The sequence below is a fragment of the Streptomyces sp. NPDC007971 genome, assembly GCF_042958635.1.
Lineage (GTDB): Bacteria > Actinomycetota > Actinomycetes > Streptomycetales > Streptomycetaceae > Streptomyces.
Window position 1 is genome coordinate 18,377 of sequence record NZ_JBIBJK010000025.1, and the last position, 55,118, is coordinate 73,494.

Genomic DNA, 55,118 nt, shown 5'->3' on the forward strand with positions numbered 1-55,118 from the left:
TTGACTGTCTGCTGGTGCTGGTCGGAGGTCAGATTGTGGCGAGCCTCCACCGCTGGTCCGTCTTGTTGCACCCAGATGGAGGCGAAGCGGGGGTCGTTGCCGTAGCCGCTGACGCAGATGGGTCGGAATCCTCTGCCGAACAGGTCGTTGACTGTCTGCTGGTGCTGGTCGGAGGTCAGATTGTGGCGAGCCTCCACCGCTGGTCCGTCTTGTTGCACCCAGATGGAGGCGAAGCGGGGGTCATTGCCGTAGCCGCTGACCCAGATGGGCCGGAATCCCCTGCCGAACAGATCGTTGACTGTCTGCTGATGCTGATCAGAGGTCAGATTGTGCCGAGCCTCCACCGCCGGCCCGCCTTGTTGAAGCCAAACCGAGGCAAACCTAGCAGCACCTGCCTGCGCCATCTTGGAAACTCCTCCCGCAACCAGCCATTTTGGATACTTCCTGGACTTTGGATAAGTAACTGTCGGTGTTCGCTCGGCCCTGACTCGGCGTTTTCGGTGAAGTCATTCACAGAGCGTCTGCCGGCCTAGAGCTCCGTGAACACGATGTTAGTTACAGAAGCTCTCGAATTCTTGCAGCATGTCGTTGAATACCTCGGTGTCGTCGATGACCATTCCTTCGAACAGGCTGTAGGACCCCTCGGCGTCGATGCGGTGCAAGCGCTCCACCTGACCATTGAGCCCGGGCGTGCGGGGCATGATGTGGACGTGGTTGATGCTCGTGTCCAGCGCATGCCATCGAGGTGTCCTCCGAATGCGCCCACCAGCCTGCCGCCGGAGTTTGAACAGGGGGATCCGCAGCCCGGGCATCGGACGTTCCCGTGGCGGCCTGACCAGCAAAATCCACCTCGCCTGTGACGGCGTCGGCCGCCCGCTCGCCTTCACCCTCACGGGCGGGAACACCAACGACTGCACCCAGTTCACCGCGGTGATGGAGGCGATCCGGGTGCCCCGCGTCGGCCCGGGACGACCCCGCGTGCGGCCCGCCCATGTCCTGGGCGACAAGGGTTACAGCTCCCGGGCCATCCGCAGCTGACTCAGGCGGCGCGGCATCGCCCACACGATCCCCGAGCGGGCCGATGAGGTCCGCAACAGGCTGAAGCGCGGCAGTCGAAGGCGGGCGTCCGCCGGCCTTCGACAAGCAGCTCTACAAGCGACGCAATGTCGTGGAACGCTGCTTCAACCGCCTGAAGCAGTGGCGCGGCATCGCAACCCGGTACGACAAGACCGCCGAGTGCTACCCAGCAGCTGTCGCCCTGTCATGGCTCCTGATGTGGGCGTGACATTTGACGACAACTCCTACAGTAGTGGCGGCCGCACCCGGGAAGCATCAGGCCGCGAGATCCGCGGGCAGAGCGGCCTGCACGGTGCCCGATTCGATACAGGCGGTCTCACCTATGGCGAGTGCCTCCAGGCCGACCAGGATGCGTGTCCGGATGGTCGGCCATACCTGGTCGAGGAACTGGAGCGTGGGCAGTACGCGGACCGTGGCACGCGGGTCGCGGTACACCAGTTCCTCCACTGCGGCGGCCGTGGTGGGCGCGGCCGCCAGGACGTGGGTGATGACCTTGCGACGGCGCTTCTGTACCCAGTCGACGGCGACGCGGCGGAGAAGCTGCAGGCCGTTGGCTGGGCCGGACAGGACCCGGTGAGCGGCTTCTTCGAGGGTCTGCCCGTCATGCACGCCGCCGACGGGCAGCATCAGGGTCCCCTGCAGGTCGGCGACAGCGGGGCAGTCCGGTCCGACCGGGACCAGGAGCGCGACGCCGACCACCGGCGGCCGCCAGTTCTCGAAGGCGGCGCGGCGCCGAACGTGCCCAGCATCTTCAGGAGTTCGCGGCGTAAGTCACTCGGCAGACTGCGGCGAGGTCTCTTCGACCACCCACTTCAGGTAGGCCTCGGATCCGCCGGTCACCGGGAGGGTGATCCATTCCGGGACCTCGTAGCTGTGCTGCTCTGCGACCCAGGCCTCCAGCTCTGGAAGCGCTCTGTGGTCGTCCTGTACGAGATCCGCCACTCCTGGGCTGTCTCGATGGCACCCTTCCACCAGTACGTCGCCGCAAACGGCTGATCAACGTGGGCGCAGGCAGCCAACCGGCTCTCGCCCGCTCCTGGTCGTTGATGGTCGTCTGCGCAATCACGATGTCGCTGGCCATGCAACTGCCCTTCCAGGTCGGTGAATCTCGACACTACCCAGCGGCCGTCGCGTTCTCGAAACGGGTGGTGGGCTGGAGACTTGCGGTGTCAGAGGAGCCGCAGGGAGCGGAGCCGGTCGGCGATGCCGTAGGAGCCGAGTTCCAGGGCGCTGATGTTGCCGATCCGCTCCCGCCAGACCACGAACTTCGTTTTGATCTGCTCTCGGTGTATCCGCAGGTACGCTACGGCAGGCCGTAGCCGTACAGCTCGTTCCTGGTCGGGAGCGGGCGCCCCGCTCGGCCGCCGCCTCGCCTGGTGCCCCGCCCGCGAGCGCCGCGATGGTGGCGAGGAGACCTGCATCCGTGCTCTCCTCTCAACAGCCGCCACCGAGCAGGGCGTTCAGCATCGGAGCATCGCGCCTGGCGGTGCGGGCTCGGTAGTCGGCGTCAGCGCGGTCATGGCCGGTCCCGGGCGCCGCACGGTTGGCTGAGGCCTGTGTGGTCGGGGGCAATGCCGGGCGCGCGCCTTCCGAGGCGCGGCCTCCCCGGGCGATGCGACTCCTGGGTCGCGCCGCCGGGCTTTTTGGTTGCGCCGTCGCGAGGTGAGGAGGTCCTGGGCGGCGGTCACGAGGGGGGCGCCGTGGACGCGCAGACCGGTCGCGGCCACACAACCCTGGGCGTCGCTGCCGGTGGCGACCGCGCAAACGCCGCAGGACCGGTCCCGCAAGGGGGAGGCTACTGGGCTCAGGCGTCGGCGGTCAGCGGGGCGGTGGCTTCCCAGACGAATCCGTCCGGGTCGATGAACGAGCCTGCGTCGCCGGAGAGCACGAGCCGGTGCGATCCGGTGCCGTCGGCGGAGACACCAGCGTCCTTGGCGAGAGCACGCCGCTTGTACAGGGCCAGCTTGACGAGCCCCGCCCCGGCGGCGAACTCCACGTACTTGCCGCCGAAGCTCTTGCCCACGGCGAGGCCCTGCTCGACGTAGAACTGCTTGCTGGCCTTCACATCCTCGACGCCGATCAGGAGCACGAGTTCGTCGAAGTCCCGGGTGACCGGGCCGGTGTGCTTCTTCGCCGACGTCGCGATCTTCCAGATCGTGCCGTCCGGGGCCTGGACGACACCGCCGTAGCCCCACAACGACTTCGAGGCGGGCTTGAGGGCGACGGCTCCGGCGTCGAGGGCGGCGCCGATGAGGGCGTCGACGTTGCCCGGCTGGGGCACGACCAGCGACAGCGTGAAGCCGCGGAAGCCGCTGGTCGGGGTCGCGCAGGCGCGCAGGCGCAGTCGGGACGAGTCCAGCCCGAAGGCGGTGGAGTAGAAGAGGGCGGCGGCCGTGGTGTCGGCCACTTCGAGGGTGATGGATGCGATCGAGGTCATGTCGTCGACGGTAGGTGAAGCCGGGTCACCCTAGCTTCTCGAAAACTGACCGCTTCGGAGGCAGGTCCGGGAGCAGCCCGGAAGCAGCCCGGAAGCAGCCCGGAGGCAGCCCCATGGGAGGCCCCCGACGCGATCGTCTTCTGCCCGCCACCCCGCCACCCTGCTGCGCCGCGTCCGCACCACCCCACCACCACACATCCGCAGCACCCCACCACCCCACCACCCCACCACCCCATCACCCAAGCACCCCTCCGCGCCGCCGACTCCGAGGCACGGTCGGCGTCGCGCAGGCGGGCCGCTGTCCGGCGTACCGGCCGCGAGTGGGCTCTGCGCCGCCCGCCGGGATCCACCTGCGAAGGCGGCCGACCGGGCTTCGCGGTGGGGCATGGGATCGGGTGGTCATGCCCGCCGGGCAGGGCCGGCGGGAAAAGCCGTAAGGCCTGCGAGCTGCGCTGTGTTACGGTCCCGATGCCGGCCGCGGGACTTTGGTGCGACTTCCGGAACCTGCCTGTAAAGCAATGATTCGCAGCTCGTGCTTCCACTCCCCGGCCGGCCTCAGGGGGATACATGAGTGAGCGGGTTGGGGCATGGAGTCGTTCGGGGATCTGATAGCGGCTGACGATGTGCTGCTCTTCATCAATGCTGCGATCACTTCGACGGGCCAGCGTGAGTTCCATTCCGACGAAGGGGTCCAGCGGCTCTCCCTCGACTTCCTGCACGCCTACATGCTGGGCAACTACCGCGACCTGTACGCGGGTGCGCTCGCCCTCGACATCAACGACCACAACGCCGTACTGATCATCCGGCGGCTGCTGGAGACCGCCGCCGAGGCCACCGCGGACCAGCGTCGCAGCGAAGGCCGTCTGATCGCCGGCCGGCTGGCCCTGCTGCCGCCGCAGCGCGTCTACGGGCTTTTCCGGTACCTTCGCCGCGCGGGGGTCAACAACCGCCGCACCCGCGCCCTGCTGCGGGACTGGCTGGCAGCCCGGCCCGACCTCGCCTTCGACGCCGTCAAGTACCGCAACGGCCTCAAGCAGGCACTGCGGCACGCACATCTGGCACCCGGCGGTGCGGAACTCGGCGCCTTCCTGTTCGCGCCGCAGAGCCGTACCCACTACGACACGCCGATCCTCGAGGCCTGGCGCCGTGCCCATTTCGAGCAGGCCGCCGTTTACGAGCTGCCTTACACCGTTGCCGAGGGCTTTGCGGCCAAGCACGGCATCCCACGCGGCGTCTTCCTGGAACGCATCGCTCCGCGGCTGTCCCGTCTGGAGAGGCTGCGGCTCCAGCGGGCTGCGCACCAGCAGGGTGCCGCGGCCGCGGAAGCCGTCGGGACGGACCTGTCCCGCATGCCGCTCACCCGGCTGGCCGGCTATGTGCTCTCCCTTCCGGCCGCGGAGCGGGTATCCCGCCGTGAGGAGCTGACCGGCGCGCTGCGGACGGCGGCCGTGCGGGTTGCGGGCGAACACCGGGGGAGCTGGGGCCGGGTGACTGCCGTCCTGGACGACAGCTTCTCCTCCTACGGCTCGGGGGTGAAGCAGCAGCGCCCGCTAGTCGTAGCCCTCGCCTGCCACTATCTCCTCGAAGCGCTCGCCGTCCGCTACACGGGCCTGTGGACGTCCGGTCGCGGCGACGCGCTGCTGGCGCACCCCGTCGGACCCACCCCGCTGGGCGAGCGGATCCTTGATGCGCTGGGCACTTCCCCGCAACGCCTGGTGATCATCTCCGACGGCTGGGACAACGCCCCTCCGGGTCTGGCGGGCGAGGTGCTCCGGGTCTGGCGGACCCGACTCGATACGGACCGCCGCACCAGCGTGGTGCACCTCAACCCGGTGTACGACGCGGCGGGCTTCGACGTCCGCCGGCTGTCGTCGAGTGTGCCGACCGCGGGCATCCGCGACGCGGAGGACTTGCCCGCGCTCGTTGAGATCGCGCAGTTCGCCGAGGGCCGCACCGGGCTGGCCGAACTGAGAACCTACCTCGACGCCCGGGCGGACCGGCTTCCCTCGGTCCCGCGGCAGCGAGCGGAAGGGAGCCCGCGATGACACCACACGGACAGGGCGCCGTTGCGCCGGTGACGCGTTCCGCTCCGGATGCCGGACCGCCGCTGACGGGTGCCCTCCGGGATGCTGCAACGCCGGTGCCGCGTGCCGGCCTGCTCGACGGGCTCTCCGTACGCCCTTCCCAGGTCTGGGGCGCGGTGCGGCTGGTGCCGCTGGTGCGGGCCGAGCCCGTTCAGGACCTGCGTCTGCATCCGCGGATCTACGGCGGGCCGGGCGTGGTGGACCTGACCGGGGGGCGGCATTACCTCTCCTACATCCCGCACGGATTCGTCGCGGAGTGGACGACGGACGGCTCACCGGCTGCCGCCTACGGCACGCAGCTCACCGGCGGACAGCAGGGCCGGCCGGTCGAAACGCTGCGGCTGCACTTCCACCGCAGGACGGCGCGCCGGGAAGCCAGGAACCGGCTGCGTTTCCTGCCGCTCCACCTCGCGCTGGAGGGCTATCTCGCGCTGCACTTCGGCGGGCCCGCCATCGCGTGGGAGGAGTGGTCGCGACAGGCCCTGAGCCAGGGACTGTCCCCGCGTGTGGAGGCGGCCTACCTGGGCGCGGACGTGCCGGGGCTGGCCGACGCGCTGCGCGTCTTCGAGATCCATCCGGGACAGTGCGGCGTTCTGGTCTATGTCGCCGACGCGCTGGCCGCGGCCTTTGTCGTGCCGCACCCGGAGGACTACCGCACCCTGCACCCGTCCTTGGTGCAGGACCTCTACGGCGACCTCGTCCACCACTACGCGACCCTGATGCCGCCGGTGCCGGACTTCCGCGCCGACATCACCGGCCACGGGATCCGGTCCCTGGGCGAGCTGAGGGCCGCCGCAAGGCAGCAGACCGCACAGTGGGCGGACTTCCACGACACGACCATGGCCGCCGGACTGCTGGGGCAGGACAGCACCTGGGAGCAGGTCTACCGGATGAACCGCTTCACACTCTCCCGCTTCCTGCCCCCGTTCCGCCCCAAGCACGACAACCACATCGGCGAGGCGATCACCGACGAACTCGGCCGCACCGTCTACCTCAAGACCTTCCGGCTCTCGGAGAACCAGGTGCGCCGCGGCCACCTGCTCAACCGCCTCGCCGCACACGACTGGCGTCTGACCGACACGGCCGCCGAACTCGGCCTGGACGAGGCCCAGCTCGGCCACCGGCTGCAGTCGGCCGGCTTCGGCCACCTGCTACGGCAGGACATCCTCGACCGCTACCGCTACCGCTACCGCTACCGCAGCCGGAGACGGACCGACAGCAGGTGACCTGACCACCAGGTGGTTCAGGGTACGACGGTGGTGAGGTGCGACGGCCCCCTCCGGGGCTCGGCCGGAGGGTGAGGCAGCCGCGCGGAGTCCGATGATCCGCTTGGCCGGACAGCCGGACAGCCGGACAGCCGGACAGCCGGACAGCCGGACAGCCGGGCAATCAGGCAATTGGGCAAGCGGGCTATCAGGCACAAGCCGCCGGACAACGGCCGGACAAAGCCGGGGAACGGCAGGGCGTGCGCAGGTGCGTGGCCGGGATCCGGGCTGGATTCGTCGTCCGTACCAGCGGGTGAGGTTCCCGGACGGGACAGACACGCTGGCCGATTGTTGCTCAAAGTAACGGCGTGGTGTCGTGTTGGCTGACATCATCGGCTCTACTCGCGGCAGTTCCCGACGACAGGTGCGCGGCGAGAGGGCTGGGCGCTGGTGTGACTTGCCGAGAAGGAGGCCTGCTGGGCTTGCGCGCGCTGACGACGGCCCGGTCTGTCCGTGGAATGTCTTGGGGGCGCCGTCGATGAGTTGGTCTCACCCCGCCTGGCTGGCTGATTACGTGTTACCGGCAGCTGTGAGCGCGGTCATCGCGTGGGTCGGGCTGGCGCGTGAGTTCGCCGGCAAGGGGCGGCTGCTGGGCAGCTGGGCGTCGGCTGCTCTGATGCTGCTCGTGCTGGCGCTGATGGGTGCGGTGGCGGCCGGGGCGGTGCTGCTACTGCCGCACGCGGCGTCGATTCCTCCGGTGGTTGCGGGCGCCGCGACGGGTGCCACCGCGCTGCCCCGGCGGAAGCAGGACGAGACGGCGCAGCCGTACGTGAAGTTCATGACCCTGGGTATCGCTCTGGCCCGGGAGCGGCTGGTGCAGCGTGTGCACCTCGACGCCTGCACCTGGTCGGACGGCTTCCTGCGGGGCATCGAAACCTCTGCCCAGCTCAGGGTGTTCGTCCACGACCTCAGGCTGTACCTGCTGGAGCGGCATCCGCTGACCGCCCAGACCAAGACGATCAACGCCGTCTACGCGGATGTGGAGAAGGCGGTCGACGCGGCGCTGGACGTGCAGACCGGTATCGACGAGGCGTGCCGTCAGGCTCAGCGTGAGCCGAACGGTGATGAACTCATCGCCCGGCGGCAGGCGTTCGGCACCGCCCTTGCGCAGTGCGGACACCTGCTGCGCTTTGCGTACGACCACGGCCGCCGGAGCGAGAACGAAGAGCTCCGGACCCTGCGTGCGAAGGCGATGTCGAACGACGCGTTCCACAGTCCGGCGCTGCCACCGCAGCGCCGCTGGTTCGACCGCTGGCTGACCCGCTGACACAAGGCCCGGAACGTGATCCGGAGCGGTCGGGGCGCGAGGGGGAGGCGGAAGTGCTCGGCCCCGACGGTCACTGTCTGGCGGGGACCCCACTGCTCCTGACGGATGACGCGTCCGTACTGCTGCAGGCTTTGGGGTCCGCCGGCTGCGGTCGGGGACGGAAGGTGATCTGGACGTCGGCGTCCAGCGCCTCCGCTACTGCGGCGAGCGTCCGGACCGTCAGATTCGCATCGTCCGACATGATCTGACTGACGCGGCCTGGGCTCACGCCCATCGCCGCGGCCAGATCGGAGCGGTTCTTGCCCAGTCCTGCCAGCAGGCCGGCCAATGAGGCCGTGGCCTGCCTCCCTATCCGGGACGCCGCTAAGTTCGTCCGGCTCTCGTCACGAGCGAAAATGCCCATGACTCACCCCCCAACTCATCGAGAGACAACGCTTGTTGCCACTCCATCAGGATGCCACCTTTAGCTATGACTAAAAACTGGGTCGGTGGAAATTCTCTGCCACGGTCCCCCCGTTCAAGACGCTGACCTGCAGCGATATACGTCATGAAGCGGACACGAAGTCACCCTGACGGGTCAGTCCGCCGCGTGGCCTGTTCCGGTCCGGCTTCGGTGTCCGGACGGACGTCCTGCGCGGCCGGTCCGGCCGGAGTCCGTGTCCCGGTCGTCGCGGGCGCAGGCCGCCCGCCGTGAGCGTGCTGATCGGGCGCCGGCCGCTGTCGGGCGCCCTCACCAGGCTGGATCATGGGTGATCGGGTTGACGATGCGGCCCCCGTCGGACGCTTCCGTCGGCGGGGCATGGGTGCTGGTCCTCTTGATGTGCTCGATCGCTCGTCCGAGCCGCGCCGCCTGCGGATCGTCGCTGTGCACCAGGCGGGTGACCAGCTCTGAGGGCGCATTGCGTGCGGAGGACATCAGTTCTTCGAATGCGGGATCGGCTTCATGCATGGTGCCTCCGGGGCTTTTGGGCTGGACGGGGCCCGGCCCGTCGAGGTGCCGGAGACGCAGACCTCATCCGGGCGTCGGCGGTGCGTTGTCGACGGGCGGTACCCTGTCCGACGATAGCACTATGTGTCGTTGATTCGCTACTGTGTGTCACGATCCAGGAGGAGAGATGGGCACCGCCCCGTACGTCACACATCGCCGCGCCGAGCGCCCTGCCGCACCTCACCCGCCCCCCAGTCCCGTCCGCGTACTGGTCACCGATCTCGACGGCACCCTCCTGGGGGGCGATGACCGCGCACGCCGAAGGCTGCGCCACCTCCTGGACCTGCACCCGTGCATCACCGTGGTCTTCGCCACCGGCCGTTCACTGCACTCGGTGCGCTCGATACTGCAGAGCGATCCGCTCGTGCCGGCACCGCGATGGATCGTCGCCGATGTCGGGGCCAGCGTGATCGACGCTGCCGACCTGGGCCATGTCTACGCCCTGGAGGCCCGGTTGCGTGCCGGCTGGCCCGGCACGGACCGGGTACGGTCTGCCTTGGAGGGCTTTGCCGGGCTGGTCCACCAGGACGGAGTCGTTCAGGAGGGGCGGTGCTCCTATTACCTGGCCCCTGAGCGCCTTACCCCGGCGCTCAAGGCGGCTGTGGCCGGGCTGGGCTGCTCATGGACGTACTCCGCAGACCGCTACTTCGATGTCCTTCCCCTGAACGCGGGCAAAGGAGCAGCCGTGCGGGAACTCGCCCGCACGCTCGACTGGCCCCTCTCCGCCCTGCTCGTAGCAGGCGATTCGCTGAACGACCTCTCGCTGTTCGACCTGGGTGCCCATGGCGTGATCATGGGGAACGCCGAACCTTCCCTGGCCACGCGCGTACCTGTCGGCAACCGCGTGCATCGCCCGGCACTCGACGGCGCGGCGGCGATCCTGTCGGCCATGGAACACCTCGGCTGGATCAGCCGGCCCTCACGGGTGGTGGTCGGCTACCACCGCCCGCCCTTGCAGTGGTCCGACGGCAGATGGCGGACCCCGGCCAGCCCCAACGGCATCCTGCCCACGCTCACCTCCGCCCTGGACCCGCGCTCCTGCGGTCAGGACGCCGTGTGGGCGGCCGCCCTCGTCACCGACCAGGACACCACCCCACCGCCCAGCCCGAACGCGCCTCGCGCACGATGCATCTGTCCGGCACCGCCCACCGCGCTGTCACTTGCTCTGCTGCCCGTGAAATCCGACATCTGGGCGAGCTACTTCCACGGCGCGTGCAAGGAGACGCTGTGGCCGGCGATGGTGTCCAAACCGCAGCTGATCCGCCACGATGCCCGTCACTGGGCCGACTTCGAGAAGGTCAACGCAGCCTTCGCCGACCACATCGACGCCCACGCCGCCCACGGGGCGACCGTCTGGCTGCACGACTACAACCTGTGGCTCGTCCCCGGCCTGCTCAAACCGCGCCGCCCCGACGTCAACATCGGAATCTTCCACCACACGCCGTTCCCCACCCCCGACACCTTCCGCCGGCTCCCCGCGGCCGATCAACTGCGCACCTCGCTCGCGCATCTGGACTGGGCCGGCTTCCACACCGCCGCCTACGCCGACAACTTCGAACGGCTGCTGGAGGGCACCCCATGTCCTCCCCGTACAGGGGTGCACCCGCTGGGCATCGACCTCCGGGCGATGGAAGCCCACGCCGGCACACGCTCGGCACGGCGCCGTCGCCGAAACCGCGGGCAACTGGTGCTCTCCGTCGAGCGGCTCGACTACGCGAAGGCACCCGTGCACAAGATCCGCGCTCTGGCGGCCCTCCTCGACCAGGCGCCGGAGTTCCAAGGGCACGTGCGATTCCGGCTGATCTGCCCGCCCCCCGAACCGGGCATCCGTGCCTACGAGACAACCCGCACGGAACTGGAGCGGACGATCAACGACCTCAACTCCCGCTGGAGTAGCCCGGCCTGGCAGCCCGTCGACTACGTACCCCGGTCACTGGCCTTCCCGCACATCGTCGACAACTACCTTGCGGCGGACGTGTTCTGGGTGACGTCCCTGGCCGACGGAATGAACCTCACGGCACAGGAGTACATCGCATGCCTGGCCGCGGCCGGACGCAGCGGCGTTCTCGTGCTGTCCCGACGAGCGGGCGCCGCCGAACACCTGGGCAGGGCTGCACTGCTCACCGACCCGGACAGCCCGCAGAACCTGGTCGACACCCTCCGCCAGGCCCTCACGATGAGCCCCGAGCAGCGCCGCCTCCACATCGCCCGCCTCGCGGCCTGCCTGACCACGCCGACCCCGGCCGACTGGACGCACACCATTTTGAAGGCGATTCCCGGATTCTGAAGGCGATTCCGACGACCGCAAACTTGCCTGGACGTCCCGCCCCGTGACGGCGAGGACGACCAGGACAACCCCGATCACCGCTTGCCCGACTCCGACCATCTCCGACCGCGTCCGGCCCGCCGCCGCCCCATCTCTGGCCCGTAGCACAACTACATGAGAGTTTCGGGCCGTTCGTCAGCGAGGTGACGTGCCGTCGTGAATACTGACGCCCCGATCCGGAATCCAGGGGGGATCCATGGCTAAGAGGCCTGTTCCGAAGCACCTGACGATCACCATCGACTTCGACCTTCAGACCGAAGGGTCGACGGTCCATTACCAGCGCGCCCGCACGGCTTACGGGGCGGCTGTCAAGGCGGCGATCAGTGAAGCGACAAGGGTGCTGCCGTCCAACAGCATCAAGGCGATCACGAGCGAGATCGACTGGTCGTACCGCTGGCAGCGGGAGGGCGATGTCCACTTCACCCGCCCGGATGCCGACGACACCACCCACTCGGATGTCGAAGAGGAGGAGAGGCAGTGGAACGATGACTCCCTCTTCTACGACACCGAGAGCGGCCGTTGGATGAGGACCGTGACAGTTCAGGGCGGCGATGTGGAAATTGTCGAGCTGGACGACTGAGGCAGCACAGCGAAGAGCCCCGACCCGCCCGAAGGAGAGCCGGGGCTCTTCTCGCTTCACGAAGCCGGGGAGCCGTCAGGGCATGACCCCGTGAGGGAGCCTGGGGGTGGGTGCGTGCTGGCCCACGAGAACATCGAGTGCGTGGAGGGAGGCGATCTGTGTCCCGGCGTCGTAGGCCGCCTGGATCACCTCGTCCAGGAACTCGTCTGTGTGCTCGTCGGTCAGCTCGCTGAGGCAGGGGAAGGCGCTGCTGTGTACGGCCGCTCCTCACGGAGCCTTGTTGTACGTCGCCCGGAGCCGACTTGTGGGCGCCATGAGGGAAGCCGGGCTCGGCGAGTAGGTCGTCCCAGTCGGGCAAAGGCGGCGGCCGAGACCGGGGTCCTCCTCGTGCATCCGGAGGCCGTCGTCGCCCGTACGTCGTTGATCATCGGCAAAGGTGGTTCCGCACACGAGCGTGCCGTCCACGAATTCGCCGCAGGCACCCGCGACGGTGTCCTGTTCACCGACGACATCCGCTGCCCGGTGCACGTCGCCGACCTGGCCGCCGCCTTTTTGGAACTGGCGTCGTACGACACGTCCGGCATCCATCACCTCACAGGACCGGCGCTCTGGGCCGTCACGAGCTCGGCATCCTCATCGCCAGACGTGACGCCCTCGACGCCTCCCGGCTGCCCACGGGCCTTCGGGCCGACAGCGCACTTCCGGTGCCCTCGACGTACGCCTCGACATCCGGGCGACCCAGCGGAACCGGCGCACCACGCTGCGCGGTGCCCACCAGTTCTGCCTCGCACCGACGTGACCGTACGGCCCGCCGACCCCCGCGGGGGACAGGGACTGCTCTGTCCGGCTCGGGCCCACCGCCACAGAACGTGCGTCCGAACCGAGCCGTGTTGAAGGGGGAGGCGGTCGGCATCAGGGCCAGGAGTACCGTCGGCAACCCATTTCATCCGCCCTGAGGATCAGCGAGGTCCGGGGGCACCCCACTCGTGGACGTGTGGGCGCCCCGGGCAGCAGCCCGGGGCCCCGTGTCACTGCGGCAGCCGCTTCTCCTATTGCCGCAGCGACGGCCTCCACGGACGCTCTGACGGACCACAGGGCCGCTGACCGTCACGTCACGTCCCCGTCCCCTTGCCGACCGGAGCTTGCAGCGAATAATTCGCGCACAGGACCCGCGAGCGCTGCCTCACCCTGTCAGACGCTTGCAGCGCAGGACCGGCGGATGACCGGGGTGTCAGCAACTCGTAAGGAGCGGCGCTCGGGCAAATCCACGCCGTATCGGTCAGAGCTGACCGGCCGCCGCGGTCGGCCGACGCCATCACGCTCCCCTTGGCGATGACGACGGCGACGGCGAATTCGATGACGACTGCGACTGCGACTGCGATGGCGAAGGTGCCGGAGCAGGGAGGTGCAGCACCGCGACCTGCCGACGGTCACGGGCTCACTGACAGGGGCATGCCCTAGGCTGCCCTGATGAGCGGGATGATCGATTACGGCAGGTTCGGGGAACTCCTCCGGCGCGTGATGCCGCGCTGGGACGACCGTGACCGGATGTCGGAGGACGAGTTCGCCGCCCACCTCGCCGACACAGCCCCGCGGTGGGAACTCCTGCGCCGTTTCCAGGAGGAGTGGGGTTACGAGCTGCCCGAGGACGCCGTTCCGTGGCAACGCTGGTCCGAGAGTGAGCACCGCCACTACCTGCGGCGTCTCAAGGGTGAGCCGGCCGACGAGGCGGGCGAGGACCCGTTCGAGAGCGTGGACCTGAGCCTGCCGGTCCCGGCCGCGCTGGACGAGTGGTGGGAGCTGCCGTTCAACTCCTTCACGCACAGCCCGCGCCTGTACTGGACGAACCCCGAATACCCGCCCACGCTGCGGCCCGACCCGGGCGGGTACGGCGTCGCCGACGGGCTGCCCGACGACACGGCCCTGGTACCCGCCGGGGCCGACCGCCGGGTGTGCGTGTTCAAGGCCGAGTACGAGTACTGCAACGAGTGGGGGTACCCGGCAGCCGAGGCAGGACTGCCCGACCCACGGGTGCTGGTCACCGTCTCCGAAAGGGAGTGGGTGCTCCAGGCCGGCTCCCTCTCGGAGTTCTTCCTGCAACTCGCCGTGCAGCGGCTGCCTGCGCACTACGGCTGGACGGTCCATGGCGACGACGACACCGAACGGATCGTGGCGTGGATCAGGGACGAACTGCCCACACTGGGATTCCAGCCGTGGCGCGAGCTCGGTCAGCACATCACGGTGTACGGCGCTCCCGACGCACTGGTGTTTCACGACACCGGGTACGGTGACGTCGAGCTGACCGTGCACGCGCGCACCGCGGAGGCGCTGGAGACGCTGGGCGCCCGCATGGGCCTCGACTGGTCCGACCGGATCCTGACGCCCACTGCGGTCGAGGAAGCTCCGAAGCCGATCGCGCTGCAACCCGGTGACACGGACGAGTCCGGCCGCTGGACGGTGCTCTCGACCTCCCCGGACCCCATGGGGTCCGGCATCGCGCGGCCCTCGGCCGGTGACGGCGCCGACTCCTGGACCGTGTCCGGAACGCTCGCCGTCACCAGCGACGAGGACGGCACCCTCCGGGCCCGTCGGCTCGACAGCGACGCCGATCCGGTCCTCGTTCACCAGCAGGCTGAACCCGCAACGGCCCTGGCCTGCATCGAACTTCCGGACGAGGGGCCGCTGGTCGCCAGCGGACACCGCGACGGGACGCTCCAGCTGTGGATGCCGGACTCCGGCGACGGTCCGCTTCAGGTGGCACGACAACGCCCGCCGCTCACCGGGCTCGCGCTCACCGCCTCCACCACCGGGACGGTCCTCGCCGCGTGCTGGCGCGACGACGTGGTGGCGCTCTGGGACATTGCGTCCGGCGAACGCGCGGACCTCGACCTCGGCCCCGGAATCACCACCGTGCATCTGGACGCCGACCTGCGTCTGACGGTCGGCGGGCCGAGCGGACGCGCCGTCGTCCGGCTCGACGCAGACGCACTCTGGCCGGCCCGCGAGCTCATGCTGCGGGTGATCTCCTTCGAGAACGCGACCTGTGCGACGGACGGCGACCCGGAAGACGTGCCCCGCCACCTTGCCAGACTGCTGTCGCGGGACACCGACGACGCACGCCGCGCGTTCGCCGAACTGGAGATGCTCCTGAGCCCTGAGCAGGGGCTGTGCTCGGCCGCCGTACTGGCCTTCGTGTATCTGACGCAGATCGGCGCGGCAGTCGGAGTGGGAGCACACCACTGCCACGTCCGGCGCCAGGCCCTCGGCCTGGCACTGCGCACCGTCAGGGCGATGGGCACGATAGGCACGAGGGACACGGCCGAGGAGCACTGGCACACGGTGGCCCGCGACATGCTTGCGGACATCGGGCCCGTACTCGCGGACATGCTCCAGGAGGAGGATCCCGTCACGCGCACGGCGGGCGCGCTGCTCGTCACGGCGCTGCGGCAATCGGACGACAGAGCCGACGGGCTGCTGCGGGTGCTCGCCGCCGGTGACTCCGATCCGGAGGTTGCGGCCGCGGCCGCACTGGCGCTGGGCGATGCCGCTGCTGTGGACGCGCTGGTATCGGTCGGCTGGGAACGGGCAGACGTGGACTCGTTGCTGCCGGGACGCTGACGCAGCCCCCACCTCCCCCTGCTACCAGGCGCCACTCCTTCCGCACGGACACAGCGTCCATGCGGATGCGAGTCGGCTGGGGGAGAGGCCGCGCAGGAGCACGACGGAGGCCATCAGAAATGCCCGGGCCCCACTGTGGTCCGGTGGTCCGGCATGCGCCGGGCCTGCCGCCTCGGGGTGCGGCCGACCCACCCGCTTCGTGAGAGGGGGCGCCATGCCCATCGGCTTGGCCGAGCCTGCGGTCACCGATGCCTGGCACCGGGAACTGGCCGAAGGCGGGGCGCCCGGCCCAGGCCGCTTCGATGTGCCCCAGCGGGCAGCAGAGCCACAGGCCGAGATCGTCGGCCCTCTCTGAAATAAGGATTCTGCTTTGAGCGGCACTGTTGTGTACAGTGGTCCTACCGACGCGGGGTGGAGCAGCTCGGTAGCTCGCTGGGCTCATAACCCAGAGGTCGCAGGTTCAAATCCTGTCCCCGCTACGAAAGCCCGAAGGGCCCGGCATCATCCGCCGGGCCCTTCGGCATATTCGGCCGCATCCTGTGATGCACGTCGGCCGAGAACCCCGCCCGATGTCCGCCCATCTCACCGTCAGCTCTGCAATTCATGCACTGGCTGGATCCGGACTGAACAGACTGGGGCACGTCGGCAACCGGGAACATGGCTGACGTAAATGCGGAGGAAATGCGGTGGCGGCGGGTTGCTCGGAGTGACTGCCCTGGCGCCCGCAGCCGAATTTCCTTCCTCGATTCCCGATGTCGCGCTCGCCGAACGCGGCTGAACAGGTCACCTTGTGATCGACGAGCGGTTCTGCGCCCGGGCGGGACGAGGAGTGCGGCACGTCTGAGCTCGGAGCAGCCCCTTCACCGGACCCTGAACCGACCTACCGTGGTCATCGAATACATCGCCAGGGCATGCGCGACTGATCTCGGACCGCTACTCCCACCGGGGATGTCCTTTCGGCGCCAGGGTGCTGTCCAGGCGGCGCCCCGTCGGACAGGCGCTGGTGGAATTTCTGTCAGCGGGATGCGCGGCTGCTGTGGAGGGCGGTGGTTGCGAGGAATCCTGTTGCGGCGGCAGTAAGGAGGGCACAGAGGGCGAGGAGAAGGGGATTGCGATGCATTGAGCGGCCTTTCTCACCGTGGTGATGGATGCCCTGGACAACAGCGGCGGTTCCGATTTCGGTTCGCGCAGGCCGCAGGTACAACCCGCATGGACGCACCTGCTCGGGGCAGCGGGTGCTGCGAGATGTGCATCGATCGGGTGCCAGGCACTGCTGCCTGCCGGCGGGGGAGAGGGACGATCACGGACGTCGGCCGAGGTCGGCCCTTCAGGTCGGCGACGGCCAGAGCCGCATGCCGTGCGGCTATCGGTTACCTCGATACTGGCTGGACGAGACAGCTCCTAGAGGCCCGCCCTGCCCGCGGATCGGGTCTGGCCCGGAGGCATGCCCAGGGGGCAGAGCGGGTCATGGCATGTTCGCGGTCGAACTCCGCGGGAGGGGGGAGTTGATGCTGGGTCAGGACGATGGCGTGGCAGGTTGACCGACCAGGAGGGACAGAAGCTGCAGCAGATCGTGCGCCGGGGCAGCACCAACTCGGTGCGTTACCGGCGGGCGATGAGGTTGCTGGCCTCGGCCGGCGGGAACCGAGTGCCGGTGATCGCGAAACTGGTCCAGGCCGACGAGGACACGGTCCGGGACGTGATCCACCGGTTCAACGAGATCGGCCTGGCCTGCCTGGACCCTCAGTGGGCGAGAGGCCGTCCCCGCCTGCTCAGCCCTGACGACGAGGACTTCGTCACTCAGACGGCCATCACCCGCCCGACCAAGCTCGGCCAGCCCTTCACCCGCTGGTCGATCCGCAAACTCGCCGCCTACCTGCGCCGCGTGCACGGCCGCGTGATCCGGATCGGCCGCGAGGCGTTACGGTGCCTGCTCGCCCGCTGCGGCGTCACCTTCCAGCGCACCGAGACCTGGAAGGAATCCCCCGACCCCGAGCGCGACGCCAAGCTCGACCGCATCGAGGAGGTGCTGGAGCGATTCCCCGACCGCGCCTTCGCGTTCGACGAGTTCGGCCCGCTCAGCATCCGCCCCACCGCCGGGTCGTGCTGGGGCGAGCAGGGCAGGCCCGAGCGGCACCCCGCGACCTACCACCGCACCCACGGGGTGCGCTACTTCCACGGTTGCTACTCCGTCGGCGACGACCCCCTGTGGGGCGTCAACCGCCGCAAGAAGGGCGCCAGCAACACGCTGGCCGCGCTCCGATCGATCCGCTCGGCCCGCCCGGACGGCGCCCCGATCTACGTGATCCTGGACAACCTGTCGGCCCACAAGAGCGAGCACATCCGGCGCTGGGCGAAGAAGAACCGCGTCGAGCTGTGCTTCACCCCGACCTACGCCTCTTGGGCCAACCCGATCGAGGCCCACTTCGGACCACTGCGGCAGTTCACCATCGCCAACTCCAACCACCCAAACCACACCGCGCAGACCCGGGCGCTGCACGCGTACCTGCGCTGGCGCAACGCCAACGCCCGCCATCCCAACGTGCTGGCCGCTCAGCCGCGCGAGCGCGCACGCTTCCGCAGCGAGAAAGGGCTCCGCTGGGGCGGACGCCCCCTCGACTCGGCGGCCTGATCAATCCAACGCGATGAAGTCGAACCAACATCAGGCCGACAGCAGGGGCGGGACTGGCCTCGTGATCGCGGCAGCCGGCAGCAGAACGTCAGGTTCGGCGCCGGGATCCTCGGAGATGACGAGGCCGGCCGCGTCGATATCGAAGCCGTTCGGCCAGATGGTCAGGTCGCTCGCCAGCGCGCCTTCCAGTCTCGCGTGCCGCAGGTCGGCACCGCCGAGGTCGCAGCCCCGCAGATCAGCCAATCGCAGATCCGCACGGACGAACACCGCCCCATGGGCCCGAGCTTTGCGCAGGTTCGCCTCCCTGAGGTCCGCACCGGAGAAGTCCGCCTCCCGCAGGTCGGCCTTGACCAGGCGTGCGCCGCGCAGATCGGCGTCGAGACAGCGGACCTGGTGAAGAATCGACGTCCCGAGTTCGGCATGCCGCAGATTGGCCTCGATCAGTGACGCCCCGCTCAGATTGACCTGATACACGCTCGCCGCTTCCAGGCACGTTCCGTCGAGGTTGACACCGTTCAGCCACAGCCCGTCGCAATCGGCTCGACGAAGATCGGTGAAGCTGACGTTCAGCCAACCCGGGCTGCGTTCCTGGGCAAGGACCCCAAGGCAGGTGAGTGCCACCTGCGCATCAGCGGCACGAGTCTCCAGCGGGCGCACCGAGTTGACGGACGCGTCCGCCGCCGGAGTGCCCGGCTCCTGTGGCGGCCACGGTAGGTGCGTCCGAAGGTACGCCGCCATGATCGAGACGACGGCCTCGTGGTCGCGGGCGGAGTGGTCCGCGATCCGCCACAGTGCGTAGATGCCGCCGATCCGCACGTCCAGCTTGTCACTGCCGAGCTGTTCCACTGCCCGGCTGAAGCGATCGGTGACATTGCCCTCCCGGGTGGCGTTCAGCCCGTCCTGGCTGACACGCAACTGCCGCCAGGTGGCGTAGGCGCCGAACAGGACGACCGCGCCACCGATCGCCTGAAGGAGCGTGGTACGCACGTTGTTCACCGCGTTCATCCGGTCCGCGGCGGCAAGATGGCCTCCAGCGAGATCGTGATCCACCACCATCCCTGGAAGGACCAGAAGCACGACTAACAGCACGGCCAGTGCGGCCACCCCGACCAACGCCAAGACGACCGCGCGAGTCGCACGCCAGCGGCTATGAACAGATCCCCCCATAGCCATCGGATCCTAAAGCAAGGCCGAACCCGGCGAACCTAATTCGTTCTCAGCAGCCCACACAGAGCGGTTGTCGCTCCAGCGGGCTGTTCGAGTACGGGGCTGCGACGCCTCCGGCGAACCGGGTTCGTTGAGACCTCCGCATAGAGCGGCGTGCAGCCCCCGTGCTCGTGGTGGTGGTCGCGTGGGCGTCGGACGGATTCCTGCACGAAGCCTGGCTTGAGAAGCCTTGAGCGAAGAGCGAAGCGCTCGCGCTTGCGTGATCGCCACTACCCCAGGCCTTGCTTGCTCGTTGACGTTGGTGGTGCGAGCCCGCTGCATGGTGACCTCTCGATATGCCCGAGCTTTGCGAGCTCCCGTCGAGACCGAGGCCCGTGTGACGCGCTGGTGCCACGAACGGCTAGTGAGGTGGCGGACCGGTCTTGTCGCCGAGTCCTGGAATTAGGTCGCTGCGTGGCCCGCATGCGCTCGTGACCAGCGCAAACACCCACGCCATGGGGAGGATGCCTTGATCTACTGCGGAATCGACTGGGCCGAGAGGACGCACGACGTCGCCCTGGTCGACGACTCGGGCCAGCTGCTGGCCAAACGCCACATCACGGACGATGCGGCCGGCTACAAGGTCTTGTTGGACCTGCTTGCCGAGTACGGCGACACCGAGGAACACCCGATCCCGGTGGCGATCGAGACCTCCCGTGGTCTGCTGGTCGCCGTGCTGCGGCAGGGCAAGCGGAAGGTCTTCGCGATCAACCCGATGGCCGCCGCCCGCTACCGCGACCGGCACAGCGTCTCCCGCAAGAAGTCCGATCCGGGCGACGCCCTGGTGCTCGCGAACATCCTGCGCACCGACATGCACGCCCACCGGGTCTTGCCCGATGACAGCGACCTGGCCCGCGCCATCGCTGTCCTCGCCCGCGCCCAGCAGGACTCCACCTGGAACCGCCAGCAGATTTCCAACCAGCTCCGCTCCCTGCTGCGCGAGTACTACCCAGCCGCCCTGGCGGCGTTCGAGTCCTGGAAGAACGGTCTCTGCCGCTCTGAAGCCCACGAAGTCCTCAAGCTGGCTCCAACTCCCACGCGAGCCGCTCGACTGACTCGCGCCCAGCTCCAGGCCGCCCTCAAGCGAGCTGGCCGCCAACGCGGCATCGAAGCCGAGACCGAACGCCTCCGTGAGGTCTTCCGCGAGGACTACACCCACCAACCTGCCCTCGTCGAGGACGCGCTCGGCAAGCAGATGCTCGCCCTCCTGGTCCAGCTCCAGGCCGCCTGCACGGCTACCGACGACCTCGCCCAGGCGGTGGAGGAAGCTTTCCCTCAGCATCCGGACGCTGAGATCATCCTCAGCTTTCCCGGCCTCGGCGTCCAGCTCGGCGCCCGGGTGCTCGCTGAGATCGGGGACGACCGCGGCCGTTTCGCCGACGCCCGCGGCCTGAAGGCATACGCCGGCTCCTCGCCCATCACCCGGGCTTCCGGCAAGAAGGCCAGCATCACCCGCCGCTGGGTCAAGAACGACCGCCTCAACCACGCCGGCTACCTCTGGGCCTTCTCCGCCCTCCGGGCCTCGCCCGGAGCCATGGCCCACTACCGTCGCCGCCGCGACGAGCACGGCGACTGGCACGCTGCCGCCCAGCGCAACCTCTTCAACCGCATGCTCGGACAGATGTTCCACTGCCTCCAGCGACGCGAACTGTTCGATGAGAACACCGCATTCCCAACCACCTTGGCCGCTGCGGCTTGACGACTTGGGGTCGTGAGGTGTCTATGCGGTCACAGCACTAGAGATCGACTTGCGCGGTACTTCCGACCGCGCAAGCACCTCTCAGGCGCCGGTGACCCCGTCGATCTGCTCGCGGATGAGATCGGCATGACCGTTGTGACGTGCGTATTCCTCGATCATGTGCACCATGATCCAGCGCAGGGAGACCCCCTGATCACCGACGTGACCGGCTTCCTGTTCAGACAGGTAGCCGGAGTCGTCCAGCGATGCGTCAGCGATCAGCTCACGGCCTCGGGCGACCTCCGCCTGCCACGCAGCCGTCGCCTCGCCGATTCCTCGTTCCGGCCGGAGCCCAAAGCCGTCGAGGTTGTTCTCCCCGAAGACCGGCGACACATCCTGACCTGCGAATACACGCTGGAACCAGTTGCGCTCCACCTCAGCCAGGTGCTGGACCAGACCGAGCAGCGTCATCGAGGACGGTGACGCTGCAGCAAGTCGTACCTGATCATCTTTGAGGCCTGAACACTTCAGAGCGAGAGTGGCACGGTGAAAGTCCAGCCATGCTTCCAGCATGCCGCGCTCGTCAGCATGTGCGGGCGGGACAGGCCGTCCATCGGGTGTCGTATTCATCGGCACACCATGTCACCAACCTTCGTGGCCCACAGCCATCTTCGCTGGCGACGAACGCGCGTCTTGCCCATCTCCCAAGGCGGGCCACTGACATCAAGAGTCACTGACCTCGACCCTGCGACGGCAGGCGGGTGGCTACTCGAAAGCCGGAGCAGCAGCTACCAGCATGCTGCCGATCGAACCCGCATCGGCGGTGGCGTTGGTGGGATTGACGCTGGATTCCTCCGCGACCGTCGTTGCCCAGCAATCTCCCCAGGTCGCCGCCCAGTCGCCGGCCAAGTCGCTGGTGGGGTCGAGGTCCTCGGGCCTGCCCGTGATGCCGTACGCGTCGAGCAGCCGTCGCTCGACTCCGAACGGTTCCCCCAGGGCGAGCTCCGGGTACTCGCTGATCCAACGTCTGAGGATCCGTCCGTGTTCGGCGATCAGCCACGCCTCCCCGTCGTTCTGCTCGCTGTGGAAGAACAGTTGGGCTTTGCCGTAGCGCGCGCTCAACTCCCGGCACCGGTTGGTGACGTGCGCCGTCCGATGCGGATGGGGCAGGCCGAAGTACGGTCCGACGACCAGGGTCCACCCCTGGACGGCGCGGGTGACGACGACTGTGGAGAACTGCGCCTCCTCGCTGTGTGCCACCTCGTCGATGAGTTCCACGCCGTGGGCCGAGGTGGTCTCCCGTACATGCGTCAAGCCGAGGGCCTTCACGACTGCGGCCCGGTCGACGGTCTCGACCGCGAGCCATGAGAGCCAGCAGGCCCGTACGGACAGTGTGGAATCGGGTGTCCCCATGGCCCGCATCGTAGGGGCGCCGACGCTCGGTATCCCGGCCACCCCCCCCCGGGTCTGGCCCAGGACCCCTGCCCGGCCCAGGGCCCGAGCGGTCGATCTCGCCGAAGCGGACCGGTAAGACTCCACCGCAGTTGAACGTGTTCAAAATTCCTGTCACGATGCGTTCAGCCATCTGGAGGGTGCTGGTCGAAAGGATCACAGTCATGACGAGCTCGCTTCTCACGCCGCGAGGCCGTGCCCGCACGCGCACGGCGGACAGGGGAACAGCTGCGGGGAGCACGGCGCCGACGCAGATTCTCGACTGGCGGCATCCGAACGTTTCCTCATTGCTCCGGCGGATCGACATCCCGCGGATCGACATCCCGGCGGATTCGGGGGACCTCTCGGGTCCCGCCCAGCGGATAGCGGCCCTGCGCCGGGCTCACCGATGGACCGCCGCAGCGGTCCACCCCGTGTACTCGGTGCAGGACGAGCGTCCCGTGTCGGAGGTGCTTCGCCGCCGCCGTGGCTCGTGCAGCCAGCGGTTGGCGGTTCTGGAATCCGTAGCGCGGGCATCCGGGGTGGCCACGCGAGTGCGTGGCCTGCTGGTGGACGGGACCTTCTGGTACCCGCGCTTTCCTCGGGTCCATCGACTTGTCCCGCACCAAGTGGTGCTCGCCTGGCCGGAGTTCCATCTCGACGGGCCGGCACCGACTGACCACCACAGCGCGCGATGGCTGCCGGTGTCAGAACTCTTCGGTGGTCTCGACGAGCTGAGCGAAGGCAGTGGTGGTGGCTTCACCAACATCGGTTCGGAGACACTCTTCGAAGCGTTGTCCAGAACAGCGATCGACTGGGACGGCGCGACGGTCTGCCCGGCCGCCGACACCGCGTGCGATCTCTCGGGCTACGTTCTGGCCGACCTCGGCCACTTCGACTCGCGTGACGAACTCTTCGCCCACCACGGCCAGACCCTCTGCGGGATGGCGAGAATGCTGGCCGAGCCCATCCTGAGTCGCCGCTCCGCGGGCGGGTAGGTGAGGTACATGAAGTCTGTCACCGTGTCAGTCGATGTCCCGCACACGCCCGAGCAGGTCTTCTCCTTCCTTGACGTCATGGCTCATCATGAGCGATTTACGAACCACTACCTGACCAACTGGCGCTTCAGCGGCCCCGATCGCGGCAGAGGATCGTGCGCCACGGTCACCGTCGCGCTGGGTGGCACGAAGACCGACGTGGCCATCGAGGTCATCGACGCCGACGCGCCACGGCGCATCGTCGAACGGAACGTCAGCGCGGCCGGCCGTCGCCTGGCCCACGGCACCTACACCATCGAACGGCAGGAGAACGGGGGGAGTCGCATCGCCTTCACATACGCCTGGGTGCGCGCGCCCGTCGCCGACCGCCTACTGGCGCCCGTTGTCCGAGCCACGATCCGGCGCGCCAACCGCACGGTCATGCATCGTCTGGCGGCCGAGTTGGCTCGACACGTGTCCGCTGCCGGATCCTGATGCCGAGTGGCCGGCTCTTCTGCCGGGCACGGACCGCGAGACCCACTGCATGTCTGCCGTCACCCGGGTTCGGGCCGGCCCTTGACAGGACCTGCGGACCGAAGGCTCATGCGACATCGCCGGGTGGTCGGCGCTGTCCGAGGGGGGCACCGCACCACACCTCGACGTGCCGGGCCAGGCCGGTCGACGGTCACGCAAGCACGCCTGTGCTCGTCGTTGCCGTGCGTGGCTCACTTGGGTTGTCCGCCCGGATCTCATCGAAGCGCCAGTGCCCGGCGGGCCAGGCACTGGCCGGTGGGTGCGTCAGCCGACGAACGTGAACCGCTGGTAGGACAGCCCGTTGTATCCGAAGGCGCGCAACCCGAAGTCCAGGCTGTCGTCCATGACACGGCCGGTGCTCTGGTTCTTGAGCGTCTTCGTGCCGTCGGACTGGTAGGTGATCGACCATCGCTGGTACGCCGAGTAGTTGCAGCTGAAGGCGCGCAGGCCGTAATCGGCGCTGTCGTCGATGCAGCGGCCGGTGTTCTGGTTCTGGACGATCCAAGTTCCGTCGGACTGGGGGTACCAGTTGAAGTTCTGGTAATTGAGCCCGTTGCAGGTGAACGCGCGCAGGCCGGCTCCCCACGAGTCGTCCACGCAGCGGCCGGTGTTCTGGTTCTTGAGGGCGTAGTAGTAGATCGTGCCGTCGGCGATGGCCGGGCCCTTGGGCTTGGGGGTGACGGCGTGTGCCGTTGCGGTGCCGGCGAGCAGCAGTGCGGCAGCAGCGAAAGCGGCTGCCGCCGGTCTCGCGATGCGGGTGGCAAGGGCGGTGCGCAGGATCATGATGGTCCTCCCGTTTGTGGTGGCCCGCCTGGTCGAAGGGCAGGCACAGGCGCAGGTGGGCGGCCGTGTGTGCTGTGGAGCGCAGGTCATCGTCCGGCCGCGCATGCCTCGCACACGCTAGGGGCCAGGGCATGAACACTTCAATCCGATGGGCGATACGTCATCCGGTATGGCCGGTTCCGCGCGGTCTGACCGTTACCGGCGCATGCCCATGAGAACCCGTTACAGGTGAGTGCCTGTCCCCCGAGACCTGGGCCTCGGCCCGGTCGAACCACGCCGACGGGTACCGGACGCCAGGACGTGTGTGGTCAGACCGGCGGCGTCGAAGGGGGTGTACGGGTGAGCGCCACATCGACAAGCCCCGTACGGAGCCCGGCCGTCGGGTCACCGAGGTCCGATTCGTGGATGGTGACGTTCACGTGGGGGTGTCGGGGCCGGAAGAGCCGGACCAGGCGACCGCCCACGTGCTCGGCGGTGTCCGCAAGTGTCCCGACGGCCAGGGTGGCGCTCGCCGCGTCGGTCAGCCGGCTGCGCAGCCGTTCGGCCCGGCTCAACAAGTCGGCCGCACCCTCGTACAGGACTGTCCCGGCCGACGTGAGGACGACGCCCCTTCGGGTGCGCTCGAACAGGACGACACCGAGTTCGTCCTCGAGCCGCCGGAGCGCGCGGCTCAGCGGTGGCTGCGTCATGTGAAGCCGGTGCGCTCGACGCCCTTTTCGGTGAACGTCCCCCAGTGCGTGCTCGACGGATCCCCGCATGTCACCCGGCTGTTTCCCGGCTACGAACTGCTGGAACGCGACTACCACCGGCGAACCGGCATCCTCCCGATCATGCACGCCATCGTCGTCCGGCGGGATCTGCTGGGAAGCGCGGCCCGGCCTCGCCCATGGCATCTACCACGCCTTCTTGCGGGCAAAGGGCGCCGCCGTCGACCGCCTCCGCCGAAACCGCAGGCTGTAGCAGGTTCAAAGCGTCGTGCGCCGCTGCACCGTACACGCCGGCCTCGCGCACGCACTCGTACGCGAGACCGGCAACGACGCTCATGAACAACCTGCCTGCCTGGACGCCCCCACCACCGAGATTCAGCGGAACGGCCGGGCGAAAACAGCGGGGCGATCGGGGAGATGAGCGGAACGACCGGGCGAAGCACCATGGCCGAGCCTGCTCGCCCGCCTGTTGGAGGTGGTGCAGGAGGTGGGGCCCGGGACGGCTGTGCCACGGCCTCACCAGCAGGATCGACCTGAGCACGGACGGCCTCCGCCGACCGCGGTCACCGCTGACAACCGGCGGGCAGCAGCGTCGTCACCGCTGGTCACCGGCGGTCGGAGTGCCGACTGCGCCCGGTCGGGCCGTGTGCTGATAGGACGGATAGGTGAGGTAGCCGGCGTCGCCACCCTGGTAGTACGTGTTCTCGTCGACGGGAGCGATCGGCAGGCCGACGCGGAGGCGTTCGACGAGGTCGGGGTTGGCCAGGAAGCCGCGGCCGAAGCTGATCAGGTCGGCGCCCAGGCTCAGCCAGTGGTCGGCTTCCTCGCGACCGGTCTGCTTGGGTCCCATCGGCAGGACCGGGTTGACGATCAAGGTCCCGGACCAGGCGCGGCGCAGTTCCAGGAGTACCTCGTCGTCCGTGGTCGCCTCCAGGTGGACATAAGCGAGTCCGAGACGGGACAGCTCGGTCAGCAGCGCGGTGTTGAGAGCGAGTGCGTCTGTCTCCTCGACACCCCAGAAGCCACCCCCCGGGGAGAGGCGGATGCCGGTCCTGGCCCCTCCGATCGCGTCCACCGTCGCGGCCACGGCCTCCACGGCGAAGCGGATCCGGCCCGGGATCGTGCCGCCGTAGCGGTCCGTACGCCGGTTCGCGTTGGAGGAGAGGAACTGGGAGATCAAGTAGCCGTTGGCGCCGTGGAGTTCGACTCCGTCGAAGCCCGCGTCGATCGCGCGTCGAGCCGCGTCGGCGTACGCGTGGACGTGCTCGGGTACCTCGTCGGTGTCCAGCGCACGGGGCGTCGGTGCGGGCTGTGGGCCGGTCGGGGTGAACACGTCGCCCACGGCGGCGATCGCCGAGGGGCCGACGGGCTGGTGGCCGGTCGTGTCGGGGTGCGAGACCCGGCCGCCGTGCATGATCTGGGCGAAGATCCGTCCGCCGTTGACGTGCACGGCGTCGGTCACGGCACGCCAAGAGGCGGCCTGCTCGTCGGTGTGCAGTCCGGGCGTGCCGGGGTTGGACTGCCCGACGAGGCTGGGCTGTACGCCCTCGGACACGATCAGGCCGGCTGTCGCGCGCTGCGCGTAGTACGTCGCCATGGACGGTGTGGCAAGGCCCCCGGCCGCGGCCCTGACACGGGTCATCGGGGCCATCACCGTCCGGTTGGGCAGGGTCAGGTCACCGAGTCGGTGGCTGCTGAACAACGTCGTCATGTCGGACTCCTCCGTACGTGCATCGCGTGCCCGGTTGCTGGGCACGGCGCTACGCTAAAACCTGACATTGACGTCAGAGGCAAGCGATGTGGCGTGGATCACTCGGGGAGGCAGTCATGCGGATCGGCGAGCTCGCGGCGCGTACCGACGTCAGCGTTCGGTCGCTGCGCTACTACGAGGAGCAGGGGCTGCTGAGCAGCAGCCGCAGCACCAGTGGGCAGCGGCATTACACGGAGGCCGAGGTCGAGCGGGTGCGCTTCATCCAGCGCCTGTATACGGCGGGCCTGTCCAGTCGCACCATTTCGGAGCTGCTGCCCTGCGTGGACATGCCCAGCGAGGGAAACTCCGATGCCGCTCTCGAGCGGATGGCGCAGGAGCGTCACCGGCTCTCCGAGTACATCGACGAGCTCGTACGGACCCGGGACGCATTGGACGGTCTGATGGCCACGGCCCGGTCCCATCGGGAGATCCTGCGCACTCCGGCCCGCAAGGATCGGCCCATCCGCTGCGGAGCCGACAACGGCTCGATCGCCTCCCAGTCATGATCGGCAGGCTCAGCGTTTCGGCATCAGCGGCGGGACCACCATGCCTCTGAACTGAGCCGCCGACATCCGCGCCCTGCCCCTCGCTCCCGCCCAAGCATGCGCCCATCCAAACGGCCGGCTCATGCGGCGCCCGGCCGCGCGGTCCACGTGCTCACCGAAAGCGGCGAGCTGCCCACCTTCCGGGCGCGCGCCGATGCGGTACGCCTCCACGGCGCACTGCGTGGTCGTGTTCGGCTGGGAGACGATGTCCACGGAAACCGGCGACGTTGTGGGCGGAGGCCTGGAATTTCTCGTACTCGACGACAACGGCCGGATCAAGGCCGACTACATGTTCCCGGGGGCCTGACCCGTGACAGCAGGGGCCGCGGGTTCGGCGGCCGCCGAGAGCGCCTCGGCTGTCGCCGGGTCGGCCGGCAGGAACGCCTCCAGCTTCAGCTCGGCGAGGGTCACGTCGACGGCGGTGGCGAAGGTCGTCACGGTCGTCATCAGGCGCAGCTCACCGTGCGAGGACTGCAGGCGGAGCGGGACCGCGAAACCCAGGAGCCCGGCGGACGGCTCCAGCTCGGGAACGTACCCGGCGAGTTCGGTGCGCAGCTCCTGCAGGTGGTCGAGGCGTGCCAGGATGTGGTGCGCCCATTCGGCGAGGTTGAGGATGCGGGGAGCCAGGCCATCAGGGTGCAGGGCAAGGCGGTAGACGTTCGTGCCCGGGCCCAGCAGATCGGGGGCCGCTCCCTCGGTGATCAGGTCGAACGCGGCGTTCGCGGCGATCAGGTCACCGCCGCGGTCCACCACCAGGGCCGGATACGGCAGATGCCCGCGCAGGATGTGGTCGATCGCCGTGCGTACGGGGGCCAGCACCGGGTCGTCGAGTCGGCTCTCGGGGTAGGCGGGTGCGTACCCGGCGGCCAGAAGCAGTTCGTTGCGCTCCCGCAGCGGCAGTTCCAGTGACTCGGCCAGGCGCACGACCATGTTCCGGCCGGGGAGGGACCTGCCGCATTCGATGAAGCTCAAGTGTCGCTGGGTGGTGCCCGCCCGCAGCGCCAGGTCAAGTTGACTGAGATGACGGCGGGTACGACGTTCGCGAAGCGTACGAGGAAAGTCCACGTGCCTGTTCTAGCGGTGGCAGAGGACTCAGGCCATTCCCCACAGGGAATTGCTGCCCCTCGCACCGGTCGTGATCATCATCGACATGGACATCGGTGTACTGCTTCCGACCGCAACCGCCCAGTGGGGACCGGCCGACGACCCTCGCGAGCTGGTCGCCCTGGGCCGCCAGGCCGAACGCCTCGGCTTTTCCTCGCTCTTCGTCAACGACTCCCTGATCAGCCCGCGCATCGAAGCGCTCACGATGCTGGCCGCGCTCGCCCCGGCGACCGAGAACGTGACGCTGGGTACGGCCGCGCTGATGCCGTTCCTCCGCCGGCCGATCCAGGCAGCCCAGTCCCTCGCATCGATCGACCTGCTGTCCGGTGGGCGACTCACCGTGACCGTCGGCGCCGGATTCCCCGGCCGCTTCGGACGGCCCCTCTACACGCTGTCCGAGCTGCCGTGGGAAGGGCGCTTCGCCCGCCTGGACGAGACTGTCGCGATGTGGCGGTCCCTGTGGGACGGCGCCGATGCCTTCCACGGCGAGATCCTCCGGTTCGATGACATCCCGCCCATGACCAGGCCGTTCCGAGCAGGTGGCCCGCCCATCTGGCTCGGCGGCGCAACCCCCGCAGCGCTGGCCCGCACCGGCCTGATGTACGACGGATGGCTGCCCTACCCGCCCGAACCCGCCGACTATGCATCCGGCCTCCGCGATATCCACAGAGCGGCGGCCGATGCCGGACGCGCAGCCGAGGACATCACCTCCGCACTCTTCGTCTCGGTACGGATCGACGACGACATCGAGAGCGGCCGCCGAGCACTGGACGACTACGCACGGGCCGTATACGGCATGCCGCTGGAGGAACTGGAGAAGATCCAGGCAGTCGTCGCCGGTTCCCCCGACCAGGTGCGCAAGCGCCTGGGACGGTACGTCGCCGCCGGCGTCCGGCACATCGTCGTACGCCTCGGCGCCCTGGACCTGCACTCCCAGCGCGACCAGCTCGAACGGGTCGCAGACCTGATCCCGGCCGTCCAGGCGGCGGCGGATCACGCCTCCCTCTCCGATGGCGCCTGAGCTTGGCCGAGCCGACCCGGGGTGTCGATCACGGGACAGCTCCAATGAAGCTGTTCCGTGATCACACGACCGCGGCACTACCAGGCCGTTGCCCTTGGGGACCTCGCGGGGCGGTTCCACCGGCAGCATCACCTCGCCGCACGGTGGCCAGAAGCAACCCTTCCCGGGCGTGCGGCGGTCTTACCAGGCGTCGTGCTCAGAGGCCCAGCCTCTGTCGAATCGAATGGGTGAACCGACTGGAAGGGCGCTCTCCATGGTGCTGAATCCTGACTTTTGCCTGGACGTTCCACAGGGTTTCGACGACTCGGACGCTGAGACGGGCGTGCATCCTGTGGCCAGGAAACTGTTCCTCGCCACAACTGCCGCGGAGGTCTTCAGGAAAGCCCATGAGTGGGTGCGGGAACAGGAAATCCGCCTGTCAGACGTGTCGTGGGATTTCTTCCACGACGAGGACGAGCCCTACTGCCTGGGTATCTATTTCACCTTCGAGTTGGACCCCGAGGCCACCTGACCACGACAGTGCGGTTTCGTCGGGATCAGCCGGCCGTTGGTCCGGGTGTGCCGCTGACTGACACGCAGGGGGAGCGGATTGAATCGTTGCCTCCGGACTGGACGGCCCATGCCCAGCCGTAGATCGCGATCTTGCCTTGTCAGCCGCTACTTCAGCCTTCAGGCCCGCCCCGTTGTCGGATGCCGGCGACGGGCCCCTGACGTTGCTGGATGACGTGGGTGAGTTCGTGCGCCAGGGTGTGCTTGTCGGCGCCGCCGTCTTCGATGACGACGTGGTTGCCGCTGGTGTAGGCGCGCGCGCCCACCTCGGTGGCGGATGCCATGGCGGCCGCGTCCGTGTGGATGCGGACATCGGAGAAGTCGGCGTCGAACCGGGCTTCCATGTCGGTGCGGGTGGCATCGTCCAGGGGGCGGCCCGGCGTGCGCAGGACGCCGTGCACAGCGGACCGCTGCACCGCGGGCCCTGCCTGATCGGCCTGATAGTGGCCGCAGGCAGGGGCGTGCTGATGCTGCTCCGGCTGGACTCCGGGGCGGTCGGCCCGGCCGAGCATCTGGACGACCGCGGCGTTTCCGACCGTGCCCTGCAGGCCGAGCAGGCCACGCTGTTCTGAGAGTGTGGCGGGCGCGGGCCTACGGACGGCATCACGGCCGTTTCCGGTCCCGACAGCTCTGGCGTTCTCGCGATCGTGCTACGGGGTCTCTCCTGCAGTGCGAAATGGTCAACTTCTTCTGCATACGCGGTGAGAACCCGTCAGCGCCAGATACGGAGGGGCACCATGAACTGCCCGAACAGGCAGCACGCGATGTGTCGTTCGACGGGCCCGCCACCCGGTTCTCGGTTCTGACGGCTCTTCTCACGCCTGACGTCGCACCCCGATGTCGGCGGGCAGCTGTGGTCCACGCGAGGGCAAGGCCCCAGGCGGTCGCGCGCGGACACCACTCGCCGCCGCTCGTCCCCGGTCAGGCTCAGCGGGTTGAGGAGGCCATCGACCCTGCCGACCGCCGCGTCCGTCCGGTCCGGCGCAAGTCCGCCGTCCCCGCCCCTCGTCCAACTGGCGGGCGACCGCGGCGCAGCAGGGCTTGGCGTGACGCCGTCAGGACGTCGCCCCGTCACGGGCACAGGTAGGGTCACCGGCCCACGGACGCGGGTCGGCAAGCAGGTGGTCGACGGGAGACCTGTCGTCCGGGTTTCCGGGGATCTGCCTCGGGGTGAGTCCGGTCATCGCCTTGCACACATGGTTGTAGTGGGCCTGGTCGTGGAACCCGGCGAGCTGGGCCACCTTCGACAGCGGCAGCCCGCTCGCCTGCAGCCGCAGGGCCCGTTTGAACCGCAGAATGCGGGCGATGGCCGCGGGGGAGCGCCCGATCTGCTCCTGGAAACGGCGCTCCAGATGCCGCGAACTCCAGTGCGTGGCCGCTGCCAACTCCGTTACGTGGAGACGCCCATGGGTACGGTGCAGCTCCCGCCAGGCCCAGGTGACCTCGGCGGCGATGGACGGACCCCGTTCCAGAAGCGGCGGAAGCACCCGGTTCAAGGTGCGGAACCGCTCGGGCCAGTCCACCTCCTCCAACTGCTGTGGGAGGTGCCGCAGGTCGCGGGGCAACAGATGGACCGGGTCCATATGGGGCAGGTCCCACTCGCGCATCGGCACCCCGAAGAGCCGGTACGCACCCATGGGCGTCAGCCGTAGCACGACCCCGCATACTCCGCCCTCGTGCCACCCGAGCATCGCAGTCATGACCGGCAGGATCGCCATGGACCGGGCGCTGACGGCCTGGCTCGTACCGACCATGCTCGCCGTACGCACGGTCGCGCCGCCGAAGCCGAAGGTGATGGTGGCGAGGGTGTCGGGGCAGACCATCCGCCGCTGTGGGGAGCCATGGCCGTACTCGTATCCGGCGTACGACTGGACCGTGTTTCGCAGACCGGGCGCGGGCGGGACCCGAGTGAGCACGGGACGTCGGCCGATGCCGCCAGTAGTCGTGGACATGCCCTTGTACCCCCAGTCCGAGAGCTGTCCGGGACGGAGTGATACTTCTCCCGCCGTCGCGTCTCAGCAATGCGAACTTGGGCCAATATCAAGTGAGTTGAGGGCCGGGAGGCGAGGCTGAGCAACTCCGCTGGCGGTGCGGGTGCGGGGTCGGGGCCGGGTTCGGATCGACGCCGTGCCGCCGAAGGCAACCGGACGGCGGTCCGCCGCATCGTGTCGCATCCGAACAATACGAGCGGCCCCGCCCGCGGCCACTCTGGTGGCTCCAGCTCGACCGGTGCGCTCGAACGATCGACCGCACCGGCTCTCCTTCACGAACCCTCGATCCTCGAACCCCTGAAGTGGAGCCCACTCATGAGAAGTCGCAAGGTCGCCCAGCGTGTCGCCGTCCTCGCAGCGCTGCCTGTCCTGGGCCTGAGCCTCGCGGGCACCGCCTCGGCCTCCTCCGCCGGAGCGGAGAACGCCGACTACGTGGTCAGCAACACCAACGCCTGTGTCGCCACCGAGCAGATACGGGTGTGGAGCGACGGGCACGACCGCATGCAGCTCGACCCGAACCGCAACGACTCGACCTGTTGGTTCGGCATCTGGAACAACGCCACCAGCTCCTGGGTCTACGGGCCCACACAGAGCGGCGGCCTCTCCGGCTGGTACTGGGACGGCCCGGACACCAGCCTCATGGTCGGCGTCTACTCCACGGCCACCGGTCACTGGAACTGGGGCCCTTCCAACTGACACACCCCGCCGACCGCTCCGCGGGCGGACTTCCCGGGACGCGCATACACGTCGGGCCCGGGGAGCCCGCTCTCACGCATCAGGGGAGGGCAGCGATCCCGACCCCACAGGAGCGCAGGCCCCGGCGCCGGAGCCATTGACCGAGAGCGGCGAGGTGTCCGGGACCGGGACCTGCATGCACTGATCTGAAAGAAGCCCTGACAGCCCGAAGCAGGTGACGGGCTGACTTCGGTCGCTCAGCCGCCTGCCGAGCTGCCCCGCACTCAGATCATCCAGCGCACCCGTCACCGCTTCGAGGACATCGACCGCCTGCTGGAGAACTGCCGGCCTCCGCCCGCGACTGCCGCCCCGATGGTGTTCTGGAGCCGTTCAAGGCATACGACGGCAGCGGGTGGCGTGCGCCGGGTTCGCTGCCGTCGGCGGTCTGGCGTGCCCGTCCCGCCTGTGGGGGACGGACCCACCAGGGACGGACCCACCAGGGACGGGCCCGGCCGGATGCACGCGGTGTCAGCAGCACCATCTGGTCGGACTCGACGTCGAACCCAAGTACCGGGTGGCTTCGCTCCCAGTCCCCCTCGGGCGTCATCACCACTGACTTACCCAGTCGACGCCCGATCGCACGGAGAAACCCACACAGCACGTCCAACCGCTCCTGCCCCTGCAACTCCCGCAGGTCCACATCGAATCCGATCTCCTCAGCCGACTCCAACCGAAAGATCGCCAGCACATCCGGGGTCGGCCAGACCCGCAGATCCGCGCACTCAGCATCAGCAGACCGCGACAGCACCTCCCCAGCACGCGGCAGCGGCATCAGCACGCCACCTTCGGAGTACTCACTCCGCCAGCCACTCGCAACGATCAGATCGAGGACCGCTTGCCAATCCTGGACCGTAGTCACCGTGACCCACACATCCGGCAGACATCCCTCCCCTTCAAGGTCGAGGGAACCCTTCACGTCATCCCACAGCAGCTCCGGCACCAGGCAATGCTGGCTTCGGCCCGAACCCAGACGCACCCGGATTTCCTTGCCCGAACCCATGGGACACCCCCGACCGGCAGACCGGTGAGGGAGATTCCGATCGGGACGCGGCTGAAGTCGGCGTCGTGGAAGAGCCCAAGGCGCTCTGGGCAAAGAAATTTCCGGGTCCCTGTCACACCTTGGTGCTCTGGTCCGTCAGTGCAGTGAAGTCGCTGACCAGACGGATGTGAAGGAGTGCAGTCATGACGGACACCTCGATCTCCCGGATGCCGAACCCGGCCGAGTTCGTGCCCGAGCTGAACGACATCAGCGCGGCGCTTTTCCGGGCCACGGGCAACCGGTCGGTCCCGCGGACCACGGTGAGCCTTGTCCACCTGCGTGCAGGGCAGATCGTGGGCAACACCTACCTGACGGTGCTGAACACCGGATTCCTGCGCAAGGCCGGAGTGTCGGAGGAGCGCATCACCGCCGTCTCCTCCTGGCAGGACGCCCCGTACTTCAGCGACGCCGAGCGTGCCGCCCTCGCTCTGGTGGAGGCGACTCTCCAGCCCGCCCCGCACGGTCGGGAGCGGGTGTCCGACGAGCTGTACGCCGAGGTGGCACGGCACTACGACCAAAAAGCGCTGGCCACTCTCACCATCGCAATCGGCCAGATCAGCTTCTTCATCGCCCTGGCCGTCATCGGCAAGCCGCAGCCGGTCACCTCTCTCGCCGACGAGCAGTGGGACTGAACTGGCCCGACCCGCCCACCGGCCAGGCCGAACCGCACCCACCACGGCCACCGGCTGCGCCCACTGCACCCCGGCCGCGATGCGGCCCGATAACGGGTGACGTTGCGGAGCCGGCCGGCGCGGCGGATCGCGCCCGGGGCGATCGGTGCGCAGGCGGCGGCGGTCCACGGGCTCGGCGGTTCTGCTGCGGTGGGTAGTCGGCCGTCGCGGCGGCACCACGTACGCTTGTGCCGCGCCCGCCGCCGACTCCGCCTGCGCATCGTGGTGCCGGGCGGGGTGGTGATCGGTGGGGTCTTCGGGATTCCCGGCGGGATTCGCGCCCGACCTTGCCGGCAGGGCGTCAGAGCATGAGCAGGAGGCGCGTGTTCGCCACGAGCTTCCGGTTCACGCTGGTGCTCTGCACGAATATCGTGAAGTCGTCGTTGTGGTCCGGCTTGACGCGGATCTCCACGTCCGGCAGGCCGAGCAGAGCCCGGGCCTCGGGCCCCGTGTACACACGGTCCGTCTTCTTCTCCAGCACCGCGATCTGCTTCTGCGCCTGGATCTTCTCCGACTTGGTCAGCTGGTAGAACGCACCGCCGGTACGGTAGGTGTGCCCGCATTCCACGACCCAGTCGCGGATCGCCGCGTCACGGGCCACCGGGATCAGCTGGTACTGCGACGGATCGACCGGGGTGAGGCCGGCAGCCTTGATGGTGTCCTTGTTGACCGCCTTCGCACCTGTGGAGAACACCGCCTTCGATCCGCGGATGCCCTGGGTGCGGCCGACCATGAACTGCTCGGTGGCCTGACGGATGACCTGCCCGGCCTCCTCCAGACCCTGGGTGCTCGTGGCGTCCCAGATGGCGATGTTGTCCTTCGGGAAACCGCACTGCATGGCCTCACGCTTGCCCATCTGGTCCGGCACAAGGACGGCCAGCGTCCAGTTGTCGTCCTGCGTCTCGATCATCTCGGCCACGGCCCGGACGAGTGCACGCGGATCTCTGGCAGGGGCATCCGGGCAGCGGTGACTTGCGTTCTCCTGCCCGTCGGTGAGTACGAACGTCAGGAAGCTGTGGTCGCCGTACAGTTGGGCCGTCTGCGCCAACTCCCGCTGCGACTTCAGTGCGGCCGCAAGCAGCGCCGTCATTCCGCCGGCGCGGTAGAGCTGCTTCAGGGAGGGCATCCGCAGCACGTCCTTGTCGTAGATGACGCACTCCACCTTGTCCGCGAAGACATACACCGTGACGCGGGTCTCCTGGTCCAGTTCCCCCGACCGGCGGGCCAGATAGGCGATCTGCTGGTCGGCGACTTCGACGACCTTGCTGCTCAGGTGCGACATGGACGAACTGGCATCCAGCACAAGGGCAACGTGATTGATGTAGTTCTGGTTCCCGGACATTGCGGCTCCCCCTCTTTCCGGCTCGATGTTCCTACCGTCTCACCTGCCACTGACAGTCGGCCTTGGCTGCCAGACTGGTTGCAGAGCCCGCCCGCCCGGAGCTTCAGTTGGTGCGGGTGCGGGTGCGGGTGCGGGTGCGGGTGCGGGTGCGGGTGCGGGTGCGGGTGCGGGTGCGGGGGCAGGGCACGGGCTGGCACGGTCACGGCCCGGTTCCCGTGCGCGCATCGGTGGGTCCGGACGATCCATCGGCCCCCCGGCCGTGGCCTGTGCCGCGGCGTGCAAGTCCACCGTCGGGGCAAGTTCCCCTTCCTAGTGCCGTGTCCGCAGCCGCCTCACTCCGCACAGGCACTCCTCGGCCTGACGAACGGGACCCGACCGCCTCGTCCCACCAGGCCCACGGGGACATCAGGGCAAGGGGGACGGACAAGGAGCCGACCGCCATCGGGAAACGGACGTACATGCGGGCGCAGTCCGAAGAAGCAGCCGTGGACCTGATCGGAGCGGAAGACCGCCCCGGCTCCTGGGAGTACCGGCCGTCGGCATCACCGGAGCCCCGCCAGGCCGCGCGGCCGGGCCTCGAGGACCGCGGCCCGCTCCCGGATGCGCTCGACGGCGGCGGCCCGGCTTCCGACGCGCCGGGCGCGCTTGGCCCTGCCCGGGCGCTGCCCGGTACCGGCAGAGCGACCCACCCCGAGACCAGCCGGTCTTCGGACTTGAGGACGCTCGCGACTCCCGCGTGCTTGCGACCATGCCGGGAGGCCGCCGCGCATGATGCCGGTGTCTGGCTGCAGTCGGCCCTGACCGGGCCGGGTTTGGCACGCGCACGGGGGCCGGGTTTGGCCCACGCATCACGAGGGCCGGCTATGGCTCGACTCCCGCAGCCGTCGTAACCGATGTCCGTGACCTCCCGGCGACGGCACTGCGTGCGGCAGCTCCTCGGCACTCCCGTGCACCGCTACCGGACGGAATCGCTCATCGTGGCGTTCCGGCAGCGATGGGTGTGGTGAAGTCGCTGAGGAGGTGGTCGTAGTAGTCGGCGGCTGTGTTGAGTCTTCCGATCGCTCCGAGTGCGATTTCGTGGGCGGCGTCGGGGTGGTCGGTGAGCCGGGGGAGGACGACGTTAGTGGTCCAGCCGGCGGCGTGGTCGGCCTCCTGGGCGATGTGGACGGCGTAGAAGGCGAGCGGGCCGTCCCACTGCCGTTCCGCGATGCCGGCAGGCCCGGCGGCTGGAACAGCAAGGCCGACGCGGGTGCAGCCGGCGAGGAGTTTGGTGTAGTTGGGCGGGTCCATGGCCTCGGTGACGGCCAGGGTGCCGATCATCCGGAAGTGGTGTCGGCGGTGCAGGGCCATGCCGACGACGTGGTTGTAGCCGGCCAGGCCCTGCCAGCCGTGCACCACGGTGGTGGCCAGCGGATCGTAGGAGAGCCTGAACGCCTCCAGGCCGGCCCTGCACAGGTTCGCGTGTCCCCGTGCCTCGTCGCCGTCGCCGGTCTCGTCGACGAGGTTGCGTACCATCTCCTGCCGCATCGCCCCGCGGGCGCCGACCATCGCCATCAGCAGGACCTCGTAGAACCGCACATTCAGCGGCCCGTCCAGCTTCAGAAAGTGCAGGACCTGCCGGCGGCCGGCCTGCTCGGCAAGGAAGTCGAACAACGGATGCCCGCACACCGCATGCCCGCCGACCACCTCCTCGAGCCAGCGGGCGAACCGCGTGGGCTCGGTCGGCACGTCCCTGGCATCCCACGGCGCCCGCGCCCGCTCCGCCCGCTCCCACCCGTCCTCCAGGATCTGCTGCACACCCACCGCACCGGGATGGAACTGCCCACCCACCGGCCCCTGATCGGGGGTGAGGAAATGCTGGTCGTACAGCCATGCCAGCGCCTGGTGCGCAGCCAGCAGCGCGTCCGGATCCCGCTCCTCGAACGCCGAGCAGGCCACCTCGGCCGCCTGGTCCCACAGCTGCGCCCACCGGGCCCGCTGCGCCGGCGACGCGGCACCGGCACCATCAGGTGCCGCCAGCTCCCGTACGCGCGTGAAGAACCCGTCCACCGAATTCGTCACCTGAGCTCCTGCCTGCTTTGGTCGTGGTCTTCACCTGCCGCACCCAGCCTGGGGTCATCAGGCCGACGGTGCCGTGTGCGAGCGCCGCGTGCCGGTCACGAACACTCGGACGGACTCTGTACCGGCGCTTGCCGGCACGCTGGACTGGTACCTGTCCGGCGGGCCGTCCCGTCCAGAAGATGTCCGACGGGACGCGGCTGGGTTCACGCCAGGGAACCCGTCTAGCGAACCGTCAAGGGGAAGAGGAGGGAACACGGCGATCGCCGCGGGCCGGTGGGGTACCGGCGACGGATCGCGGGATGTCCTGCTCTATGGCCGGGCATGGGGGTAGCGTGATCGGCGTTCGTCGCCCGCCGGTGCTCGTCGTCGTGGATCCGTCACAGGAGAGGGAAGGCCATGCCCGACTCGCCGCAGATCGATGTCGTCCGCAGTTTCTACGACGCCAAGGGGGATCCGGCGGTCATCAGGTCGCTGGTGGCACCTGACGCCCAGTGGGACGTGACGGAGGGGTTCCCGAACGGTGGCGTGTACGACGGGCTGAGCAGCATCCTCGACGACTTCTTCGGCTTCCTGTCCCTGTTCTCCAGCTTCCGGGCCGTCGCGGAGGAGTTCCACGAGGCCGGTGACCGGGTCATCACCCTCGGCCGCTACGTCGGCGTCACCCACGGCGGACGGGACGTCACGTCGCGGTTCGCCCACTTCTTCACACTGCGCAACGGCATGATCGTGCGGCTGCAGCAGACCAGTGACACGCTGCCCATCGCCCGCGCACTGGAGGAATGACCGACTGCCGGCGGAAGACGCTCACCTCATGCATGCGAGGCCCTTCGCGGCGGCTTGGCGGTGGACTCCGGCCGGGCGCGTCCGCGTCGACATCATGCTCGTCCCCGCCCACGACTGGAGGGAATACGGGCTCGCGCACCCCCAGAAGGCAGCCCTCCGCGCCATCGAGAGCGGCTACGGGCTGGTGCGCCAGGACTCCGAGGGTGGGTGCAGGAAGCGCAGCGCGCAGGCGAGGGAGCCGGGCAGGAAGGCCCGGCTCTCGCGGCGGGTGTTGGAGATTTCCCGGGCGCGACGCAGGACTTCGGGATTCGCGCTCCTGGCGCCCCCCGGCGCGGCCGAGCGCTGCGGCGCATTTCCTCGGGGCAGCGCTCCACGGCCATTGGCCGGGACAGGGCTCGGGCCCGAGGCAGCGCAGTGGGCTGGTGGGCCAGGGCGCTCACCGTCTGCAGTTCGCAGGCGGTCTGTGGGTGGCACTCACCCGGGCGAGTACCGCTTCCGCGCGCGGACGGTGCGGGACGCGGCCCAGGGATGCGGCGCGGCACCCGGTTGCGTCAGCCTCCGTTCATGGCCGCGCCCAGTGCCAGCGCGAACAGGATCGGAAGGAGCACGCATCCGAGCCCGGCGCCGGCGGCCAGCATGCGCGGTGTCCGCAGGGCGCGGCGGTGCGGCAGGGCCCAGGAGAGGGTGAGCAGGCCGGCCGACCAGTAGAAAATTCCCCCGAGGGCGCCGAGGCCGTCCTCGGACCGGAACCAGATGTACTCCCACACGAGGAACGGCAGGCCGAGCAGGGAGGTCACGAGAGGCGCCTTCCACCACGTCGGGTGGGCAAGCCGTGTTGGAGCGTCGTTCGGTTGTACGTCGTCGGGAAGCATGCGACCACCGCATCACGGCCGCCAGGGCCGGAGGATCGGGTCACCTACTCACCTTCGTACGCGCGTGTACTCACACCGCCACGACAACAACCTGGCCGCTGCGCTTGCTGTGTGCGCTGCGTTGATCGGCTTGCACACGTCCGCCCGATCGGCGGCATCCTGAAAGGCGAAGACCTCGTCGCCGCCGACCAGGTGGCCCAGCAGATCCAGCTCGCCGCCGCGCCGGCCGTGGCGGCGAGCGTCTGCCTGCTGTCATGCACGGCCGGCCGCGGAGCCGCGCGCCTGCTGAGACGGGACGCCCCGCGACATCGTCGCTCAAGCTCGCCCGCGGCATGAACAACAGCAGCGCGAGCGCGGTTCCGATCTGATCACCACCACGCTGCCCGACAACCCGCACCTGCTCCGGCCGGTCCTCGCTCCGGCCGGTCCTCGCTACGGGCTACGGGCTACGGGCTGCGGACTGCTGCGGAACACGGACGCCGGCCGGGCGGTACGACGACAGCGGCCGTGCGCCCACTGCTCGCGCCCGCCGGCTCATGCTGCCTGGCCGGCGATCGGGTCGGCCCTGCACCCTCGCAACCGCTCTCTGCACACAGCACCGGGGCGTAGTACCCCGGTACCACCCGCCCTGCTCTCTTCAGCCCCCCGGTACCACCGGATCCGGGGCATCGCGGTCCTAGCGTTGCGGAAGAGGCGTCAGGCGTGCCGGATGCCGCAGCCCGAGAGAGAGAACGCGAATGATCGACGTACAACAGCTCACCAAGAGGTACGGGGAGAAGACAGCCGTCGACGGCCTGGACTTCACCGTGAAACCGGGCACGGTGACCGGCTTCCTCGGGCCCAACGGTGCGGGGAAGTCCACGACGATGCGCGTGATCGTCGGCCTGGACGCGCCGACGAGCGGCTCCGTCACGGTGAACGGACAGCGTTACGCCCGCCACCAGGCGCCGCTTCAGGAGGTCGGGGCGCTGCTGGAGGCGAAGTCGATCCACCCGGGACGCTCCGCCTACAACCACCTCCGCGCGCTCGCGCTGACCCACGGCATACCGCGCCGCCGGGTCGACGAGGTCGTCGAACTCGCCGGTCTCGGCAGCGTCGCCAAGAAGCGGGCCGGTGCCTTCTCCCTCGGCATGGGCCAGCGGCTCGGCATAGCGGCCGCCCTGCTCGGCGATCCGCAGACGGTGATGCTGGACGAGCCGGTCAACGGACTGGACCCCGAGGGCGTCCTCTGGATCCGGAACCTGCTCACCTCCCTCGCGGCCGAGGGACGCACGGTCTTCGTCTCCTCGCACCTGATGACCGAGGTAGCGCTGGTCGCGGATCACCTGATCGTCGTCGGACGTGGCCGGCTGCTGGCCGACACGACCGTGCAGGACCTGGTGCGCGAGGCGGGCGGCGACACGGTGAAGGTGGCGACGCAGGACCCTGGACGGCTGCGGGACGTGCTGGCCGGCCCGGGCGTGGAGATCACCGGCCGCATCGGCTCCGAGGAACTGCAGGTGACCGGGATGCCGGCCCGCGAGATCGGGCTGAAGGCGGCCGAGCACGGGATCCCGCTGTTCGAGCTGACCACGAAGGCGGTGTCGCTGGAGGAGGCGTTCATGGAGCTGACCAGGGACGCCGTGGAATACCACGGCTCCACGACGGGCACCGAGACCCCCGGGAGCGCGGCATGAGCACCCTCACGGCAACCCCCGAGAGCCCCGAGACCCCCGAGACCGTGCCGACCGCTCAGGCCCGGCCCGCCTACCGGGTGACCGGCCGACGCGTGCTGTCCTCGGAGTGGGCCAAGCTCTGGTCCCTGCGCTCCACCTGGATCACCCTCGGCCTTGGCCTGCTGTTCCTCGTCGCCTTCGGCGTCATCGCCGCGAGCCACTACAAGTCCAATCTCGACTCCGGTCGGCACATGGACCGCGACTTCGCCTCCGCGACGGCCGTGAGCCTGTCCCTCTTCGGCACCAACTTCGCCCAGCTCGCCCTCGGCGTGCTCGGCGTGCTGGTCACGGCGGGCGAGTACTCCACCGGCATGATCCGCTCGACCCTGGCGGCGGTGCCACGCAGGCTGCCCGTGCTGTGGTCGAAGGCGGCCGTGTACGGAGTGGTCGCGCTGGCGGTCGCCACCGTCGGCGCGTTCGCCGCGTTCCTCGTCGGCAGCCAGATCGTGTCCGGCACGCCCGCCGCCATGGGCCTCGGGCACGCCGGCGTCGTACGCAGCCTGCTGGGCGCCGGGCTCTACCTCGGCCTGGTCGGCGTGATCGGCGCCGCCCTCGGGGCGCTGCTGCGGTCCGTCGCCGGCGGCATCTCGGTCCTGGTGGCCGCCCTCATGCTGGTGCCCGGACTGGTCTCCCTGCTGCCCACGTCGTGGCAGGACGACATCAACCCCTACCTGCCCAGCAACGCGGGCGAGTCGATCTTCGCGCTGACCCATGACTCCACCACCCTGTCGCCCTCCGCCGGGCTTCTGGTCTTCCTCGCGTGGACGGCACTGGCGCTGGCAGGGGCGGCCTACCGGCTGGTGCGCAGCGACGTGTGAGCAGCAGCCACCTGCATCATGGGTCGGTGACTTCCGTGACCTCCGAAGATCTCAGCGGGATGGGGCCGCTGGTCGCCCGGCTCGGCCGGGTCGGCCAGCGGCTCCGGCACGCCGACCGGGCCCGTCCTTGGGCACTGGACACCGCGGTGGTGGTCCTGGTCTTCCTGCTGTTCTGTCTGCCGGACCTGCTGCATGCGGTCGGCGGGGACGGCGACGGCGACGGCCCGCGCCGCTTCCGCATGGTGTTCACCCGGTTGCCCGTGGCGGGCATGCTGGTCCTGCAGGCCGGGCTGGTGCTGCCGCTGCTGTGGCGACGCCGGGCGCCCGCCGTCGCGTTCGGCGCCGTCACGGCCGTGTTCGTCCTCCAGTGGTCGCTCGGCGCCGTACTCCGTGCGGACGTCGCCCTCTTCGTCGCTCTGTACAGCCTGGCCCTGCACGGGCGGCTGCGGCAGCTGCCGTGGGCCTGTGCGGGCATGGCGGGCGCGCTGGGCCTGGTGGCGGCGCGCGCGTCGGCGGCGGTGTCGGTCTGGGACGCGCTGTTCTTCCTGCTCAGCACGGCGACCGCGGCTCTCGCGCTCGGCCTGATGATCCGCATCCGGCGGGCTCAGCTGGCCGGGCTGCGCGACCGTGCGGCCCGCCTGGAGGTCGAACGCGATCAGCGCGGCAGGCTCGCCGTCGCGGCCGAGCGGGCGCGGGTGGCCCGTGAGATGCACGACATCGTCGGCCACAACCTGTCCGTGATCATCACGCTCGCCGACGCCGGTGCCTACGCCTCCGACGCCGCCCCGGAGCGGGGAAAGGAGGCCCTGCACCTCATCGGCGACACCGGTCGCCAGGCACTGAGCGAACTGCGGCGGGTGCTCGGCGTACTGCGCGAGGCGGACGGCCCGCGGGCCGAGCCCGAGCTGAGCCCGCAGCCCGGCCTCGCGGACATCGACGCGCTGTGCGAGGGGGTACGCGCGGCGGGCCTGGAGGTCGTCTACCGTACGGCCGGACACGTCGACGTCCTCGACAGCGGGGTGCAGCTGACGGTCTACCGCATCGTCCAGGAGGCCCTGACGAACACCCTCAAACACGCCGGCGCCGGTGCCCGTGCGACCCTGGCGATCGTCGTGGAGGACACACGGCTGACCATCACCGTCCAGGACTCCGGCCCGCCTGCCCCGGCCGTACGTCCCGGCACGGCGAACGAGGAAGGACACGGCCTGGTGGGCATGCGAGAACGAGCAGCTCTCTACGGCGGACACATCACCGCAGGACCTGCAGGCCCGGGGTGGACGGTTCGGGCCGCACTCGACCTCGCGTCCCAGGGCGGTGCTGCCGGGTGACCACCGTGCTCATCGTGGATGACCAGCCACTCCAGCGGTACGGCTTCCGCATGCTCCTGGACTCCGTGCCCGAGACGGAGGTGGTCGGCGAGGCCGCGCACGGAGCCGAGGCCGTGCGCATGGCCGCCGAACTGCGCCCTGATGTCATCCTCATGGACGTACGCATGCCGGGCATGGACGGAATCGAGGCCACGCGCCGTGTCGTCGCCACGGGCGGCCGTTCCCGGGTCCTCGTCCTGACCACCTTCGACCTCGACGAGTACGTCTATGCGGCCCTGCGTGCCGGGGCCAGCGGCTTCCTGCTCAAGGACGCCCGCCCCGAGGAGCTTCTCGCGGGCATCCGTGCCGTCGCTCTTGGCGACGCTGTCATCGCGCCCGCGCTCACCCGCCGTCTGCTGCACGAGTTCGCGCGTCTCGTACCGCCCGGCGGCGACGGCTCCGCCGAGGATCCGCGCCTGAGTGCCCTCACCGACCGCGAACGCGAGATCCTCGTCGCCATCGGCAAGGGCTGGACCAACAGCGAGATCGCCACGCGTTTCGTCCTGTCGGAGTCCACGGTGAAGACCCATGTCGGCCGCGTCCTGTCCAAGATCGGCGCCCGCGACCGCATCCAGGCGGTGATCTTCGCCTACGACCACGGCCTGACCCGGCCCCGGGCGGGCTGAACCGACGCATCGGCCATGGAGACGTCCGTTGTGCACCACGGTGGGCCGACTCCAACGCCCACGACGGCACCGACGACGCGAGCGCCTCGTCAGACAGCGGGAGTCGGTGTCCACACCTCGACCGAACGGGCGGGAACACCCGGCGCGGTTGCAGCCAGTGTCCCTGATCCGCGGTGCGGCTGCGGGGCTGTGTTCCCGGTCGCCGGGGAGCCGATCAGCGAGCCCTCGGGGTTCCATCCCCAACCCATGCATACCAGGTTCATCCGGCATGAAATATCACAGGAAGCGCGGGCTGCCCGTTACTAACCCACGCTCCTACTGCCGCATGCCAGATCCGCGCCGGAACGGGCGGTCAGCAGTGGTCAAGGGCGGTCGGCGGCAGATCTCGACCGAGGCTGGCACAAGCTGACGGCCCTTGACCGTCGTTGCCGGTGCGGGGCCGTTCCGCTGCAGGGAGCATGGGACTCGAACCCACGGTACGGGTCACCGCGCGACAGTTCCTCAGGCTGCCTTCGTCGGTATCCGACCCCGGCTCACTGAGCCAGGTGTCGCTCCAACGCAGCGAGGAATGCGTCCGGGTTCTCGAGGTGGGACGCGTGGTCGCCGGGCAGTTCGAGAACCCGTGTATCGGGCAGCCGTTCGTCGAGGACGGCGACGACCCGCTTGAGCCAGTCAGTGGTCGCGGAGCCGTGGACCAGGAGGACGGGGCTCCGGATGTCCCCGAGTTCGGCGACGTTGCGGTGGGGCCGGTCGGCCTGCTCCGAGCTCCAGGACAGGGCCATCCGGTGCGGGACCCAGCGCGGCCAGGCGGGATGGGTGCGGGCCTGGTCCTTCGACGGCGTGAGTCCGGCGAGTTCGAGGAACTCGGCCAGGTCGTCCTCGTTCACGTCCTGTCCGGCCAGCGCATGCAGGAACCGGTTCAACCGCGCGACCTCGGGGTCGGACCCGCCGAGGCCGTCGAGGATCCAGTACGCCGCGGGCTCCACGAGCGTCAGTGTCCTCACCCGCTCCGGATGGGCCAGGGCGAACTCGACGAGGGCTCGCCCACCAGCGGACCACCCCGCGAAGTCGGCGCTCTCGATGCCGAGGGCGTCCATGGTCATGTAAAGCGATTCACGCTCGATTGCCGCGGTGTACCCGGCGTCCCCGCGCTCGCCGGCCGAGCCGAGCTCGTTGTGGATCGGCTGCACCCTGATGGTCCTGCGTCTCGCCGACAGGGCGTCCGCGAGGGGCGTCCACGACACCCATCCGGTGAGCCCGCCGGGCACCAGGACGACCGGCGGCCCCTCACCCTTCACCTCGTTGAGCAGGACCCTCGGTTTCATCGTCCGCCTCTGACGGGTTGACAGCAGATCCCGTCAACCTAACCGCGATCCCGACTTCACGCAGAGGATGTCGCGGCGAAAAGGGACCGGGGGCAGCTTCCGGTTATGCCGCCGCCCGAACGCAAGGCGGGGAGCGTCGTATCCGGCATCCGCGATGACGAGGACGTCGGGGTCGCCTCCCTGCCACTGCCCGGCGGTGATCAGTCGGTGGAGAAGGTCACGCAGCTGTCGGGCGGTGGCAGTGGCACCGCGGCCAGGGCCCGCGCAGCCGGCCGGTATCGACCCGGCCACGGGCGACGGCGGCGTAGAGCCCGCCATGACCGCGGCGGTGTTCGCCGATCAGCGACAGCTCGGCCAGCGATCTCACTGGCCCGTCGCCGCACAGAACGGCGTCAGGCAGCTCGAACAACGCATCCGAACGAGCGGTGTGACAGGAGTGGAACTCGCCCCGCAGGCATGACAGTTCAGCCGATGCCTCTTGCCGGGCATCGCGATGCAGCAGACTCATCCTGGTGGCCTTCGTGCTGGACGTGTGTGTTCCTTGGTCGGAGCACATGTTCAGGCGAAGGCCGCTTTGACGTACGGCGTTTACCGGACCGAGTGATCAAGCTCGAGGCACCATTCGACGTCGGCCGCTAAAGATCAAGCTAGGGCCTGTTTTAGAAGTACTGGCAGGCGGTGCCGACAGCGGGGGGCTGCAAGGATGTGGCCATGGAGCAGATGTTGAGTCGGCGGGAAGCATCAGAGGCGGTCCAGGACTACGGGTGGCGCTTCTTGCTGGGCACTTTGCGAACGTCGGTCCGGGTCAGATCGCTGGCTCAGGCGATGGGCTTGGCGGCGGACACTGTCGCGGTGTGCGGCGACGACGCCGACCGGCACCTTCGGGTCGATGTCCGCCCCGATCGGGTCGTCTTCACTCTGCAGTCGTGGGACCGCGCAGCGGTTACAACCCGGGATGTCGAACTCGCACGTCAGATCTCCGCCACCGCTGACAGGGCCGGGCTTCTGGCAGAACCCGAAATCGGAACGGGGGCACAGCGGTCCGTCCAGGTGCTGGAGATCGCGATTGATGCACTGAACATCGCCGGGATTCGGCCGTTCTGGAAGGCGGTGCTGGGCTATACGGATGAGGCGGGTGCCGAGGGACCGGAGGATCCGCTCATCGACCCGGTCGGGCAGGGCCCTGCCATCTGGTTCCAGCAGATGGACCGGGCGCGCCCACAGCGCAATCGCATCCACTTCGACATCTGTGTTCCGCATGACGAGGCATCCCGGCGGATCGAGACCGCACTGGCGGCTGGGGGCCGACTTGTGTCCGCGGCCCGTGCCCCGGCTTTCTGGGTGCTTGCCGACCTGGAGGGGAACGAAGCCTGCATGACCACATGGCAGGGTCGAGACGGCTGAAACTTCCTTCGACCGCGCTGCTCACAGCCACTCGTTGATGGCTGCCACCAGCACGGTCGCCTCGCAGCGGACGGCGAGCTTGTCGTATCTCGTGGCGACCGCGCGGTGGCGCTTGAGGCGATTGATTCCGCATTCCACCGCGTGGCGCTCCTTGTAGTCGGCCTTGTCGAACTTCGGTGGCCGGCCACCGTGGGAGCCGCGCTTCTTGCGGTTCGCGACCTGCGCTTCCCGTGTGAAGCAGCATCCGGGACGGACCCCAATACCCCGGGTGCCGACGGAGAGGGTGATTGCTCCCTCTGCCCGGCGCCTACTCACCACCGGTCGGCCCCCTCGACAGCCGATCACTTCGCTTTCGACCACAGCCGCATGAACACCTCACGGTGCCAAGCGGTCAAGTCGGGGTCGGGAGAGGCCGGCGTAGCCTGCTGGCTGTTCGACTTCAGGCAGGGGATGGGGATGTGATGGACGTAGCGCGGGTCGTCGAGCCGTTGGCAGAGCAGGGTGTGACGGTGATGTTCAAGGTCGACGCCGAGCGCATGCGCGATGCGACGAAGCCCTGGACCTTCGTCGCGAGCGGGGCTCCGTTTCGCGATGATCTCCTGGTTCGCGCGGACACTGACTCTCTGGAGGCGGGTCTGGAGATCTGCGTTCCGCGACTGCGTGAGCTCGGCTTGGTGATTCCCGATTGACGGCCATGGTCAGGGCGGGCAAGGAGCCGTGATCGAGCTTCCCGAAGGGTCGTGGTGGGACTGGGACATTGTCGACTGGGCCCCCGGGCGGTTGCGTCTGGGCGCCGGGCACGACATCTCGTACGCCCACGGCCTGGAGCTGGTGTTCAGCGACCCGGTCTTCGTCACGTGCCCGGCCGCCTTCCAAGACCCGGTGTTTCGTGTGCCGACGCCTGACGAGGTCCGACTCATTGCCCGGCAGGTCGGTGAGACACCTCCCGTACTGATTGCCTTCGAGGCCGATGCGGGCGGGCCGAGTCTCGCCTCCGGGCTGGTCGCGGCGGGACGGCTCGACATCGTCCAGGGAACCGTCTTCCGGTACTGGCGCGAGAACCTGGGAGTCGGGGAACGCCTGGCTCCCTGGGTGACGCCTCCGGCTTGATCGGTCCTCGGCCCATGCGGCCACCGCACCAACGGCTTCGCCCGAAGGCGGGAAAGCGGTGAAATCGTCGAACAGTCGGGGGTTTCCGAGGCAGTGGTAGAGCTGTCCGAGCAGCCGGTTGAAGAGATTGCGCTGGGCGGCGGCGTGCCGGTAGGCGTGCTCGTCGTGTCGGCTCCGGTAGTGGGCTTTCGCCCCGTGGCGGCCGCCAGGGACGCGGAGTCCGGTGGTCTGCGGTGGGGCCTTGAAGGGTCCTCGCGGCAGCTGATGGGCAGCTCACTCTTCAGACTCCCGTCCGCTCCCGCTCCGCTCAGGCACCTGAGGCCTGGAGGAGGATCTGGGCTGCGTCGGTGGTGCTGTGCGCGGCGGCGGTGCCGTGGCGGACGGTGTGGAGCAGTCCTGCGGCGCGGAGCGTGGTGGCGTGTTCGCTGGCGCTGGCCGGGGCGATGCCCACGGCTGCCGCCAGTTCCTTGGTGGAACAGCCCGGGTGGTTCGCCACCGCTGTCAGCACTGCGGCCCTGGTGGGCCCCAGCAGTGAGGCCAGAGAACGGGCGGCAGGGGAGTGAGGGCTCAGCACAGTGCCGGGGAACAGGGCACCGGACGAGCCGTGGGCCGCGCCGACGGGATAGGTGAGGAAGGGCTGTGGTTCGGCGTCGGGATCGATCACCGGTGCGTCGACCCCGAACACCGACGACACCAGAAGCAGGCCGCGGCCCTCCAGGTGCAGGTCTCCGTTGGTCCCCGATGCCATCAGGACTTCCAGGACGGGTGGATTCCAGCGCACCCTGCGCGGATTCACCCGCGCCAGGACGCCTTCCATCCCGTCCCGCAGCACGTGCCGTGCCCTGGAGGCACTGTCCGCGGTGGTCACCGCCGTGATGCGCCGCCAGTGCGGGTCCAGCAGACAGTCGTAGACGTGCTGAAGGCTGTCGGCGACGAGGCGCAGCGCCTCAGGGTCGTCGGCCAGGCGACGGGTCCACGACGGCAGACTCCGGTGCTCGGCGACGCGCTGCAGGTCGGCGCCCGCCTTGGCCCGCGTCGTCGCGCGAACCCGCTCGAGGAGCTCCTGCGGTGTACCCGGGCCGGAAGGGGTGATGAAGTCCGGAACCCAGCCCCGCGGCGGGATCAGGTCCAGCACCATACGCGCGTCGGGCCTCAGCCTCGAGAATGCCCGGCGGCGCCAGGGCCCCATGCGTACCGGATGCTCCGTGCACTGCAACTGTCGTACCGCAGTGCTGAGTTCGAGCAATGGTCTTGGCTCTGCGGCGATCCGGGTGCGCGCCAGATCTTCGACGCTGAAGTGAATCCGATACACCATGGTCTTCCTGAGTCCCCGTATTGCCCGGTCCCGGGCGACTTTCCCTGTATGTCGTTGTTCGGGCAAGGCCGAATCAGGTCGAGCTTTTCCCGGCCGCTGCGGAAGCTGAAAGCACACAGCGGATCGCGGCGGGCACGGGTGTCATCCGGCATCTCCTCGCCGCGACGACCAGGAGGTCTTACAGCCATGCGTATACGCAAGCAGTTCCTGCTGCTGGTAGCCACGGCGGCACTCGGCAGCGGACTGGCCGTCGCACCGGCAGCTCAGGCGGCGGTCTCCGCACCGTCGTCCGGCGTCGTGGCGCCGATGGTGCACGGCTGCAACTTCACCACGGCCCAGCCCGTCCTGCGGTACGGCTCGACCGGGAGCGCCGTCAAGGAACTGCAGTGCCTGCTGAAGTACTGGGGCTTCAACCCCGGTGCCGTCGACGGCAGCTTCGGAAGCAACACCGCCAAGGCGGTGAAGCAGTTCCAGGCCTGGTGGCCTCTCGCCGTCGACGGCGTCGTCGGTCCCGACACATGGACGGCTCTCAAGAGCTGAGCTGATTCCCTGCGCCGTCGGTCCACGTCGGCCACGGCCGCATTCTGGGAAGTCCCGGGGTGACGCCCTGCCGTCCGGTGTACCCATCGCGTCGAGAAGGGCGCGGCCCGGACGACGGGGTGGGCCGGCCCGATCGGCGTGCGGTCGACACTCGTGATGCAGGAAAGGCCCGCCTCAGCGGGGGTGTGAGGCGGGCTGTCCGGCGGAGCATGAACCCGCCCGAACGAAGTATCCGAGCCGGCAGGCATCATCTGGACAAGGGCCGCGGTCGAGGTTCTGCGGTTGCTTGAGCAATTCCGCGTGATCATGTGCCCCGTCCGGGCAGATCCCGGTGGTCATGAGCAGCGGTTGCGTTCCGCGGTTGTGGGTTCGCGGTACCGGTCACCGCCGCGGATCTGCCCGCTCACGAGGGCGCCTCACCTCGACGGGACCGGCTGGACCGGTGCGGGAGTGCGTTTGGCGGCGCGGCTGACGATGGCTGTCTCGACGTGGGTGATGCCCAGGCCGGCCAGATCCCGGGAGAGGAAGCCGTAGAGGGTGGTCAGGTCCGGGAAGTACGCGGCCGCGTGCAGGTTCGAGGGTCCCGATGTTGCGAACGCGCCGTGCACCGAGGGGTGGTCGGCCAAGGCCTGCCCGGCGGCGGCCAGGTGGTCGGGGGGCACGTGCAGCAGGAGCTTGGCCTCGATGGGCAGCCCGAGGCGGCGCGGATCGACCAGGACCTGGGTGATCAGACGGCCCTGGGCGGCCAGTTGGGCGAGGCGGCGGCGCACCGTGCTCTCCGGGTGGCCGGTGCGCGCGGCCAGGGCCGCAGAGGTCAGGCGTGCGTCGGGGGTGAGGGCGTCGATGAGGGACTGTTCCAGGGCATCGGTGTCGACGCCGTACGGGCCCGGGGAACCGGAGGCGGCCGCCCCGGGGACCGGCCCGGCCGGGCTCAGCGCCGCGCGTTCGGGCGCAGTCAGCACGTGGTGGCGCCACTCGGAGGTGAGCCGGAAGACGTGCAGGATCGTGGCGCTCTGAAGGGACGTCACCGCCTGGGTGGAAGGCAGTTGGCGGAAGACCAGCGGATCGCGTGAACCCGGCTCGGTGCGGGCGACCGCGAAGATCTCGTCACCCGAGGTGGTGACGTCGATGAACGGGATGTCCTCGCGCGCCGCGAGCGCGGCCACGATGGTGTCGAGCTTTCCCCGCAGGACCCGGATGCGCAGGAACAGGGCCCCGGCCGCGCCGCCGCCCCGCGGTCGGGCGACCGGTGAGATCACCACGCGCACGGTACCGTCGGCGCCGAGTGCGTGCAGGCGGCGCCGCACGGTGGCGGGGCTGAGTCCCAGCACGTGGGCCGCCCGCTCCGCGGTGAGGCGGCCGTTGCACTGCAACGCGGCCACCAGCCGCTGATCCATGAGGCTCAGTTCGGAATCCGCCGATGCGCGCGCCATGGAAGCAAGTTTCGCCCATTGCGTCGCCGTGCGGAGCCCGTCTCGGGGACCTCGCCCCCAGCATGGACGGCATCCCCCCGAGAGTGGCGGATTCACCACGGAGGTCCATGTGTCAGGGTTCGAGCAACGGGAAAAAGTACGTTTCGCCAGTGGTGACACTTCGTGTGCCGCCTGGCACTATCCGGGTGTCAACGGCGGCTGCGTGATCATGGCCGGCGGAACCTCGGTGACGAAGGAACCGGCCTCGGACCTGTTCGCCGCACGGTTCAACGACGCCGGTTTCGCGGTCCTGGCCTTCGACCACCGACGGTTCGGCGAGAGCGGGGGCGCGCCGCGCCAGATCGTCCGCTTCGACGAGCAGGTCGCCGACTGGCACGCCGCGATCGAGTGCGCGGCCGCTCTGCCCGACGTCGACCCGGACAGGATCTCCATCTGGGGCTTCTCGCTCGCGGGCGGCCACGTCTTCCGAGTCGCGGCCGACCACCCGCGACTGGCCTGCGCGATCGCACAGACCCCACTGGTCGACGGCCCAGCCATCGCCCCCCACGCGCTGCGCTCCATGACCCCCCTCGCGGCGCTCCGTCTCTTCGGCCGGGGCGTCGCGGACGCGCTGGGGGGCCTCGCCGGACGGCCGCCGCTGCTGGTCCCGACCGCCGGAGCGCGCGGCGCGGTCGCCTCGCTCACCACGGCCGACGCCATGGACGGCGACCGGGCCCTGGATCCCGACCATCGCCACACCGGCTGGGAGCAGACCGTTGCCGCACGGATCGCCCTGCAGATCGGCCGGTACCGGCCCGGCCGCCACGCCTCCCGGATACGGTGCCCGCTGCTGGTGGTCGTCTGCGACCAGGACCAGAGTGTGCTCTCCGGCCCCGCCGTCCGTGCGGCCCGGAACGCGCCGGGGTCCACCGTGGTTCACCTGACGGGCCGCCACTACGCCCCGTTCCTCGAGTCGCACGAACTGGCCGTCGCGGCGCAGATCTCGTTCCTGGAGAACCATCTGCATCCCCGCGATCCACGGTGAGGAAGATCGCCGGCTCGATCGATGTGACCAACGGCTGGGACGATGTGGAACGTCGAACGTCACGTAATTCCCCACCGGCAGCATCAGTTTCCCCCACTCAAACGCTAGGGCGCGATCCGCCGGCAGTGCACCAGGGGGCCCCACCCCTGTTGTGGGGCGAGCCCTATGCGCTGGCGTGGGGGCGCTGTGGCGGCCACTCGGGGGCAGGGTCTTCGGTGAGCAGCGGCCGGAGGGCGCCGAGAACCGCGCCGATGCAGACGTCGCGCAGCTGGGTGCGGGTGCAGGTCTCGTGGGTGAGCCAGTCGACGCAGAGGACCTGGACGAAGACCAGCCAGCTTTTCAGGACGGCGGACACGGCCTCACGGGCGCTCTCGTCCGCGAGTGGGAGTACTGCCAGCAGTCGGGCTCGCAGCGCGTCCAGTTCGTTCGTCATGATCGTCTGGACCACGGGGTCGCCCGCGAGGACCCGGTTCGCGGCGAGGACGGCATTGCGGTTGGCCACGAAGTAGTCGAGATGGACGTCCATACCCTGGATGAGCTGCTCCACCAGGGAATCGGCCGGGTCGAGCCGGGTCTCGGCGAGCAGCTGGTGCGCGGCCTGCTGGTAGACGGCCGCGAAGAGGGCGTGCTTGCTGGGGAAGTGACGGTAGAGCAGGGCTCGCGAGACACCGGCCTCTTCGGCGACCTCCTCCATCAGCACGTCGTCGTACGGGCGCGCGGCGAAGAGCCGCGCTCCGACGGTGAGGAGCTGGGCACGGCGGTCGGCGGGGCTGAGTCGCTGGCGGGGGGACACGAGCGAAGACTACTTGACATGTGTCTACTAGCGCACCCAGTCTAGTAGACACATGTCAACTAAGCTCGGCCGGGACGGCTTGGAGGGACCATGGCAAGGACTCTGCGTGCACTCATGCAGCTGATGGGCTGGTCGTGTGTGGCGATCGGCCTGTTCCACGTGCTCCTCGGCAATGCGGCGATCCCCGGAGCCGGTTCTGCCGGCACGACGGTCGACAGCTGGGGCCGGTTCATGGGGGCCAGCTTCGTCGGCTACGGGCTGGCGTGGCTGTGGGCGGCGCAGCAGCGGCCGATCCCGGCTCGGGCGGTGCGGTGGCTGGCCGGCGTATTCCTCCTGGGCGGGGTGGGCCGGCTGCTCTCGCTCGCCGTGCACGGCTGGCCGCAGTGGTTCCAGATCGTGCTGGCGGTGATCGAGCTCAGCCTGCCGCCGGTCTTCTTCTGGCTGGCTGATGCAGAGGAGCGGGCCCAGCGCAGCGGCGTGGAGGCCGTGCCTGCTGAGGGATGAACGCTCGCGAGGCCGCCCGGATCGAACGCTTGGGCGGGGAAACCGGTGTCGCCGGTGAGGAAATGAGTAATCGTCGACACCCTGGGGGTCTGGAGAAGCCCTGCAGCGGGGCGACTCGTGGGTCAGGCATGACGACGTACGGCACAGCTCCGCGGCTCGCCCCCGAAAGCAGAGGGCGCCGTCCCGCTGACGGTCCGCTTCGACCTGACGGTCCGCTTCGACCTGACGGTCCGCTTCGACCCGGGCGAGGCCCCGGAGATCGACCGATGGATCTTGGAGCTGCGTGCCCGGACCGGCATTCGCTGGGACAAGGCCGAAGGTGTGCGTGAACTGCTGCGCACAGCCGGTGCGCCCGATGGCATCCTGCCCGACGCGCTGATGGCCCGCACTCGAAGCGTCGGCGCCCGAGCGGGGCCGGTGCCGACTGCCCAGCGACGTCTTCCGCATCCGCTGAGAGCGAGCTTGCCGGCGCCGGTTCACTCCGCAGGACCATCCGCAGGAGCGGTGCCCCACATGCTTTCGGCCCCCTCGATGTAGGTTCGAGGGGGCCGGTGCGTTGGTAGCGGGGACAGGATTTGAACCTGCGACCTCTGGGTTATGAGCCCAGCGAGCTACCGAGCTGCTCCACCCCGCGTCGGTGCGCCCAGCCTACGCCATGCCCAGGGCAGGGCTTGCCCGGACACGGGCCGGGCAGGAGGTGCGCGCCAGGCGCCTGCAGGGGACGTGAAGGCCGCCTCGACAACGCGCCGCAGTCTGTGATGTTCGAGAGGATTCCTGCTCGTGCGGTTCACCCGTACCGCTGCCGCTGCCGCCGCATTCGCCGCCCTCCTCATCCCGACGACCGCCAACGCCACCCCGGGGTGCCCCGGCTGCTGCCGCGCCCGGTGAGACCGTGGCCCCGTCCGTCCGTTTCCCCGCCCGTCCGCGGCGCCCTCGCCAGGGGTGCGCGACCACCGACGTCGGTGCGCGCGCCTCCTCCCAAAGAGATGTCCGCCGTCAACTCTCCCTGCTTTCACGCCCGGGGACGTGTCGTTGGTCCGCCTACGACCTGCTGTGGAAGAAGCCGGACCCCAGATCCCCGACGACGGCGT

53 protein-coding genes, 2 tRNA genes and 5 pseudogenes (1 of these 60 cut by a window edge) are annotated in these 55,118 nt (G+C 69.2%); 32 read left to right on the top strand and 28 right to left on the bottom strand.

Annotated elements, in window-relative coordinates; translation table 11 throughout:
• Together ACFZCP_RS38215 and ACFZCP_RS38220 are read right to left on the bottom strand one after the other, a co-directional pair.
• Positions 1-404 (bottom strand): hypothetical protein (locus ACFZCP_RS38215; RefSeq protein WP_391438491.1); only part of this gene is annotated, 404 nt, incomplete at its 3' end.
• A 147-nt stretch (positions 405-551) separates the two neighbouring features.
• The gene (locus ACFZCP_RS38220) at positions 552-701 is read right to left on the bottom strand and encodes a hypothetical protein (protein ID WP_391438493.1); all 150 of its coding nucleotides are present in this window, start codon (positions 699-701) and stop codon (positions 552-554) included.
• Between the two features lie 88 nt (positions 702-789).
• On the opposite strand from ACFZCP_RS38220, the pseudogene ACFZCP_RS38225 reads away from it, so the two are divergent.
• Positions 790-1,285, top strand: a pseudogene (locus ACFZCP_RS38225) (IS5 family transposase); the annotation flags it as partial.
• Positions 1,286-1,332: 47 nt separating this feature from the next.
• Here the strand turns inward: ACFZCP_RS38225 and ACFZCP_RS38230 are convergent.
• The 3 genes and pseudogenes from ACFZCP_RS38230 to ACFZCP_RS38240 form a co-directional block, all read right to left on the bottom strand.
• Positions 1,333-1,776: a hypothetical protein gene (locus ACFZCP_RS38230; protein WP_391438495.1), complete on the bottom strand. Its 444-nt coding sequence runs from the start codon at positions 1,774-1,776 to the stop codon at positions 1,333-1,335.
• 72 nt (positions 1,777-1,848) lie between these two features.
• Positions 1,849-2,158 (bottom strand): annotated as a pseudogene (cutA, locus tag ACFZCP_RS38235) (divalent-cation tolerance protein CutA).
• 723 nt (positions 2,159-2,881) lie between these two features.
• The gene (locus ACFZCP_RS38240) at positions 2,882-3,514 is read right to left on the bottom strand and encodes a glyoxalase (protein WP_391438497.1); all 633 of its coding nucleotides are present in this window, start codon (positions 3,512-3,514) and stop codon (positions 2,882-2,884) included.
• A gap of 587 nt (positions 3,515-4,101) precedes the next feature.
• On the opposite strand from ACFZCP_RS38240, the gene ACFZCP_RS38245 reads away from it, so the two are divergent.
• The 3 genes from ACFZCP_RS38245 (at position 4,102) to ACFZCP_RS38255 (ending at position 8,130) form a co-directional block, all read left to right on the top strand.
• Positions 4,102-5,559 (top strand): hypothetical protein, encoded by a 1,458-nt coding sequence (locus ACFZCP_RS38245; protein ID WP_391438499.1) that lies wholly within the window; start codon positions 4,102-4,104, stop codon positions 5,557-5,559.
• Positions 5,556-6,824: a hypothetical protein gene (locus ACFZCP_RS38250; protein WP_391438502.1), complete on the top strand. Its 1,269-nt coding sequence runs from the start codon at positions 5,556-5,558 to the stop codon at positions 6,822-6,824. Before ACFZCP_RS38245 ends, ACFZCP_RS38250 begins: the two co-directional genes overlap by 4 nt.
• A 568-nt stretch (positions 6,825-7,392) precedes the next feature.
• Complete coding sequence (locus tag ACFZCP_RS38255) at positions 7,393-8,130, top strand: hypothetical protein (protein WP_391438505.1); 738 nt, start codon at positions 7,393-7,395, stop codon at positions 8,128-8,130.
• A gap of 70 nt (positions 8,131-8,200) precedes the next feature.
• Here the strand turns inward: ACFZCP_RS38255 and ACFZCP_RS38260 are convergent, their stop codons facing one another.
• Together ACFZCP_RS38260 and ACFZCP_RS38265 are read right to left on the bottom strand one after the other, a co-directional pair.
• A complete protein-coding gene (locus ACFZCP_RS38260; protein WP_362700281.1) occupies positions 8,201-8,533 on the bottom strand; it encodes a helix-turn-helix transcriptional regulator in 333 nt (110 codons plus the stop codon).
• Positions 8,534-8,860: 327 nt separating this feature from the next.
• Positions 8,861-9,079, bottom strand: a complete 219-nt coding sequence (locus tag ACFZCP_RS38265; protein WP_391438510.1) for a hypothetical protein — start codon at positions 9,077-9,079, stop codon at positions 8,861-8,863.
• 166 nt (positions 9,080-9,245) lie between these two features.
• Between ACFZCP_RS38265 and ACFZCP_RS38270 the strand changes: the two genes are divergently transcribed.
• From ACFZCP_RS38270 to ACFZCP_RS38300, 7 genes and pseudogenes are all read left to right on the top strand, one after another.
• Positions 9,246-11,405, top strand: a complete 2,160-nt coding sequence (locus ACFZCP_RS38270; RefSeq protein WP_391438514.1) for a trehalose-6-phosphate synthase — start codon at positions 9,246-9,248, stop codon at positions 11,403-11,405.
• A 235-nt stretch (positions 11,406-11,640) separates the two neighbouring features.
• Positions 11,641-12,024, top strand: a complete 384-nt coding sequence (locus ACFZCP_RS38275; RefSeq protein ID WP_391438517.1) for a hypothetical protein — start codon at positions 11,641-11,643, stop codon at positions 12,022-12,024.
• 354 nt (positions 12,025-12,378) lie between these two features.
• Positions 12,379-12,823: pseudogene (locus ACFZCP_RS38280) on the top strand (sugar nucleotide-binding protein); the annotation flags it as partial.
• Between the two features lie 671 nt (positions 12,824-13,494).
• The gene (locus ACFZCP_RS38285; RefSeq protein ID WP_391438520.1) at positions 13,495-15,642 is read left to right on the top strand and encodes a WD40 repeat domain-containing protein; all 2,148 of its coding nucleotides are present in this window, start codon (positions 13,495-13,497) and stop codon (positions 15,640-15,642) included.
• Between the two features lie 214 nt (positions 15,643-15,856).
• Positions 15,857-15,997 carry a hypothetical protein gene (locus ACFZCP_RS38290; RefSeq protein WP_391438523.1) on the top strand — a complete coding sequence of 47 codons (141 nt, stop codon included), beginning with the start codon at positions 15,857-15,859 and terminating at the stop codon, positions 15,995-15,997.
• A 50-nt stretch (positions 15,998-16,047) separates the two neighbouring features.
• Positions 16,048-16,121, top strand: a tRNA-Met gene (locus ACFZCP_RS38295).
• A 1,136-nt stretch (positions 16,122-17,257) separates the two neighbouring features.
• A complete protein-coding gene (locus ACFZCP_RS38300; RefSeq protein WP_391438796.1) occupies positions 17,258-18,274 on the top strand; it encodes an IS630 family transposase in 1,017 nt (338 codons plus the stop codon).
• A gap of 30 nt (positions 18,275-18,304) precedes the next feature.
• On the opposite strand, the gene ACFZCP_RS38305 is transcribed toward ACFZCP_RS38300, so the two are convergent.
• Positions 18,305-19,378, bottom strand: a complete 1,074-nt coding sequence (locus ACFZCP_RS38305) for a pentapeptide repeat-containing protein (protein ID WP_391438525.1) — start codon at positions 19,376-19,378, stop codon at positions 18,305-18,307.
• 571 nt (positions 19,379-19,949) lie between these two features.
• Here ACFZCP_RS38305 and ACFZCP_RS38310 point away from each other — a divergent pair.
• Positions 19,950-21,179: an IS110 family transposase gene (locus ACFZCP_RS38310; protein ID WP_391438530.1), complete on the top strand. Its 1,230-nt coding sequence runs from the start codon at positions 19,950-19,952 to the stop codon at positions 21,177-21,179.
• A gap of 81 nt (positions 21,180-21,260) precedes the next feature.
• Here the strand turns inward: ACFZCP_RS38310 and ACFZCP_RS38315 are convergent, their stop codons facing one another.
• Both ACFZCP_RS38315 and ACFZCP_RS38320 read right to left on the bottom strand, forming a co-directional pair.
• Positions 21,261-21,788, bottom strand: coding sequence for a DUF664 domain-containing protein (locus tag ACFZCP_RS38315; protein WP_391438533.1), 528 nt, complete (start codon positions 21,786-21,788; stop codon positions 21,261-21,263).
• A 135-nt stretch (positions 21,789-21,923) separates the two neighbouring features.
• Positions 21,924-22,571, bottom strand: a complete 648-nt coding sequence (locus ACFZCP_RS38320) for a hypothetical protein (RefSeq protein WP_391438536.1) — start codon at positions 22,569-22,571, stop codon at positions 21,924-21,926.
• A 203-nt stretch (positions 22,572-22,774) separates the two neighbouring features.
• Here ACFZCP_RS38320 and ACFZCP_RS38325 point away from each other — a divergent pair, with 203 nt between their 5' ends.
• A complete protein-coding gene (locus ACFZCP_RS38325) occupies positions 22,775-23,587 on the top strand; it encodes a transglutaminase domain-containing protein (protein WP_391438802.1) in 813 nt (270 codons plus the stop codon).
• 9 nt (positions 23,588-23,596) lie between these two features.
• On the top strand, positions 23,597-24,061 hold the full coding sequence (locus ACFZCP_RS38330) for an SRPBCC family protein (RefSeq protein WP_391438538.1): 465 nt from the start codon (positions 23,597-23,599) through the stop codon (positions 24,059-24,061).
• A gap of 303 nt (positions 24,062-24,364) precedes the next feature.
• Here ACFZCP_RS38330 and ACFZCP_RS38335 read toward each other — a convergent pair whose 3' ends face one another.
• From ACFZCP_RS38335 to ACFZCP_RS38350, 4 genes are all read right to left on the bottom strand, one after another.
• Positions 24,365-24,883, bottom strand: coding sequence for an RICIN domain-containing protein (locus ACFZCP_RS38335; protein ID WP_362700258.1), 519 nt, complete (start codon positions 24,881-24,883; stop codon positions 24,365-24,367).
• A gap of 308 nt (positions 24,884-25,191) precedes the next feature.
• Complete coding sequence (locus tag ACFZCP_RS38340) at positions 25,192-25,776, bottom strand: LysR family transcriptional regulator (RefSeq protein WP_391438542.1); 585 nt, start codon at positions 25,774-25,776, stop codon at positions 25,192-25,194.
• Positions 25,712-25,927: a hypothetical protein gene (locus ACFZCP_RS38345; protein ID WP_391438826.1), complete on the bottom strand. Its 216-nt coding sequence runs from the start codon at positions 25,925-25,927 to the stop codon at positions 25,712-25,714. Before ACFZCP_RS38345 ends, ACFZCP_RS38340 begins: the two co-directional genes overlap by 65 nt.
• A gap of 258 nt (positions 25,928-26,185) precedes the next feature.
• The gene (locus tag ACFZCP_RS38350) at positions 26,186-27,301 is read right to left on the bottom strand and encodes an alkene reductase (RefSeq protein WP_391438544.1); all 1,116 of its coding nucleotides are present in this window, start codon (positions 27,299-27,301) and stop codon (positions 26,186-26,188) included.
• A 116-nt stretch (positions 27,302-27,417) separates the two neighbouring features.
• Between ACFZCP_RS38350 and ACFZCP_RS38355 the strand changes: the two genes are divergently transcribed.
• Together ACFZCP_RS38355 and ACFZCP_RS38360 are read left to right on the top strand one after the other, a co-directional pair.
• Positions 27,418-27,846, top strand: a complete 429-nt coding sequence (locus ACFZCP_RS38355) for a MerR family transcriptional regulator (RefSeq protein WP_391438547.1) — start codon at positions 27,418-27,420, stop codon at positions 27,844-27,846.
• Positions 27,847-28,039: 193 nt separating this feature from the next.
• Positions 28,040-28,192, top strand: a complete 153-nt coding sequence (locus ACFZCP_RS38360; RefSeq protein ID WP_391438550.1) for a hypothetical protein — start codon at positions 28,040-28,042, stop codon at positions 28,190-28,192.
• Here the strand turns inward: ACFZCP_RS38360 and ACFZCP_RS38365 are convergent.
• The gene (locus ACFZCP_RS38365; protein ID WP_391438554.1) at positions 28,171-28,950 is read right to left on the bottom strand and encodes a helix-turn-helix domain-containing protein; all 780 of its coding nucleotides are present in this window, start codon (positions 28,948-28,950) and stop codon (positions 28,171-28,173) included. The two genes, ACFZCP_RS38360 and ACFZCP_RS38365, sit on opposite strands and share 22 nt — an antisense overlap.
• Before the next feature lie 85 nt (positions 28,951-29,035).
• Here ACFZCP_RS38365 and ACFZCP_RS38370 point away from each other — a divergent pair, with 85 nt between their 5' ends.
• Both ACFZCP_RS38370 and ACFZCP_RS38375 read left to right on the top strand, forming a co-directional pair.
• Positions 29,036-30,010: an LLM class flavin-dependent oxidoreductase gene (locus ACFZCP_RS38370; RefSeq protein ID WP_391438556.1), complete on the top strand. Its 975-nt coding sequence runs from the start codon at positions 29,036-29,038 to the stop codon at positions 30,008-30,010.
• 253 nt (positions 30,011-30,263) lie between these two features.
• Positions 30,264-30,521 (top strand): hypothetical protein, encoded by a 258-nt coding sequence (locus ACFZCP_RS38375; protein WP_391438559.1) that lies wholly within the window; start codon positions 30,264-30,266, stop codon positions 30,519-30,521.
• Between the two features lie 151 nt (positions 30,522-30,672).
• On the opposite strand, the gene ACFZCP_RS38380 is transcribed toward ACFZCP_RS38375, so the two are convergent.
• Complete coding sequence (locus ACFZCP_RS38380) at positions 30,673-30,975, bottom strand: DUF4157 domain-containing protein (RefSeq protein ID WP_391438561.1); 303 nt, start codon at positions 30,973-30,975, stop codon at positions 30,673-30,675.
• A 27-nt stretch (positions 30,976-31,002) separates the two neighbouring features.
• Here ACFZCP_RS38380 and ACFZCP_RS38385 point away from each other — a divergent pair, with 27 nt between their 5' ends.
• Positions 31,003-31,131: a hypothetical protein gene (locus tag ACFZCP_RS38385; RefSeq protein WP_391438563.1), complete on the top strand. Its 129-nt coding sequence runs from the start codon at positions 31,003-31,005 to the stop codon at positions 31,129-31,131.
• A gap of 483 nt (positions 31,132-31,614) precedes the next feature.
• On the opposite strand, the gene ACFZCP_RS38390 is transcribed toward ACFZCP_RS38385, so the two are convergent.
• Positions 31,615-32,511 carry a helix-turn-helix domain-containing protein gene (locus ACFZCP_RS38390; protein ID WP_391438566.1) on the bottom strand — a complete coding sequence of 299 codons (897 nt, stop codon included), beginning with the start codon at positions 32,509-32,511 and terminating at the stop codon, positions 31,615-31,617.
• A 354-nt stretch (positions 32,512-32,865) separates the two neighbouring features.
• Here ACFZCP_RS38390 and ACFZCP_RS38395 point away from each other — a divergent pair, with 354 nt between their 5' ends.
• The gene (locus ACFZCP_RS38395) at positions 32,866-33,246 is read left to right on the top strand and encodes a hypothetical protein (protein ID WP_391438568.1); all 381 of its coding nucleotides are present in this window, start codon (positions 32,866-32,868) and stop codon (positions 33,244-33,246) included.
• A gap of 508 nt (positions 33,247-33,754) precedes the next feature.
• On the opposite strand, the pseudogene ACFZCP_RS38400 reads toward ACFZCP_RS38395, so the two are convergent.
• Positions 33,755-34,225: pseudogene (locus ACFZCP_RS38400) on the bottom strand (hypothetical protein); the annotation flags it as partial.
• Between the two features lie 242 nt (positions 34,226-34,467).
• Between ACFZCP_RS38400 and ACFZCP_RS38405 the strand changes: the two are divergent.
• Positions 34,468-34,956: a carboxymuconolactone decarboxylase family protein gene (locus ACFZCP_RS38405; protein WP_391438571.1), complete on the top strand. Its 489-nt coding sequence runs from the start codon at positions 34,468-34,470 to the stop codon at positions 34,954-34,956.
• 340 nt (positions 34,957-35,296) lie between these two features.
• On the opposite strand, the gene ACFZCP_RS38410 is transcribed toward ACFZCP_RS38405, so the two are convergent.
• Positions 35,297-36,337, bottom strand: coding sequence for a VWA domain-containing protein (locus tag ACFZCP_RS38410; protein ID WP_391438574.1), 1,041 nt, complete (start codon positions 36,335-36,337; stop codon positions 35,297-35,299).
• A 972-nt stretch (positions 36,338-37,309) separates the two neighbouring features.
• Positions 37,310-38,398, bottom strand: coding sequence for an iron-containing redox enzyme family protein (locus ACFZCP_RS38415; protein WP_391438577.1), 1,089 nt, complete (start codon positions 38,396-38,398; stop codon positions 37,310-37,312).
• A gap of 396 nt (positions 38,399-38,794) precedes the next feature.
• On the opposite strand from ACFZCP_RS38415, the gene ACFZCP_RS38420 reads away from it, so the two are divergent.
• The gene (locus ACFZCP_RS38420) at positions 38,795-39,181 is read left to right on the top strand and encodes a nuclear transport factor 2 family protein (RefSeq protein ID WP_391438579.1); all 387 of its coding nucleotides are present in this window, start codon (positions 38,795-38,797) and stop codon (positions 39,179-39,181) included.
• Between the two features lie 551 nt (positions 39,182-39,732).
• Here the strand turns inward: ACFZCP_RS38420 and ACFZCP_RS38425 are convergent.
• Positions 39,733-39,978, bottom strand: coding sequence for a hypothetical protein (locus tag ACFZCP_RS38425; RefSeq protein ID WP_391438581.1), 246 nt, complete (start codon positions 39,976-39,978; stop codon positions 39,733-39,735).
• Between the two features lie 812 nt (positions 39,979-40,790).
• Between ACFZCP_RS38425 and ACFZCP_RS38430 the strand changes: the two genes are divergently transcribed.
• From ACFZCP_RS38430 to ACFZCP_RS38445, 4 genes are read left to right on the top strand one after another with little or no spacing between them, the layout of a single operon-like run.
• Positions 40,791-41,729: an ATP-binding cassette domain-containing protein gene (locus ACFZCP_RS38430; RefSeq protein WP_391438584.1), complete on the top strand. Its 939-nt coding sequence runs from the start codon at positions 40,791-40,793 to the stop codon at positions 41,727-41,729.
• Positions 41,726-42,586, top strand: a complete 861-nt coding sequence (locus tag ACFZCP_RS38435) for an ABC transporter permease (RefSeq protein WP_391438587.1) — start codon at positions 41,726-41,728, stop codon at positions 42,584-42,586. Before ACFZCP_RS38430 ends, ACFZCP_RS38435 begins: the two co-directional genes overlap by 4 nt.
• Before the next feature lie 59 nt (positions 42,587-42,645).
• Positions 42,646-43,914: a histidine kinase gene (locus tag ACFZCP_RS38440; protein ID WP_391438810.1), complete on the top strand. Its 1,269-nt coding sequence runs from the start codon at positions 42,646-42,648 to the stop codon at positions 43,912-43,914.
• Positions 43,911-44,579, top strand: coding sequence for a response regulator transcription factor (locus ACFZCP_RS38445; protein ID WP_362701340.1), 669 nt, complete (start codon positions 43,911-43,913; stop codon positions 44,577-44,579). Before ACFZCP_RS38440 ends, ACFZCP_RS38445 begins: the two co-directional genes overlap by 4 nt.
• A 533-nt stretch (positions 44,580-45,112) precedes the next feature.
• On the opposite strand, the gene ACFZCP_RS38450 is transcribed toward ACFZCP_RS38445, so the two are convergent.
• Positions 45,113-45,904: an alpha/beta fold hydrolase gene (locus tag ACFZCP_RS38450; protein ID WP_391438592.1), complete on the bottom strand. Its 792-nt coding sequence runs from the start codon at positions 45,902-45,904 to the stop codon at positions 45,113-45,115.
• Between the two features lie 117 nt (positions 45,905-46,021).
• Positions 46,022-46,412, bottom strand: a pseudogene (locus ACFZCP_RS38455) (transposase); the annotation flags it as partial.
• 203 nt (positions 46,413-46,615) lie between these two features.
• On the opposite strand from ACFZCP_RS38455, the gene ACFZCP_RS38460 reads away from it, so the two are divergent.
• From ACFZCP_RS38460 to ACFZCP_RS38470, 3 genes are all read left to right on the top strand, one after another.
• Positions 46,616-47,308 (top strand): VOC family protein, encoded by a 693-nt coding sequence (locus ACFZCP_RS38460; RefSeq protein WP_391438595.1) that lies wholly within the window; start codon positions 46,616-46,618, stop codon positions 47,306-47,308.
• Positions 47,309-47,769: 461 nt separating this feature from the next.
• Positions 47,770-47,997 (top strand): hypothetical protein, encoded by a 228-nt coding sequence (locus ACFZCP_RS38465; protein WP_391438598.1) that lies wholly within the window; start codon positions 47,770-47,772, stop codon positions 47,995-47,997.
• A 28-nt stretch (positions 47,998-48,025) separates the two neighbouring features.
• A complete protein-coding gene (locus ACFZCP_RS38470) occupies positions 48,026-48,418 on the top strand; it encodes a hypothetical protein (RefSeq protein WP_391438601.1) in 393 nt (130 codons plus the stop codon).
• 307 nt (positions 48,419-48,725) lie between these two features.
• Here ACFZCP_RS38470 and ACFZCP_RS38475 read toward each other — a convergent pair whose 3' ends face one another.
• Entirely contained in the window at positions 48,726-49,556 is an 831-nt protein-coding gene (locus tag ACFZCP_RS38475) for a DUF5937 family protein (protein ID WP_391438603.1), read from the bottom strand.
• Positions 49,557-49,919: 363 nt separating this feature from the next.
• Between ACFZCP_RS38475 and ACFZCP_RS38480 the strand changes: the two genes are divergently transcribed.
• Positions 49,920-50,273 carry a peptidoglycan-binding protein gene (locus ACFZCP_RS38480; protein ID WP_391438606.1) on the top strand — a complete coding sequence of 118 codons (354 nt, stop codon included), beginning with the start codon at positions 49,920-49,922 and terminating at the stop codon, positions 50,271-50,273.
• Between the two features lie 416 nt (positions 50,274-50,689).
• On the opposite strand, the gene ACFZCP_RS38485 is transcribed toward ACFZCP_RS38480, so the two are convergent.
• The gene (locus ACFZCP_RS38485) at positions 50,690-51,706 is read right to left on the bottom strand and encodes an AsnC family transcriptional regulator (RefSeq protein ID WP_391438608.1); all 1,017 of its coding nucleotides are present in this window, start codon (positions 51,704-51,706) and stop codon (positions 50,690-50,692) included.
• A 226-nt stretch (positions 51,707-51,932) separates the two neighbouring features.
• Between ACFZCP_RS38485 and ACFZCP_RS38490 the strand changes: the two genes are divergently transcribed.
• Complete coding sequence (locus ACFZCP_RS38490) at positions 51,933-52,730, top strand: alpha/beta fold hydrolase (protein ID WP_391438612.1); 798 nt, start codon at positions 51,933-51,935, stop codon at positions 52,728-52,730.
• Between the two features lie 163 nt (positions 52,731-52,893).
• Here ACFZCP_RS38490 and ACFZCP_RS38495 read toward each other — a convergent pair whose 3' ends face one another.
• Positions 52,894-53,523, bottom strand: a complete 630-nt coding sequence (locus ACFZCP_RS38495) for a TetR family transcriptional regulator (RefSeq protein ID WP_391438614.1) — start codon at positions 53,521-53,523, stop codon at positions 52,894-52,896.
• 90 nt (positions 53,524-53,613) lie between these two features.
• Between ACFZCP_RS38495 and ACFZCP_RS38500 the strand changes: the two genes are divergently transcribed.
• On the top strand, positions 53,614-54,027 hold the full coding sequence (locus tag ACFZCP_RS38500; protein ID WP_391438616.1) for a DUF4345 family protein: 414 nt from the start codon (positions 53,614-53,616) through the stop codon (positions 54,025-54,027).
• Between the two features lie 557 nt (positions 54,028-54,584).
• Here ACFZCP_RS38500 and ACFZCP_RS38505 read toward each other — a convergent pair.
• A tRNA-Met gene (locus tag ACFZCP_RS38505) sits at positions 54,585-54,661 on the bottom strand.
• Between the two features lie 407 nt (positions 54,662-55,068).
• Positions 55,069-55,118 carry the final stretch of a hypothetical protein gene (locus ACFZCP_RS38510; protein WP_391438618.1) on the bottom strand. The gene runs 748 nt beyond the window's last position, so the window shows 50 of its 798 coding nt (coding positions 749-798); its start codon lies off the right edge, out of view — the gene reads right to left on this strand; the stop codon is at positions 55,069-55,071.

Bases quoted from the DNA above. Each gene is read 5' to 3' on its own strand.
- ACFZCP_RS38240 (WP_391438497.1), bottom strand. From the start codon at position 3,514: ATGACCTCGATCGCATCCATCACCCTCGAAGTGGCCGACACCACGGCC.
- ACFZCP_RS38435 (WP_391438587.1), top strand. From the start codon at position 41,726: ATGAGCACCCTCACGGCAACCCCCGAGAGCCCCGAGACCCCCGAGACC.
- ACFZCP_RS38260 (WP_362700281.1), bottom strand. From the start codon at position 8,533: ATGGGCATTTTCGCTCGTGACGAGAGCCGGACGAACTTAGCGGCGTCC.
- ACFZCP_RS38345 (WP_391438826.1), bottom strand. From the start codon at position 25,927: ATGAGCGTCGTTGCCGGTCTCGCGTACGAGTGCGTGCGCGAGGCCGGC.
- ACFZCP_RS38485 (WP_391438608.1), bottom strand. From the start codon at position 51,706: ATGGCGCGCGCATCGGCGGATTCCGAACTGAGCCTCATGGATCAGCGG.
- ACFZCP_RS38480 (WP_391438606.1), top strand. From the start codon at position 49,920: ATGCGTATACGCAAGCAGTTCCTGCTGCTGGTAGCCACGGCGGCACTC.
- ACFZCP_RS38405 (WP_391438571.1), top strand. From the start codon at position 34,468: ATGACGGACACCTCGATCTCCCGGATGCCGAACCCGGCCGAGTTCGTG.
- ACFZCP_RS38315 (WP_391438533.1), bottom strand. From the start codon at position 21,788: ATGAATACGACACCCGATGGACGGCCTGTCCCGCCCGCACATGCTGAC.
- ACFZCP_RS38465 (WP_391438598.1), top strand. From the start codon at position 47,770: ATGGACGTAGCGCGGGTCGTCGAGCCGTTGGCAGAGCAGGGTGTGACG.
- ACFZCP_RS38340 (WP_391438542.1), bottom strand. From the start codon at position 25,776: ATGCCATGGGCGAGGCCGGGCCGCGCTTCCCAGCAGATCCCGCCGGAC.
- ACFZCP_RS38475 (WP_391438603.1), bottom strand. From the start codon at position 49,556: ATGGTGCTGGACCTGATCCCGCCGCGGGGCTGGGTTCCGGACTTCATC.
- ACFZCP_RS38275 (WP_391438517.1), top strand. From the start codon at position 11,641: ATGGCTAAGAGGCCTGTTCCGAAGCACCTGACGATCACCATCGACTTC.
- ACFZCP_RS38440 (WP_391438810.1), top strand. From the start codon at position 42,646: ATGGGGCCGCTGGTCGCCCGGCTCGGCCGGGTCGGCCAGCGGCTCCGG.
- ACFZCP_RS38430 (WP_391438584.1), top strand. From the start codon at position 40,791: ATGATCGACGTACAACAGCTCACCAAGAGGTACGGGGAGAAGACAGCC.
- ACFZCP_RS38220 (WP_391438493.1), bottom strand. From the start codon at position 701: ATGCCCCGCACGCCCGGGCTCAATGGTCAGGTGGAGCGCTTGCACCGC.
- ACFZCP_RS38335 (WP_362700258.1), bottom strand. From the start codon at position 24,883: ATGATCCTGCGCACCGCCCTTGCCACCCGCATCGCGAGACCGGCGGCA.
- ACFZCP_RS38390 (WP_391438566.1), bottom strand. From the start codon at position 32,511: ATGTCCACGACTACTGGCGGCATCGGCCGACGTCCCGTGCTCACTCGG.
- ACFZCP_RS38290 (WP_391438523.1), top strand. From the start codon at position 15,857: ATGCCCATCGGCTTGGCCGAGCCTGCGGTCACCGATGCCTGGCACCGG.
- ACFZCP_RS38395 (WP_391438568.1), top strand. From the start codon at position 32,866: ATGAGAAGTCGCAAGGTCGCCCAGCGTGTCGCCGTCCTCGCAGCGCTG.
- ACFZCP_RS38270 (WP_391438514.1), top strand. From the start codon at position 9,246: ATGGGCACCGCCCCGTACGTCACACATCGCCGCGCCGAGCGCCCTGCC.
- ACFZCP_RS38285 (WP_391438520.1), top strand. From the start codon at position 13,495: ATGAGCGGGATGATCGATTACGGCAGGTTCGGGGAACTCCTCCGGCGC.
- ACFZCP_RS38265 (WP_391438510.1), bottom strand. From the start codon at position 9,079: ATGCATGAAGCCGATCCCGCATTCGAAGAACTGATGTCCTCCGCACGC.
- ACFZCP_RS38330 (WP_391438538.1), top strand. From the start codon at position 23,597: ATGAAGTCTGTCACCGTGTCAGTCGATGTCCCGCACACGCCCGAGCAG.
- ACFZCP_RS38420 (WP_391438579.1), top strand. From the start codon at position 38,795: ATGCCCGACTCGCCGCAGATCGATGTCGTCCGCAGTTTCTACGACGCC.
- ACFZCP_RS38375 (WP_391438559.1), top strand. From the start codon at position 30,264: ATGGTGCTGAATCCTGACTTTTGCCTGGACGTTCCACAGGGTTTCGAC.
- ACFZCP_RS38450 (WP_391438592.1), bottom strand. From the start codon at position 45,904: ATGAAACCGAGGGTCCTGCTCAACGAGGTGAAGGGTGAGGGGCCGCCG.
- ACFZCP_RS38355 (WP_391438547.1), top strand. From the start codon at position 27,418: ATGCGGATCGGCGAGCTCGCGGCGCGTACCGACGTCAGCGTTCGGTCG.
- ACFZCP_RS38350 (WP_391438544.1), bottom strand. From the start codon at position 27,301: ATGACGACGTTGTTCAGCAGCCACCGACTCGGTGACCTGACCCTGCCC.
- ACFZCP_RS38320 (WP_391438536.1), bottom strand. From the start codon at position 22,571: ATGGGGACACCCGATTCCACACTGTCCGTACGGGCCTGCTGGCTCTCA.
- ACFZCP_RS38300 (WP_391438796.1), top strand. From the start codon at position 17,258: ATGAGGTTGCTGGCCTCGGCCGGCGGGAACCGAGTGCCGGTGATCGCG.
- ACFZCP_RS38370 (WP_391438556.1), top strand. From the start codon at position 29,036: ATGGACATCGGTGTACTGCTTCCGACCGCAACCGCCCAGTGGGGACCG.
- ACFZCP_RS38245 (WP_391438499.1), top strand. From the start codon at position 4,102: ATGGAGTCGTTCGGGGATCTGATAGCGGCTGACGATGTGCTGCTCTTC.
- ACFZCP_RS38360 (WP_391438550.1), top strand. From the start codon at position 28,040: ATGCGGTACGCCTCCACGGCGCACTGCGTGGTCGTGTTCGGCTGGGAG.
- ACFZCP_RS38250 (WP_391438502.1), top strand. From the start codon at position 5,556: ATGACACCACACGGACAGGGCGCCGTTGCGCCGGTGACGCGTTCCGCT.
- ACFZCP_RS38460 (WP_391438595.1), top strand. From the start codon at position 46,616: ATGGAGCAGATGTTGAGTCGGCGGGAAGCATCAGAGGCGGTCCAGGAC.
- ACFZCP_RS38325 (WP_391438802.1), top strand. From the start codon at position 22,775: ATGACGAGCTCGCTTCTCACGCCGCGAGGCCGTGCCCGCACGCGCACG.
- ACFZCP_RS38500 (WP_391438616.1), top strand. From the start codon at position 53,614: ATGGCAAGGACTCTGCGTGCACTCATGCAGCTGATGGGCTGGTCGTGT.
- ACFZCP_RS38410 (WP_391438574.1), bottom strand. From the start codon at position 36,337: ATGTCCGGGAACCAGAACTACATCAATCACGTTGCCCTTGTGCTGGAT.